Annotated in this window: 47 protein-coding genes, 1 tRNA gene and 1 pseudogene (2 of these 49 only partly in view); 14 read left to right on the forward strand and 35 right to left on the reverse strand. The window is 56.2% G+C overall.

The genetic code is table 11. The features are described from left to right. The 3 genes from BUE18_RS01555 to BUE18_RS01570 all read left to right on the forward strand — a co-directional run. Window positions 1-1,806 carry the 3' portion of a polymorphic toxin-type HINT domain-containing protein gene (locus BUE18_RS01555; protein ID WP_073472166.1) on the forward strand. The gene continues 306 nt to the left of window position 1, outside the view, so only the last 1,806 of its 2,112 coding nucleotides appear in the window; its start codon lies beyond the left edge, outside the window; its stop codon occupies window positions 1,804-1,806. 370 nt (window positions 1,807-2,176) lie between these two features. Then, window positions 2,177-3,184: a transposase gene (locus BUE18_RS01565; RefSeq protein ID WP_073472345.1), complete on the forward strand. Its 1,008-nt coding sequence runs from the start codon at window positions 2,177-2,179 to the stop codon at window positions 3,182-3,184. A gap of 92 nt (window positions 3,185-3,276) precedes the next feature. Beyond that, window positions 3,277-3,687: a hypothetical protein gene (locus BUE18_RS01570; protein WP_073472169.1), complete on the forward strand. Its 411-nt coding sequence runs from the start codon at window positions 3,277-3,279 to the stop codon at window positions 3,685-3,687. Between the two features lie 93 nt (window positions 3,688-3,780). Here the strand turns inward: BUE18_RS01570 and aroA are convergent, their stop codons facing one another. The 7 genes from aroA to BUE18_RS01605 form a co-directional block, all read right to left on the reverse strand. Beyond that, complete coding sequence (aroA, locus tag BUE18_RS01575; protein WP_073472171.1) at window positions 3,781-5,040, reverse strand: 3-phosphoshikimate 1-carboxyvinyltransferase; 1,260 nt, start codon at window positions 5,038-5,040, stop codon at window positions 3,781-3,783. Between the two features lies 1 nt (window position 5,041). Further along, complete coding sequence (locus BUE18_RS01580; protein ID WP_073472173.1) at window positions 5,042-5,866, reverse strand: shikimate dehydrogenase; 825 nt, start codon at window positions 5,864-5,866, stop codon at window positions 5,042-5,044. Continuing rightward, window positions 5,863-6,960, reverse strand: coding sequence for a prephenate dehydratase (pheA, locus tag BUE18_RS01585; RefSeq protein ID WP_073472174.1), 1,098 nt, complete (start codon window positions 6,958-6,960; stop codon window positions 5,863-5,865). The genes BUE18_RS01580 and pheA overlap by 4 nt, the downstream gene beginning before the upstream one ends. Then, on the reverse strand, window positions 6,957-7,949 hold the full coding sequence (locus BUE18_RS01590; protein WP_073472176.1) for a 3-dehydroquinate synthase II: 993 nt from the start codon (window positions 7,947-7,949) through the stop codon (window positions 6,957-6,959). The genes pheA and BUE18_RS01590 overlap by 4 nt, the downstream gene beginning before the upstream one ends. A 14-nt stretch (window positions 7,950-7,963) precedes the next feature. After that, the gene (locus BUE18_RS01595; protein WP_073472178.1) at window positions 7,964-8,758 is read right to left on the reverse strand and encodes a 2-amino-3,7-dideoxy-D-threo-hept-6-ulosonate synthase; all 795 of its coding nucleotides are present in this window, start codon (window positions 8,756-8,758) and stop codon (window positions 7,964-7,966) included. A 395-nt stretch (window positions 8,759-9,153) separates the two neighbouring features. Next, a complete protein-coding gene (locus BUE18_RS01600; RefSeq protein ID WP_073472180.1) occupies window positions 9,154-10,008 on the reverse strand; it encodes a damage-control phosphatase ARMT1 family protein in 855 nt (284 codons plus the stop codon). A 32-nt stretch (window positions 10,009-10,040) separates the two neighbouring features. Next, on the reverse strand, window positions 10,041-11,531 hold the full coding sequence (locus tag BUE18_RS01605; RefSeq protein ID WP_073472182.1) for a sigma-54-dependent transcriptional regulator: 1,491 nt from the start codon (window positions 11,529-11,531) through the stop codon (window positions 10,041-10,043). Window positions 11,532-11,783: 252 nt separating this feature from the next. On the opposite strand from BUE18_RS01605, the gene BUE18_RS01610 reads away from it, so the two are divergent. The 7 genes and pseudogenes from BUE18_RS01610 to BUE18_RS28730 all read left to right on the forward strand — a co-directional run. Next, window positions 11,784-12,722 (forward strand): ACP S-malonyltransferase, encoded by a 939-nt coding sequence (locus BUE18_RS01610; RefSeq protein WP_073472183.1) that lies wholly within the window; start codon window positions 11,784-11,786, stop codon window positions 12,720-12,722. Window positions 12,723-12,725: 3 nt separating this feature from the next. Next, complete coding sequence (locus tag BUE18_RS01615) at window positions 12,726-13,661, forward strand: SDR family oxidoreductase (RefSeq protein ID WP_073472185.1); 936 nt, start codon at window positions 12,726-12,728, stop codon at window positions 13,659-13,661. A gap of 1 nt (window position 13,662) precedes the next feature. Then, window positions 13,663-14,679, forward strand: coding sequence for a 3-oxoacyl-ACP synthase III family protein (locus BUE18_RS01620; protein ID WP_073472187.1), 1,017 nt, complete (start codon window positions 13,663-13,665; stop codon window positions 14,677-14,679). Beyond that, window positions 14,669-15,142 carry a 3-hydroxyacyl-ACP dehydratase FabZ family protein gene (locus BUE18_RS01625; protein WP_073472189.1) on the forward strand — a complete coding sequence of 158 codons (474 nt, stop codon included), beginning with the start codon at window positions 14,669-14,671 and terminating at the stop codon, window positions 15,140-15,142. Before BUE18_RS01620 ends, BUE18_RS01625 begins: the two co-directional genes overlap by 11 nt. Then, a complete protein-coding gene (locus BUE18_RS01630) occupies window positions 15,135-16,412 on the forward strand; it encodes a beta-ketoacyl-[acyl-carrier-protein] synthase family protein (RefSeq protein WP_073472191.1) in 1,278 nt (425 codons plus the stop codon). Before BUE18_RS01625 ends, BUE18_RS01630 begins: the two co-directional genes overlap by 8 nt. A gap of 16 nt (window positions 16,413-16,428) precedes the next feature. Next, complete coding sequence (locus BUE18_RS01635) at window positions 16,429-16,695, forward strand: acyl carrier protein (RefSeq protein WP_073472193.1); 267 nt, start codon at window positions 16,429-16,431, stop codon at window positions 16,693-16,695. Between the two features lie 60 nt (window positions 16,696-16,755). Continuing rightward, window positions 16,756-16,995, forward strand: a pseudogene (locus BUE18_RS28730) (4'-phosphopantetheinyl transferase superfamily protein); the annotation flags it as partial. A 1,260-nt stretch (window positions 16,996-18,255) separates the two neighbouring features. Here BUE18_RS28730 and BUE18_RS28400 read toward each other — a convergent pair. The 3 genes from BUE18_RS28400 to BUE18_RS01650 all read right to left on the reverse strand — a co-directional run bounded on the left by BUE18_RS28400 (window position 18,256) and on the right by BUE18_RS01650 (window position 22,561). After that, window positions 18,256-18,543, reverse strand: a complete 288-nt coding sequence (locus BUE18_RS28400) for a hypothetical protein (protein WP_244549258.1) — start codon at window positions 18,541-18,543, stop codon at window positions 18,256-18,258. A 216-nt stretch (window positions 18,544-18,759) separates the two neighbouring features. After that, window positions 18,760-22,068, reverse strand: coding sequence for a response regulator (locus BUE18_RS01645; RefSeq protein ID WP_073472197.1), 3,309 nt, complete (start codon window positions 22,066-22,068; stop codon window positions 18,760-18,762). A gap of 118 nt (window positions 22,069-22,186) precedes the next feature. Beyond that, complete coding sequence (locus tag BUE18_RS01650) at window positions 22,187-22,561, reverse strand: PilZ domain-containing protein (RefSeq protein ID WP_073472199.1); 375 nt, start codon at window positions 22,559-22,561, stop codon at window positions 22,187-22,189. 221 nt (window positions 22,562-22,782) lie between these two features. Between BUE18_RS01650 and BUE18_RS01655 the strand changes: the two genes are divergently transcribed. From BUE18_RS01655 to BUE18_RS01665, 3 genes are all read left to right on the forward strand, one after another. Further along, entirely contained in the window at window positions 22,783-24,519 is a 1,737-nt protein-coding gene (locus tag BUE18_RS01655) for an N-acyl-D-amino-acid deacylase family protein (protein ID WP_073472201.1), read from the forward strand. A 597-nt stretch (window positions 24,520-25,116) separates the two neighbouring features. Continuing rightward, the gene (locus tag BUE18_RS01660) at window positions 25,117-26,241 is read left to right on the forward strand and encodes an epoxyqueuosine reductase (RefSeq protein ID WP_244549259.1); all 1,125 of its coding nucleotides are present in this window, start codon (window positions 25,117-25,119) and stop codon (window positions 26,239-26,241) included. 131 nt (window positions 26,242-26,372) lie between these two features. Continuing rightward, window positions 26,373-28,910, forward strand: coding sequence for a glycoside hydrolase domain-containing protein (locus BUE18_RS01665; RefSeq protein ID WP_170868231.1), 2,538 nt, complete (start codon window positions 26,373-26,375; stop codon window positions 28,908-28,910). Window positions 28,911-29,491: 581 nt separating this feature from the next. On the opposite strand, the gene BUE18_RS01670 is transcribed toward BUE18_RS01665, so the two are convergent. From BUE18_RS01670 to proV, 25 genes are all read right to left on the reverse strand, one after another. Further along, window positions 29,492-30,193 carry an EI24 domain-containing protein gene (locus BUE18_RS01670; protein WP_073472206.1) on the reverse strand — a complete coding sequence of 234 codons (702 nt, stop codon included), beginning with the start codon at window positions 30,191-30,193 and terminating at the stop codon, window positions 29,492-29,494. A 360-nt stretch (window positions 30,194-30,553) separates the two neighbouring features. Beyond that, entirely contained in the window at window positions 30,554-32,137 is a 1,584-nt protein-coding gene (locus BUE18_RS01675) for an acyl-CoA carboxylase subunit beta (RefSeq protein WP_211482773.1), read from the reverse strand. Window positions 32,138-32,167: 30 nt separating this feature from the next. Continuing rightward, the gene (locus BUE18_RS01680) at window positions 32,168-32,953 is read right to left on the reverse strand and encodes an enoyl-CoA hydratase/isomerase family protein (protein WP_083610695.1); all 786 of its coding nucleotides are present in this window, start codon (window positions 32,951-32,953) and stop codon (window positions 32,168-32,170) included. Between the two features lie 30 nt (window positions 32,954-32,983). Then, window positions 32,984-33,937, reverse strand: coding sequence for an NAD(P)H-dependent flavin oxidoreductase (locus tag BUE18_RS01685; RefSeq protein WP_073472212.1), 954 nt, complete (start codon window positions 33,935-33,937; stop codon window positions 32,984-32,986). Further along, complete coding sequence (locus BUE18_RS01690; RefSeq protein WP_073472214.1) at window positions 33,915-35,489, reverse strand: class I adenylate-forming enzyme family protein; 1,575 nt, start codon at window positions 35,487-35,489, stop codon at window positions 33,915-33,917. The genes BUE18_RS01685 and BUE18_RS01690 overlap by 23 nt, the downstream gene beginning before the upstream one ends. 170 nt (window positions 35,490-35,659) lie before the next feature. Further along, the gene (locus BUE18_RS01695) at window positions 35,660-36,457 is read right to left on the reverse strand and encodes an enoyl-CoA hydratase/isomerase family protein (RefSeq protein WP_073472216.1); all 798 of its coding nucleotides are present in this window, start codon (window positions 36,455-36,457) and stop codon (window positions 35,660-35,662) included. Between the two features lie 81 nt (window positions 36,458-36,538). Beyond that, window positions 36,539-36,949: a pyridoxamine 5'-phosphate oxidase family protein gene (locus tag BUE18_RS01700; RefSeq protein ID WP_073472217.1), complete on the reverse strand. Its 411-nt coding sequence runs from the start codon at window positions 36,947-36,949 to the stop codon at window positions 36,539-36,541. Window positions 36,950-36,975: 26 nt separating this feature from the next. Beyond that, the gene (locus tag BUE18_RS01705; protein ID WP_244549260.1) at window positions 36,976-38,700 is read right to left on the reverse strand and encodes a vWA domain-containing protein; all 1,725 of its coding nucleotides are present in this window, start codon (window positions 38,698-38,700) and stop codon (window positions 36,976-36,978) included. Continuing rightward, on the reverse strand, window positions 38,675-39,523 hold the full coding sequence (locus BUE18_RS01710) for an AAA family ATPase (RefSeq protein ID WP_073472220.1): 849 nt from the start codon (window positions 39,521-39,523) through the stop codon (window positions 38,675-38,677). Before BUE18_RS01710 ends, BUE18_RS01705 begins: the two co-directional genes overlap by 26 nt. Before the next feature lie 235 nt (window positions 39,524-39,758). Beyond that, on the reverse strand, window positions 39,759-40,097 hold the full coding sequence (locus BUE18_RS01715; RefSeq protein ID WP_073472223.1) for a hypothetical protein: 339 nt from the start codon (window positions 40,095-40,097) through the stop codon (window positions 39,759-39,761). Between the two features lie 120 nt (window positions 40,098-40,217). After that, on the reverse strand, window positions 40,218-40,439 hold the full coding sequence (locus BUE18_RS01720; protein WP_012610863.1) for a hypothetical protein: 222 nt from the start codon (window positions 40,437-40,439) through the stop codon (window positions 40,218-40,220). A gap of 75 nt (window positions 40,440-40,514) precedes the next feature. Continuing rightward, window positions 40,515-43,013: a pyruvate formate lyase family protein gene (locus tag BUE18_RS01725; RefSeq protein WP_073472347.1), complete on the reverse strand. Its 2,499-nt coding sequence runs from the start codon at window positions 43,011-43,013 to the stop codon at window positions 40,515-40,517. Window positions 43,014-43,127: 114 nt separating this feature from the next. Beyond that, a complete protein-coding gene (locus BUE18_RS01730) occupies window positions 43,128-43,292 on the reverse strand; it encodes a benzylsuccinate synthase gamma subunit family protein (RefSeq protein WP_012610861.1) in 165 nt (54 codons plus the stop codon). A gap of 60 nt (window positions 43,293-43,352) precedes the next feature. Next, a complete protein-coding gene (locus BUE18_RS01735; RefSeq protein ID WP_073472224.1) occupies window positions 43,353-43,721 on the reverse strand; it encodes a hypothetical protein in 369 nt (122 codons plus the stop codon). A 64-nt stretch (window positions 43,722-43,785) separates the two neighbouring features. Further along, window positions 43,786-44,748 carry a glycyl-radical enzyme activating protein gene (locus BUE18_RS01740; RefSeq protein ID WP_073472226.1) on the reverse strand — a complete coding sequence of 321 codons (963 nt, stop codon included), beginning with the start codon at window positions 44,746-44,748 and terminating at the stop codon, window positions 43,786-43,788. Between the two features lie 50 nt (window positions 44,749-44,798). Further along, window positions 44,799-46,133 (reverse strand): MmgE/PrpD family protein, encoded by a 1,335-nt coding sequence (locus tag BUE18_RS01745; protein ID WP_073472228.1) that lies wholly within the window; start codon window positions 46,131-46,133, stop codon window positions 44,799-44,801. After that, window positions 46,130-47,098: a methylmalonyl Co-A mutase-associated GTPase MeaB gene (meaB, locus tag BUE18_RS01750; RefSeq protein ID WP_170868232.1), complete on the reverse strand. Its 969-nt coding sequence runs from the start codon at window positions 47,096-47,098 to the stop codon at window positions 46,130-46,132. The genes BUE18_RS01745 and meaB overlap by 4 nt, the downstream gene beginning before the upstream one ends. A gap of 57 nt (window positions 47,099-47,155) precedes the next feature. Next, complete coding sequence (locus BUE18_RS01755; protein ID WP_073472231.1) at window positions 47,156-48,931, reverse strand: methylmalonyl-CoA mutase family protein; 1,776 nt, start codon at window positions 48,929-48,931, stop codon at window positions 47,156-47,158. A gap of 87 nt (window positions 48,932-49,018) precedes the next feature. Beyond that, window positions 49,019-49,417, reverse strand: a complete 399-nt coding sequence (locus BUE18_RS01760) for a cobalamin B12-binding domain-containing protein (protein ID WP_073472233.1) — start codon at window positions 49,415-49,417, stop codon at window positions 49,019-49,021. Window positions 49,418-49,694: 277 nt separating this feature from the next. Continuing rightward, the gene (locus BUE18_RS01765) at window positions 49,695-51,554 is read right to left on the reverse strand and encodes a sigma-54-dependent Fis family transcriptional regulator (protein WP_073472235.1); all 1,860 of its coding nucleotides are present in this window, start codon (window positions 51,552-51,554) and stop codon (window positions 49,695-49,697) included. A 343-nt stretch (window positions 51,555-51,897) separates the two neighbouring features. Next, window positions 51,898-51,989, reverse strand: a tRNA-Ser gene (locus tag BUE18_RS01770). 345 nt (window positions 51,990-52,334) lie between these two features. Beyond that, window positions 52,335-52,859, reverse strand: a complete 525-nt coding sequence (locus BUE18_RS01775) for a MarR family winged helix-turn-helix transcriptional regulator (RefSeq protein WP_073472237.1) — start codon at window positions 52,857-52,859, stop codon at window positions 52,335-52,337. Between the two features lie 183 nt (window positions 52,860-53,042). Further along, window positions 53,043-54,083: a glycine betaine/L-proline ABC transporter substrate-binding protein ProX gene (proX, locus tag BUE18_RS01780; RefSeq protein ID WP_073472238.1), complete on the reverse strand. Its 1,041-nt coding sequence runs from the start codon at window positions 54,081-54,083 to the stop codon at window positions 53,043-53,045. Between the two features lie 43 nt (window positions 54,084-54,126). Next, window positions 54,127-54,960 carry an ABC transporter permease gene (locus BUE18_RS01785; protein ID WP_073472240.1) on the reverse strand — a complete coding sequence of 278 codons (834 nt, stop codon included), beginning with the start codon at window positions 54,958-54,960 and terminating at the stop codon, window positions 54,127-54,129. Between the two features lie 48 nt (window positions 54,961-55,008). Continuing rightward, the gene (proV, locus tag BUE18_RS01790; RefSeq protein WP_073472349.1) at window positions 55,009-56,220 is read right to left on the reverse strand and encodes a glycine betaine/L-proline ABC transporter ATP-binding protein ProV; all 1,212 of its coding nucleotides are present in this window, start codon (window positions 56,218-56,220) and stop codon (window positions 55,009-55,011) included. A gap of 647 nt (window positions 56,221-56,867) precedes the next feature. Here proV and BUE18_RS01800 point away from each other — a divergent pair. Beyond that, window positions 56,868-57,671, forward strand: partial view of a choice-of-anchor I family protein gene (locus BUE18_RS01800; RefSeq protein ID WP_073472243.1) — the beginning only. It continues 2,967 nt past the right edge of the window; 804 of the gene's 3,771 nt are visible here — the first part of the coding sequence; its start codon is at window positions 56,868-56,870; the stop codon falls past the right edge of the window.

Raw genomic sequence — 57,671 nt, forward strand, 5'->3', positions numbered from 1 at the left:
GCAATCAAGGAAATCGCAGGCGGCGACATTACCTATTACGTATCCGGAGGGTATGAGGTCACCAACGGCGTCCCGGTAAAATATATTTCCGGCGGCGGGCTAAGCATCGCCAAAATCGAAAATGGGGTAACTACCTATCAGCACTCGGATCACCTGGGAAGCTCCACCGTCGTCACCAATGAATCCGGCCAGGAAATCGAGAAATCCGACTATCGGCCTTTTGGGGAAGAACGGAACCATTGGGGCGTCACCAATGACAAGCACCGCTATACCGGCCAGGAGAAAGACTTTTCCACGGGCCTGTATAACTATAACGCCAGGCTGTACGATCCCATTTTAGGAAGGTTTACTTCCGCGGATATATTCGTTCCCGACCCATTGGACCCTCAAAGCTATAACCGGTTCGCGTATTGCCGGAACAACCCTTTATCCTATACCGACCCAAGCGGCCATTTTGTTGTGGAAATGATTGTCGGCGCCGTTATAGGCGCCTTGATTGGCGGCGCGACGGAGGCAATACTTGGAGGGGACATCCTCCAGGGCATGGCGACCGGCGCCATATCGGGGGCCATATTCTTCGGGGTCGGACAGCTGGGCCTAACCGGAATTGAGCAGATAACGGCCCACGCCTTGGGAGGGGCGCTATCCGGGGGGATAAGCAGCGCCATATCAGGCGGGGATATCGGCCTGGGCATGCTGACCGGCGCCATTGCCGCCGGGGTGGGGCAGTATGCAGGGAGCTCCGGACTTATCCACGATGACTTCTGCAGCCAGCTAATCGGAAGAAGCGTTGTCGGCGCCGTGACCGGCGGTGTTGCGTCCACCATTTGCGGCCAGGATTTCTTTGACGGCTTTATGCAGGGCGCCAAAACCGCGGCCATTGGTTTTTTATGCAATCATATGTTGCACGAAGCAGGCAGGTTTGTCGGCGCCTCGCAGGGTGAAGCAGCTACTCAATGGTATGCTGAAAAATATAATGAAACCGGCAATCCGATATACCTTGTCGGGGGAACCGTAGCAGCCCTCTGGACTCCGGAAACCTATGCAGACACCGCCATGACTTTGTTTGGAGGCAAGGCGATAGGCTGGGCCGGGAAGGTTTTGGGCAGGTGGCGTAACGCAGGGCAAGCGGCCAAGATGGCCAAAGGAACCATTCCCGGCTGTTTTGTTAAAGGCGTACCTGTTGAAACAGCAGTCGGCTTGGTCGCTATTGAAAACATTCAGGTAGGCGATTTTGTGCTTGCACGGGATGAAGTAACCGGGGAGTTTGCTTATAAGGAGGTTCTGGCGACCTTCATCAGAGGGAAGCAACCGGTTATTGACTTGAAATTCGAAGATGAGCAGGGACGGGAAGAGATCATCACCGCCACGGTGGAACATCCCTTTTGGGTGAAAGGACAGAGATGGGTAGGGGCCTCAGACCTTGTTCCAGAGGATCAAATCTTTACTTCCCAAAACCAATGGCTTACACTGATATCAGCTACCCTAACGCCTGAACTGGAAACGGTCTATAACTTTGAAGTGGATCAAACCCACAATTACTTTGTGGGCCAGTCCGGCGCCTGGGTGCATAATAACTGTGGTAATGGAAAAAAGATAACCCATAAAATTATTAAAAGGGCTTCCAAGGGGGCTGATGGTGGTGAATCGGTGCATATAATTGAACAGGCAGGGGGAGAAACTATCTCAGTTACCCATCGCGTAACAAAGGCTGGACAAGTTGTTCATCAGCATCAAACTCATATTGGGAAATACGGAAGCTCAAGGGTTTTTCCTGAGTCATGGATAACCAATAAGACAATGTGAGGTCGACAATGAGTGGTGGTTATTTTGAATATGTCAATGAGGCACTAAGATTGACCAAGGCGATACTATCAGATTATTCTATGAGCTGGTCTGAACTTTTACTTGATGTTCAGATTAATTTTCGTGATCCTGAAATTCAGATATATTTCTTCAAGGAGAGTTCTATTGAGGATGTGATAGAATTCGATATTGGGTCATGTGAAAATCCTGATCGGTCATTGCAGGAAATTTCGACATATTTAAGAGAGACCATTTCAGATGTCATTTTTCGTCTTTCGAAGACCACATAGTATTTTTGTAGTTTTTGGGGACGTCCCTTAATAAGTTAGTAACTTGACAACCAAAGCATAGTGAGGTAGGGTTGGGCATCATGCCTCGCAAATCCCGAATAGACGCTCCCGGCTTGTTGCATCATGTCATGATCCGGGGTATTGAGCGTAAGCCCATTTTCTTGGACGACCAGGATCGGAACGCCCTTGTGGATCGTCTTGCATTGGTTTTGCCTGAAACCCAGACCGCCTGCTACGCCTGGGTTTTCATGGATAATCACGCCCATTTTCTGTTCCGCAGCCCGCCTGCCGGAATCTCTCATGTCATGCGGCGCCTCATGACGGGGTACGCCGGATATTTCAACCGCAGGCATTTTCGTCACGGCCCCCTGTTTCAAAATCGTTTCAAGTCCGTGCTCTGCCAGGAAAACGCCTATTTCAAGGAGTTGGTGCGGTATATCCATCTTAATCCCTTGCGAGCCGGGGCGGTTGATGATTTAAAAAGCCTCGCCGCCCTTCCGTATTGCGGGCATGGCGGGCTTTTGGGGAAAAATCTTCGCCCCTGGCATGATGCGGATTTCGTCCTGTCCGGGTTTGGCGACTCTGTGCGAGCTTCCCGCAAGCGCTACATTGATTTCATGAAAGCCGGGCTGAACATGGGCAGACGGGACGACCTGACCGGCGGAGGACTTGTACGGAGCCTGGGAGGTTGGGAGGCGGTTAGAGCGGCGTTTCCCTCCAAGGAATCCCGCCAGAAAAGCGATCAGCGGATTTTGGGGGATGGGGATTTTGTGCAGTCGATCCTGAACCAGGCCAAGGAAAACCTTTCCGGCAAATACCTTTTGGCTGCCAAAGGCATCGACAAGAAAACCGCGTTGGAAAAGGCCTCGGCCCTTTTTGGCGTCGCGCCGGAGTGGGTTCTCGCCAAATCGCGGCAGCGGCCCCTGGCTGACGCCCGAAGTCTTTATTGCTATTGGGCGGCGAAAAAGTTGGGGGTGTCCCAGGCAGAACTTGCCTGTGAGCTGAGTATGACCAGTGGAGGGGTAACCCATGCCGTGAATCGCGGCCGGAGAATAGCCATGGAAAACAAGTATATATTGGATGGTTAAATCTCTGGCAAATATTCTCCAAACTCTAAGTTAGTACTTTATTAAGGGACGTCCCCAAGAATCCGGAAGAGATAAAAAGTAAAAGGGCGGTATTGATAGATATTGGTGAGTCGATAATAAATGAGCCGCTTGTTCGCCAAATCAACGAGGATGAGTCTTGGCCAAAAAACATCTACGAGTATTTAAAAGAGATGCAGCCTGATCGTAGCGATAGATATGAGATTTACTTCGAATTAATGCGAAAAAATATTGTTGATAACAATCTATTTAGCTCCTTTAAAGGTATTATGGAGCAATTTGGCTGTCGAATAACTTTACAAGAGTATTTTATCGATGGGCTTTTTTTAAGTGAAAGTCAAAATATATCCAAGCAATATTTAATAATAAAGGGAGTTTTTACGAAAGAAGAAGCAAAGAAAGATTTCTATCCGGCGTTTAAAAGCGGCATATCCTTTGATCTACACTGCGCTGACGACTCCCAAGAATCGACGATCCAGGAATAGGGGCCCTTCAGGCCGCGCCGTCGTCTCGTGGGAATGCATACGGGACTTGCAAACTTTCTCAAACGTCAAACGTAGATTTGACCCCATTTGCTTTTAATACAATTTTTCCCATTCCTCCCAAAAATTGGGAAAGGATTTATCCACGCAGGACGGATTGTTGATGACTACCCCCGGGGTTAAAAGCCCGGCCACGGCAAAGCTCATGGCAATGCGGTGATCGTCGTAGGTGTCGATGACCGCGCCTTCTGGCTTGCCGCCCATGATGGTCATGCTGTCGTCCGTGCACGAGGCCTGGACGCCCATTTTTTTAAGCTCCGTGACGACGGCGGTAATCCTATCGCTTTCCTTGGCTTTTAAATGCCCCACGTTTTCGATGCGGGTTTCCCCCTTGGCGAATGCCGCCACAACGGCCAGGGTAGGGGCCACGTCCGGCATATTGCCCATGTCCACGGTGATTCCCTTGAGGTCGCGGCCGGCGACTGCCAGGCCTTCCTGGGTTTCGTCCAGGCGGCATCCCATGGATTTCAGGATGTAGGCGAACCGGCTGTCCCCCTGACACGAGGCGGAATGGGTTCCGGCCACTCTGATCGTGGCGCCGGTAATGGCCGCCGCTCCCCAGAAATAGCTGGCGCCCGAGGCGTCGGCCTCCACCATGTATTCCCCCGCCTGATATTGGGATTGGCCGGGCACGGAAAACCAGGTGTGGCCGTCCCGTTTAATTTCCACGCCCATGGCTTTCATGACCGATACGGTCATGTCAATATAGGGTTTGGAAACCGGACCTTCCGTGACCGCGATTTCCATGCCGTCCTGGGTGTAAGGCGCAATAAGCAGCAGGGCTGAGAGATATTGGCTGGACACGCCGCAATTGATGGAAACCTTTCCCCCCTTGACGGCTGTGCCCTGGATTTTGATGGGAGGGCAGCCGTTCGTGGTCTCCACCGGAACGCCAAGCTGCTCCAGGGCCTGGGCCAGGTCCAGGATGGGCCGCTGCTGCATGCGTTCCGTCCCTGTCAGGGTGTAAGTTCCCACGCCCATGGCCGCCACGGCGCACATGAGGCGCAGGGTGGTGCCGGAATTGCCAAGATGGATGGGGTCTTCATACCTGCCCAGGCTGCCGCCGAGACCGTTCACCCAAAATCCGCCCCCCTCGTTCCGTACGCTGACGCCCATTTTGTTCAGGGCGTTCATGGTCAGGAGGGTGTCTTCGCTTACCAGGCCGTTTTTCACCTGGGAAAGGCCGTCCGCAAGGGCCGCGCATATCAGCATGCGATGGGTGTAGCTTTTGGACCCCGGAACCGTGACTGTCAAGTCGGTCTTGCCCATGGGCCGGATTGTGATTTGAGACTCCATATTACCTCTGGCCTAAGATTGTTTCCACGGTTTCCCGCATTTGGGCGACGGGCGCTTCCTTGCCGGTCCACCATTCAAATTGCGAGGCCCCCTGATACACGAACATGGCGATTCCGTCCACTATTGTGCATCCGGCGCTCCTTGCGTCGGACAAAAAACGGGTCAGCAAAGGCCGGTACACAATGTCCATGGCTAGCATGTCTTTGTTAAAAAAGGATGCGGGCGCCGGACTGTCTTGCACATTGGGGACCATGCCCACCGAAGTGGCGTTGACCGCAATGCGGCAATTCAGGTTGCCCAAATCCTCCATGGGCCGGAAATCAACGCCCAATTCTTCAGCCAGCCTGGCGCCTTTTTCCATGGTGCGATTGACGATGGTCACCCTGGCGCCTTCCTGCTTCAAGCCGTAGATGACGGCGCGCGCCGCGCCCCCTGCGCCGATGACCACCACGTCCTTGTCCTTAACCGGCGTTTTTTCCTGGATGGCCTTGACCGCGCCCAGGCAGTCGGAGTTTTTTCCGATCAACCGGCCCTGGTCATTGATGATGGTGTTGACCGCGCCCATGGCCCGGGCCGTTTCGTCCACCTCGTCCAGATGCTCCATGACCGAAATCTTATGGGGGATGGTCACGCTGGCGCCGCCCATGTCTAGTGCGCGGATAGCCTGGACCGCCCCCTGGACGTCCTTGACGCGAAAAGCCATGTACGCCGCATTTTCGCCGATGTGCGCAAAGGCCCGGTTATGCATGGCCGGGCTGAGGCTGTGGGCCACGGGATCGCCGAACACGGCGTACAACCGGGTCAGGGAATTGACTTCCACGGTCATGGCCTGTCCCCCACCGGGTACGATCCCAGCCATTTTACGAAGGAGCACAGGGTGCGCATTTTATCCACCACTTTTTTGACAGGCTCATCCTTCATGTGCCCTTCCAGGTCAACGAAAAAGAGGTAGTGCCAGCTTGCGCTCTTGGACGGCCGCGACTCCAGCTTGACCATGTTCAGCCCTTCTTCCGAAATGGGCTGCAACACGCTGTGCAAAGCGCCCGGAATGTGAGGTATGGCGAAGAGCAGGGAGGTTTTATCCCGCCCCGTGGGCTGGACCTTGTCCCGGCCGATGACCAGAAATCGGGTGATGTTGGTCGTGGAGTCCTGGATGTTATCCGCCAGGGTGTTCAACTCGTAAGTGATGGCCGCCTCCGAGCTGGCAATGGCCGCGCCGCCCGGGGTGTTGACCGCCATGCGCGCCGCCTCGGACGTGCTGGAGCATTGGTTCTGCAAAATGCCTGGCAGGTTTTTGCCCAGCCACTTGCGGCATTGGGCGATGGCCTGGGGATGGGAAAACACCACCATAATCTGGTCCAGGGAGTCCTCCGCGGACAGCAGGTCGTGCCGGATGGGCAGGTAGATTTCGCCGCAAATCCTGACGTCGCTTTCCTGGAACAGGTCCAGGGTCAGGTTCACGGCGCCTTCCATGGAGTTTTCCACCGGGACCACGCCAAAAGGCCTCCGCCTTTTATCCACCTCCTCGAACACGTCCGAGATGGTTGCCAGGGGCGTAAAATTGGTGGAGCGGCCGAAATGCTTCATGGCCGCCATGTGGGTGAAGGTCGCCTTGGGGCCCAGGTAGCCCACTTCCAGGGGCTGCTGGATCCTGCGGGACGCGGCGATGATTTCCGTATACAAAAGCAGCAGGGTTTCGTCAGGCATGGGGCCTTCGTTCAACTCCTGCAGCTTGTTCAGCACCGCCCGTTCCCGGGAGAAGTCCACCACCGGCAGGCCCTTGCCCTGCTTGATTGCGCCGATTTTCCGGGCGATGTCCAGGCGTTCGTTGACCAGGGCCAGGATCTTTTGATCCGTTTCGTTGATAGCCTGCCTTAAGGGTTCCAATTCGGGGAGGCCGTTTTTGTTGGATGGTTTCATTTTTCCGTTATGGTCTCCTTGATTTTATGGCCGAAGTGACGCCCGCCTTCTTCCAGGCTGGCCAGCACTTTATCGCCGGGCTTGAGAGCCACCACGGAAAGGGGCTTGCCGTCGGTCGCCACAAGGCGGATGGTTTCGGCGTTTTGGCAAATGGTGGTTATCTTTTTATCGCCTGCCTTGGCGGTAATCAACAGCAAAGGCCGTTTTTCGATTTTCAGCCTGCCCACAACGCCGATGGAGCACTTGCCCTTGTAATCCGTAATAAGCACTTCATCCCCTGCGCTGAGCTCGGAAAGATACCGGGTTTTGTTGCCCGGAACCTTGGTGTAGGCATGAACCGCCCCTGCGTTCACTCTGAAAGGACGAGCCGCCACATAGGGATTCTCAATGCTTTCGGAGTGAATCAGAAACATGGCCGCCGAGGAATTGCCCACCAGCATGCCTTCTCCGGGCTTCATGTCCGTGCAGGTGTCCACGCACACCCGGTCGCCCATGCCCACGGCCTTGACTTCCGTAATCTCCACCGGAACCACCGGGGCGCTTATCCCTTCGCCTTTTAAAAAGGCCAGAGTGCGTTTAAGCTCGGCCGGGTCCGGCGTGTCGATCAGCACGCCCCAGACCCCGTGCTCCAGAATGCCGGCGGCGGTTTTGGCTTCGTCCAGGCTCTTGGCCGGGTGCACCACCCTGGCGCCTTTGGCGATGAGGTTTTCCAGGGGGATGATGCTCCAGTCCGGCGTATCCACAATGACCGGCCCCATGGCCTGAGCCTGGATAATCTGGTCTTCGTCGTCCATGCCGGTAATGGTGATGGTGCTCAGGTCCTTGCCGGGAATCAAATCCCCGTCCGGGGCGATGGTGGTTATCCGGCCCAGTTCCTTGACTTTTTCAGCGTATCCCTCGGGAACCATAAGCGCGTCCGCGCCGCCCTCCAGGGCGGTGGTGACAAGGTCTTTGTTCCAGGGATCCACTTTTACCCAAATGGTTTTCATGAGACGCCTTTCGCTTAGAGGAGTTCCAGGGCTTGTTCAACGGATGCATCATCATGCACAATGGATGAAATGGCGCGAACGATTTTTACCGGAGCGGCGTGCTGGAACACGTTCCGGCCGATGGAAACGCCTGCGCCGCCGGCTTCCACGGAGCCCTTGACCATTTCCAGGATGTCGCGGTCCGAATCCATTTTGGCTCCGCCTGCAATGACGACCGGGATGGCGCAGCCGGAAGTGACTTCGTGGAAGGAATCAGGCGTCCCGGTGTATGGCACCTTGACGATGTCGGCGCCCATTTCATGGCCCAGGCGGGCGGCGTGCTTGACGTATTTAACGTCGTATTCATCCACGATTTTCTCGCCGCGAGGGTAGATCATGGCAAGCAGAGGCATGCCCCATGTGCGCGCCTGGTAGCTGATTTCGCCGAAATCCCTAAGCATGTCCTTTTCCAGGCCGTCGCCCAGATTCACATGGATGGACACGGCGTCCGCGCCCAGTTTGATGGCTTCTTCCATGGTGCAGATAAGGGTTTTTGCGTTGGGGAAAGGGGAAAGGGAGGTGGATGCCGAAAGGTGGATGATCAGCCCGATGTCAGGTCCGTCGCCCCGGTGGCCTTCCATAACAAGCCCTTTGTGGACCACCACCGCGTTTGCGCCGCCCGCGGCCACGGAATTAATGGCGGTTTTCATGTCCTGCAGCCCGTCAATGGGGCCGACCGAAATGCCGTGATCCATGGGAACCAACACGGTGCGGCGGGTTTTTCGGTTGAGAATGCGTTCCATCCTGATTTGTTTTCCAACGAAGGTCATTTTTCCTGCTCCTTTGATTTTGGTTGCCTTCCCCGGAAAAAGGGAAGGGCCGTGAAGCCTTTTTTCGCTCCACAGCCCTTTCCGAAAACCAAAAAAGCCGTGGAGACTTTTCGGTCCGCCACGGCTTTGTTGTGTTTGATGGGTTTCAGCTCACCCTCGCGCACCTCCGGGCAGACCGGTGCTAAAAAAATAATAAAAATAAAAATAGCACTTGTTAAAAAGTCTGCCGAAATTGGTAATCACGTAAATGGGCTCCGTTAGCTGAAAATTAACCTCAAGTTGGCTCTGTGATACGGGATGCCGATAGAGTGTGTCAAGGGATTTTTTTCCTGTAATGAATTTTTAACAACTTTTTTCATGAAAAACATCCGCGAAACAGCGCCTTTCGCCTTCATTTACAAGGCTGTGCTTTGCCTCAGGATAATTCCGCCCATGGGCGCGCCCATGTCGCGCTCAATGACCGGGCACTTGATTTGGAGCAGGCAGAACACCTTGGGACCGGCGTTGTTCAGGGTCTCGTAATTGCCCTGGCCTTTGGCGATGATCACCGGCGCTTTGTTATAGGCCTCCACGAATTCCGGCTTGCACAGGGACAGGATGGTGCCCGGGGCGTCCGCGCCGTTGTCAAGGAGGGTTGTTGCGGCCTTGTCCAGGCCGGCGGCGATTGCGTCCTCCATAATGGCGTCGTTGAGGATGGGCCTGCCCCTGACCGCATAGACCACGGGCTTGTCCAGGGTTTCGATGAGCACCCGGTCGAACACGGTTTCTCCCGCGTTATCCCCCAAATACAAAATATGATCCGCCATTTCCATCTCCCGGCGCAAAATCGCTTCGTCGTCCACGGCGTAATCCTGGGCCAATACCCGGTCCACCGTATGCCACAGGTCCTCGTGCTCGTCGGACACGCCCAGGTCGATGATGTTACCCGCAATGGCGAGGCGCAGGGCCGTCCCCAAAGGATCGGCGCTGGCCGCGACCATGGCCTTCAGGTCGTCATACAACTCCATGGCCGCCCGGGTGCAGCGGGCTTTGGCTTCCTTGTACGGGTCCGGGTTGTTGCTGTATGCGCGGATAATGCCGTGAACGGCCTTGGCCACGTGAGGCGGCGTGGTTTCCGGGCTTAGGTTTTGCAACAGTTCCAGAACCTTGACCATGATTTTATGCTGAACCGGATCGTCGCAACCCGCGTGACGGGCTGCGTTGATGGTCTGGCGGACGAAACATGCGTAGCAATCCAGGTAAAACTTCACTTTATACTCCCATGAACATTTAAGCTAAGAAATTATTCCTCATCCTGCTGGTCCCACTCGCTGATGTACTTGGTCACCGTGCGGCGGTCCAGGCTGATCCTCCGGGCCACCTCCTCAAAGGTTCCGTGGCGCGCGTGCAACAGCTTGCAATATCCGGCCATGAGCATCTGGGCGGGCATGTCTCCTGTTTCCAGGGCCGCGGCCAGTTTGGACTGGAGATCTGTGGGCGCGTATTTTTTGTCTCCGCCGTAATCCTTTTTCAAAAGCACCCGGCGCACGCATTGCTCCAACTCACGGACGTTGCCGTACCAGGGGTATTCCGGCCCCAGGTTTTTTTCGATGACCTTTTTCACCATGTTTACAAGCTCCGGCGAGGGCTTACCCACGGTTTTGCTCACAATGTGGGACAGGAGATCGTCCAGCTCCAGGGGATCCTCCTGGATGCGCCGGCGCAAAGGCGGCACGGTGATAACGTCCGAACACAGGCGATAAAAGAAGTCGTCCCGAAACTTGCCGCTGGAACGCAGCTCGTTCAGCTTTTGATTGGTGGCGCCAATGACCCTGCCGTGAAAGGGCGCCTTGATGTGGCTGCCCACGGGATGGAAAAAGCGCTCCTGCAAGACTTGCAGCAGCTTGATCTGCACGGGCTGGCTGATTTCGCCGATTTCGTCCAGCAAAATGGACCCGTGCGGGCTGCAGTTTTCCAACACGCCGATATGATTTTCCACCGCGCCGGTGAATGATCCTTTTTTATGGCCGAAAAGCTCCGACTCTATCAAATTTTCAGGATATTGGGACAAGTTGATGGACTTGAAGTTGCTGGTGAAGCTCTCGGTGAACACCCGCCGCTTCATATTAAAGGGAATGTGCCCGGAGCGGCCGATGGCGGCTGCCACGGTTCCCTTGCCCGTGCCGGTCTCTCCTAAAAGCAGGGTGGAAAAATCCTCCATCCTCCCCCGAAGATATTCGTCATACAAGCTCAGGTTATGGGTGAATATATTGTTCCATAAATCAAACCGCAGCTTTTTCATAATCTGACTGCGGCCAATCAGGCTTTGATTGATGAAGTAAAACGCCCGCCGCAATTGATAGCCCATCTCGATGGCGTGCTTGATCTCAGAAGGATTGAACCCCCTGGACTGAAGCACGGCGATGGCCTCTCCGGCGAAGTTCAATTTAAGAATTTTGTCATCCGCCTTTATTTGGGCGCGGATGTGATCGTCGAATTTTTTGCGGAACCGGTAGAAGAAGTCGAAAAGGAACACGTCTTCCAGCAACTTCTTATCTTCGCCGGAATAAGCATTCAGGTCGTCTCTTCCCGAATCTCCCAAAGCCAGCAACTGATCTTCCAGCACACGCAGGGTTTTGTCTATCTGGTGGCTTCCATTGGAATCGCCCTCCCCGGAGGCTATTTGCAAGTCGAGGCTAAGCCTCTGTTCTCCAAAGGGATTGGCAATCGCCGCCTTTTGCACCAGGGTGAAAAATTCCCGTTCCTGGGAGGTCAGGCTTTTTTCTTGGGGCATGGAAAATCCTCTAAAACGCCAGGGGCGATGCAACCGGGTTTCAAGGTTAGGGAGCGCATACACTCCGTGTACATGGCCTGTGCACAACATGCGTATCACAAAGCATAGCCACAGGGCGACGTGAAAAGCAAAATATTTTTATGTTCAGTTAAATTAGGCGGTTAACGAAAAATTTCGATTCCGGCACGCATCTTGTTTAATAACAGACACAAAGCCGGGAACAGGAATGCCCGGAATTATGAAGGAGGAAACATGAAAACGCAGACAACAGCCATTGTTTTTCCGGGGCAGGGCTCCCAAAGGCCGGGCATGGGCAAAGATTTCTTTGACCAATGCCGGGAAAGCGCCCGGGTTTATGAGGAAGCCTCGGACGCTCTTGGCTGGAGCACGGCGGACATGTGCTTTGGAGAAGACGACAGGCTTAACCTGACCGAGTTCGCCCAACCCTGCATTGTGACTACGGAAATCGCCATGCTTCGGGCCTTGGAAGAGGAGTTCGGCTTGACCGCCCAATTTTGGGGCGGGCACAGCCTGGGCGAATACACCGCCCTGACCGCGGCCGGGGTATTGCCCTTGGCCTCCGCGGTTAAAATCGTGCAAGCCAGGGGAAGGCTCATGCAGGAAGCCTGCCCTGTGGGTATGGGCGCCATGGCCGCCGTAATCGGAAAAGGACTGGACGTTCAACTTCTCTCCGAAACCCTCAACGGCCTGCCCGTGGATCTGGCCAACATCAATTCGCCGGATCAGGTGGTTATCAGCGGCCGGGCCGACTCCATGGAACAGGCCCGGCAGGACATCGAGGCTGCCTTTAACGGCGCCGCCCCCCGGTTCGTTCCTTTAAACGTAAGCGCACCCTTCCATAGCCGCTTTATGAAAAGCATCGAACAATCTTTCAGGCAGGTCCTGGAGCAGGAAGCGGGCGATTTCAAGCCGGAAGGCGCCGCCGGCGCGGCCTGCAACTATACGGGTGTGTTTCATACCCCGAAGGGCTCGGCCATTATTGACGCCCTGGTGAGCCAGTTGAGCAATCCGGTCCGGTGGACGGACAACATGGACCTTTTGGCCCAGGCTGCGGACGAGATCGTGGAGCTTGGCCCCAATCGGCCGCTGCGGGCATTTTTCAAGGCCATGGGCGCCGCCTGTCAATCCATTACCGGCATGACCGCCGCGAAGAAAGTTTTTGGAGGATAATTCATGAAATTCGACTCAGGATATTGGGCGATCATAATCGGCGCGTCCAGCGGGTTTGGCCTGGCCGCGGCAAAAAAGCTGGCAGGCCACGGCATGAACCTGTGCCTGGTGCATCGGGACCGGCGGGGCGCCATGAAGAACATCCAGCCTTCCTTTGACGAAATCGCCGCAATCGGCGTGCAAATGCTGACCTTCAACCTGGACGCCTTGTCCCCCGAAGGCCGCGCCAAGGCTTTGGATGAGCTGGCGGAGAACCTGGGCGAGTCCGGCTCCGTGCGTCTGCTCATGCATTCCCTGGCCTTTGGCAACCTCAAGCTCCTGGCGCCTTACCAAGCATCCGGAGAGCCCGCCAGGGCACGGGCGAAGATGGCCGATTTGCTGGGCGTCATGCCCCAGGCCGTGGACGAAGCTGCGGCCGGCCTGTTCGCTCAAGGGTGTCCCCCCATGCATGCCCTGGCGGACGAGGCCGAATTCAACAACCGGTTTTTGCTGGAGGAGGATGATTTTTCCCGCACCATCCACGCCATGGGAACCAGCCTGGTGGAATGGGTGCAGGACGTTTTCAACCGGAAGATGTTCGCTTCTGACGCCCGGGTGCTGAGCCTGACTTCCGAAGGCAACGCCGTGGCGTGGCGGGGATACGCTGCGGTTTCCGCGGCCAAGGCCGCCCTGGAATCCGTGTCCCGGGCCATTGCCGTGGAGTTCGCCCCTTACGGAATCCGTTGCAACGTGGTCCAACCGGGGGTGACAGACACCCCGGCTTTCCGGGCCATACCGGGGAATCCGCAAATCGAGGCCAAGGCCTTGTTGCGCAACCCCATGGGGCGCCTGACCACTCCCCAGGACGTGGCTAATCTGATTTTTCTGCTGTGCCTGGACGAGGCGGGGTGGATCAACGGCAGCCTCATTCCCGTGGACGGCGGAGAAAGGATTGCCTGATATGCTTTTTATTCACGGCATGGGCCATTATCATCCCGAAAACGTGATCACCAACCGGTTTTTAAGCAGCCTGGATATCGGCAGCAACGAAAAGTGGATCATGGAGCGGGTGGGCATTGAGGAACGGCGCACGAGCCTGGATCTGGACTACATCCGCCTCACCCTGAACCGGGACGTCAGGGCCGCCGCCGAAGCAAGCATCTGCACCCGCGCATGGTGCGGCGCCCAGGCCGCCCGCATGGCCCTGGAAAGGGCCGGCCTGAAGCCGGAAGACGTGGGCATGGTGATTTCCGGGTCTTCCAGCCCGTATATCGTGTGCCCGGCGGAGGCATGCTCCGTAGCTGCGGAGTTGGGCGTGGAAGCGCCTTGCTTTGACGTCAATTCCGCGTGCAGCACGTTCATCGTTCAATTATGCAACCTGGCCGCCATGCGCAGGGATAGCCTGCCCCGGTTCGTCCTGGTGATCAACCTGGAGCACGTAACCCATTCCGTGGATTATTCGGACCGCAACTCCGCCCCCTTGTTCGGAGACGGCGCCGCGGCCGCCGTGATTTCCCTGGAGGAATCGGCCCCTGTGGAGTTTTTCGGCGCCGGGTTTTTCTCCATACCCGCCTCCTGGGACAAAGCCGTCATCCCCCAGGGCAAGCACTTCTATCAGGAAGGCCGGGCTGTTCAGGGCTACGCCATCCGCAAGACCACGGATTGCCTGCGTTATTTGCAGGAGCAATACGGGGCCGAAGCTCCGGTCTTTCGGTTCATAGGCCACCAGGCCAATTACATGATGCTTGCTCACGTATGTCAACGCTGTGGAATCAATGATCAAGACCACTGGCACAGCGTGCGGGAGTTCGGAAACGTCGGATGCAGCGGCGCGCCTTCCGTGTTGAGCATGAACTGGGACAAGCTCGAGCCCGGAGACCACACGGCCATGGTCGTGGTGGGCGGAGGCCTGACCTACGGCCGGGCCATGCTGCGGATGAACGGCTTGGAGGAACAAGGAGAATATTATGCAGCCTGATAAAGAGTTGAAAGAGCAAATACTGGAACTGATCCCCCAACAGGCGCCCTTCCGGTTTGTGGACGAAATCCTGGAAGTGGACGGGGACCGGATTGTGGGAACCTACCGATTCAAGGAAGACGAGTTCTTCTATCCCGGCCATTTTCCCGGCGTCCCCATCACCCCCGGGGTGATTCTGATCGAAACCATGGCCCAGACCGGCGCCGTGGGCCACGGCATCTATCTCATGATGCAAAAAGGCATGTCCCTGGACGAGATAAAAAGCCAGGCGACCGTTTTCTCCCTGGCCGATCAGGTGGAGTTTTTCACCATGGTTCCTCCGGGAGCCCGGGTGATCGTCACGGGCGAAAAAATGTTCTACCGCCGGGGCGCCCTGCGGTCCAGCGTGACCATGGCTTCAGAGGACGGAAAGCCCATTTGCCGGGGAATCCTTACGGGAACGGGAGTGCGTTTAAATGGATAGTCGCGGAGTCGTCATAACGGGCCTGGGCGTTGTCAGCCCTATCGGAAACGATGTCGCGGAGTTTATGGAATCCCTGAAAAGCGGCAAGCCCGGCGTCCGGTATATTCCGGAACTGGAGGAGTTGAAATTTTCCTGCTGCATTGCAGGGGTTCCCCAGGATTTTGCACAGATCAGGGAAAAATATTTTACGGACCGGGAGGCCTCCGTCATGACCGAGGCCACGGCCTACGCCGCCGTCGCCGCCCTGGAAGCGTGGAAGGACGCAGGCCTGGAAATTCCCAATGAAGACAGCCCCGTGGATTGGGACACCGGCGCCATCATCGGCACCGGCATAGGAGACATGGAAACCATCGCCCAGCGGATCGTGCCCATGGTCAACGATAAAAAAGTTCGCCGCATGGGCAGCCGGATCGTGGAGCAGGTCATGAACTCCGGGGCCAGCGCCAAGGTGTCGGGTCTTTTGGGCCTGGGCGCCCAGGCCACGGCCAATTCCTCGGCGTGCAGCACCGGAACCGAAGCCGTGGCCGAGGCGGTCTGGAAAATCCGGGCCGGACTCGCCAAACGCATGGTCGTGGGCGGAACCGAAGGACCTTCCCCTTATACCTGGAGCGGGTTTGACGCCATGAAGGTGCTGCCCAGGAAGTTCAACGACCGTCCCGAGACTGCGTCCCGCCCCATGAGCGCTACGGCCGCCGGGTTTGTGCCCGGCGCTGGCGCGGGAATTCTCATTTTGGAAGACGAACAGACCGCCTTGGCGCGCGGCGCCCGGATTTACGCCAAAGTGGCGGGCGTTCACGTGAACTGCGGCGGTCAAAGAAACGGCGGCTCCATGACCGCCCCCAACAATCAAGGTGTGCGTCGATGCATTCACGGGGCTTTGCAGGACGCAGGCGTACAGGCAAAGGATGTCGATTCCATATCCGGGCATTTGACCGCCACCTTTGCAGACCCCATCGAAGTGCAAAATTGGGCGAAAGCCCTGGGAGTCGCACCGGGCGACTTTCCCTTAATCAACTCCGTCAAGTCCATGACCGGGCATTGCCTGGGCGCGGCGGGCGCCGTGGAATCCATTGCGGCGGCCCTGGAGTTGCACCACGGGTTTTTGCACCCCTCCATCAATTGCGAGGACATCCACCCGGAAATAGCCCCATTTGAGGAAAAGGTCGTTAGAAAATACACGGACTATCCCGAACTGCAATGCCTGGCGAAAGCCAGCTTCGGATTCGGGGATGTGAACAGTTGTCTAGTGTTCACAAAATGGAATGCCTAAGAAAAGGAGATACCACATGGAACTGCAACAAGTATTTGATAAAATGGTCGAAATTCTCAAACCTTTCGTGAAGGATCCGGCCGCCCTGGCGAACGCCGACAAAGACACCCATCTGATCGACGACCTCAAGGTCAATTCCGCCCGCATGGTGGACATCATCATCGAGTCCGAGGACGCCTTTGAGGTGGAAATCGACGACGACGAAGCAGACTCCATCGAAACCATCGGCGACGCCGTCCGCGTCATCATGGGCAAGATGGATCCCATAGCCAACCCCAGCTAAAAGGCGAAACGGGAAGAACGGCCCCCTCCCTCGCCGTTCTTCTCGTTCAGGCTTGCCGTTATGGGTATAGGCAACGACATAGTGGACCTCCTGGCGCCAGAGGCCGGGAGCAAACATCTGGATCAGCGATACGCGGGCCGGGCTTTTACTTCCAGGGAATTGGACGCGATACAAAATTCCCCCAAGCCCGGCCCTTTGTTTTGGGCTATCTGGGCGTGCAAGGAGGCTGCGTACAAGGCGCTCAGCCAGGATTGTCCCGGGATAAGCTCCTGGCCGAAAAAATATGATGTGGAGTTGCAGACGGAAGGGAATAAGGGGGAGGGAAGGGTGAAAACGCCTAAAGGCGAGGTTTTCGTCCGGGTGGATTTTTTTGAGGAATTCGTTCACGCCGTCGCCGCGACGAACCGGAACGATTTGGATGTTGTGATTTTTAGCGTTGCGGAGAGCATGCCGGGTGACGGCAAGTTTTGTATGCATTCCCACGCAAAGCATGGGAACGAGCAGGATGGGGCTGCCGGAGTTTTCAGGAAGCGCCATGGGAGTGATGGCAGGTGTAGGGGCAGGGTTTCCCTGCCCATTAGTGACGTAGGTTGTATAGAGCCTGCGAAACCCAACAAACAACTTCCGTCGGGTTTGAAGTCCATCAGCGTTCTCGCCCAAGAGCAGCGCAAGGCCGGATTAGGTAACCCGGCCTGCGACCTTCCCAATGGAAGCGTAGGTTGGGTAGAGCTCCGCGAAACCCAACAAGCCGATTTGGATAATCCGCCCGACATGCATGAACCTCCGCAGGAGAGGCTTAGGGGCAGGGTTTCCCTGCCCAATGGGCGTTTCTTGGCGCCTGATGAAGATCATATCCATGTCGGCGCCCATACCCCCTCTCCCTTGACGGGGGAGGGTAGGGGTGGGGGTGACGATAAAATCAACCCTTGCCTTAACGAATCGCCTATGACCCCGTCATCCTCGCGCACGCGGGGACCCAGCGTCCTTCCCTCATTCCCATGCTGTGCGTGGGAATGCATACTTATGGAACCAGAAGACCGATTGTCCGTAGTTGGTTTAGAGCCTGCGAAACCCGACAAACAACTATTGTCGGGTTTGAAGTCCATTGGCGCCTTCGTCCATGAAAAGCGTAACGCCGGACTTCTTAACCCGACCTACAATCGTTCCAGGGAGGACGTAGGTTGGGTAGAGCCCCGCGAAACCCAACAAGCCGATTTGGATAATCCGCCCGACATGCATGAACCTCCGCAGGAGAGGCTTAGGGGCAGGGTTTCCCTGCCCAATGGGCGTTTCTTGGCGCCTGATGAAGATCATATCCATGTCGGCGCCCATACCCCCTCCCCCTTGACGGGGGAGGGCTGGGGTGGGGGTGGCGATGAAATCAACCCTTGCCTTAACGAATCGCCTATGACCCCGTCATCCTCGCGCACGCGGGGACCCAGCGTCCTTTTCGCTTCGGGGCAGGGGCGCTCATTCAACGAATGCGATCCCCCCCATCCTGTCCTTCCCCCGCCAGGGGGGAAGGGACGAAGGCCCGTCGGCTTTGGCTCCAACATGTTGTTAAGGCGCGAACTTGCTCCTGCCTCCTATGATGACGCCGCAGCCGAAAATTTCGAGGCCGAAGTAACCCCGGTCCAAGAAGGCAAGTTCCGTATGCATTCCCACGCAAAGCATGGGAACGAGAATGCCGCAACCGAAAGTTCTGAGGAGGAAGGATGCGCCGCACAAGACGGCAAGTCTTGTATGCATTCCCACGCAAAGCATGGGAACGAGAACCCAGGCGGCCTTTTTGACCCTGGCGGCTGCGAAACCCCCTCCGCCTTGGTCAGGCGGCTGGCCCTGCAGCACCTCTCTTGCTTTTATGGTTTGGATGATTCCGCTTTGCGGATTGTCCGGAAAAAGCGGGGCGGAAAATTAGGCCCCCCTTTGGTGCAATGCGGCGACGCCGACCTGCCCGTATCCCTCAGCCTCAGTCATGACGGGCCTTATCTGGCCTGGGCGTTTCTTATTAATTCGGATCAACGGCTTTGCGATACCGCACAGCCGGATTAAAAGGCCGGTCATTCACCCCAAATGCCCGTTGATGAATTCCTTGATGCGCTGGGTTTCGGCTTCCAGGGTCGCCAGGATGTCGGCGGCGTCGGCGAGTTCGTCATTCTTCCCCATGGTTTCCAATTGGAAGGCCAGGTCGGAAGCTATGTCAGCGCAGATGTATTTCAAGGTTCCTTTGTATTTATGGGCCGCAGCGTGCAAGGCTTCGGCGTCCTGGGATTTTAGGCTGGCGGCTATATTGCCGACCGAGACGTCCACGTCATTCATAAAGGTTTTCAGGCAGTCGTCCAGGAGCTCCTGATCCCCTCCCATGATTTCCAAAGCGGCCTCCATGCTTAAGGGCGGCGCTGTTTCTTCTTCAGGCTGGACGAACGGGGCTTGCTCCTCCTGAGCGCCGGCTGCCTGCTGCGCCGGAGGCCCTTCCATTTTTTCGGCGGCGTCTTTTTGCGCCTCCGCCTGAGCTGTTTGCGCGGGTTCGCTGTCTTTTTTGCTTGTCATCACATTTTGGATGACTTTGGTCAGGGCGTCTCTTTGCAGGGGCTTTGTCAGATAATCGTCCATTCCGGCTTCGATGAATTTTTCCCGGTCTCCGGTCATGGCGTGGGCGGTCAGGGCGACAATGGGGGTTCTTTTCACCTTGTGAAGGGCTTCAAATTGCCTGATTTTCCGGGTGGCTTCCAGGCCGTCCATGATGGGCATCTGGCCGTCCATGAGAATCAGGTCGTATTTCTCCCCCTTGACGATGGCGTCCAGGGCTTCCTTGCCGTTATTGGCCACAACCACGCTATGCCCCATTTTCATAAGATTGGTTGAGGCGACCTTTTGGTTGATGTCGTTGTCGTCAGCCAAAAGAATATGGATTTTTCGGGTTTCTTCGGACGTGTAACGCGTGACGATGCTTCTGGGGCCAGCCGTCTCTTCGCCGGAGCAGGCGCCCATGGCGCAGGTCAGGGCTTCATACAATTGGGCCTGCTTGATGGGTTTGGTCAGGTAAGCGTGAAATCCTATTTCTTCCATGGCCTGGGCGTCGCCCCGCATTCCCATGGAGGTGAGCATGAACAGGATGATGTTCTTGAATCGAGGGTCTTTTAATATGCGGCTCCCCAATGCGGCTCCGTCCATGCCCGGCATCTGCATGTCCAGTATGGCCAATTCAAAGGGGTCGTTTTCTGCATAGGCTTTGTCAAGCCATGCCAGGGCTTGCTCTCCGCCGGGGGCTTCTTCCGGGCGGCTTTTCCATGTCCGGAGCATTTCTCGCAGGATGATCCGGTTGGTTTCCACATCGTCCACCACCAAAACCCGCTTGCCCTGAATATCTTCCACAAACAGCTCCTCGTTTGGGGCCTTCTTGGATTTTGGCAGAACAGCGGTGAACCAGAACGTGGACCCTTTGCCTTCCTCGCTTATCAGTCCGATTTCTCCGCCCATCAATTCGGACAGCTTTTTTGATATGGCCAGGCCAAGACCCGTTCCACCGTGCTTGCGGGTTGTGGAAGAGTCCGCCTGGGTGAAGGGGGTGAACAGTATTTTTTGGACGTCCGGCGGAATGCCTATCCCCGAGTCCCGGACTTCAAAACGGATGACGGCGGTTTCTTCATCCTCGGAATCCAAAGAAACCCGGATGACCACCTCTCCCTTTTCCGTGAATTTGACCGCGTTGCCGGAGAGGTTCATCAAGATTTGGCGAAGCCTGCCCGGGTCTCCCTTAAGCCACAGGGGGACGTCGTGGTGAATCAGACAAGCGGCTTCCACGCCCTTTTCCTCCGCGGGCACGGAAATGACGTCCGCAACCCCTTCCACCGTGTTGCGGAGATTGAACTCGATGACTTCCAAATCCAGCTTGTCGGCGTCGATCTTTGAGTAGTCCAGGATGTCGTTGATCACCCGGAGCAGGGCCTGGGCGCTGGAATTGATCCTTTGGACGTATTCCGTTTGTTCGGAATTCAACCGGGTTTCCATGAGCAATTCGCCCATGCCGATAACTCCGTTCATGGGCGTGCGGATTTCGTGGCTCATATTGGCCAAAAACTGCCCCTTGGCCATATTGGCCAATTCCGCTTCCACAGCCAGTTGGTTGGCGCCTTCCACCAGTCTTTCCAATTGCTGGTTGGAGAACTCCAACTCCTGCTTGGCGTCCAGTATTTCCTGGATAGCCTGGTCCCGTTCCTCAATCATGCGGTAAAAGCTGGACGTCAGTTCCGCAATTTCATCGGCGCCCTTTATGGCGGGTTGGAGTTCCAGTTTACCCTTGCCTGCTTCCTTGACCACCTCGGTCAACGTGATGATCGGCTTGGTTATTTTTGAGGCCGCATAATACACAAACAGGATGGTTAAAAAAGCCAGGCCGGCGCCTATGGCAAGCAAAATGCCCATGTCTTGGTTGGGCTTTTTCAGGATTTCGTTTTTGGGAACCTGACATAAGAGAAACCACTCGTCTAAATCGTCTGAAAACTGGATTGGAATGACGGCGTTGAGCTTATTGCCGTCAAAGGAGAGAAAGCTATGATCCATGGAGCTTTTTGCTTTGGAAAGAAAACTTGTGCTGCTTGATCCCAGGACGTTTTTTTCCGGGCCGTCGGCTTTTGCGCTTCCCGCCAGGACTTCTCCGGTTCGGTCAACCACAAAGAAACGGGCCTTGGGGTTGCCTTTATGTGCATCCGAAAGCACTTCTGCAAGCGTCCCGGCGTCCAAGACCACTCCGACCACACCCCGAAAATATCCATCGAAAATAATAGGCGTGGCTACGGAAAAATGGCTGCTCTTCAAACTGCTCAACGGTTGGGAGTGCGGTTTTGTTAATATGCTTGTTCTGGCGGCCTTTATTCGTTCGTAAGGACAGAATGGATCGCTTTTATCAACAGGCGCCTTTTCCAGGTGAAATCTCCCTGGCCCGTCACGATACCAGAAGGGAATGAACCTTCCTTTTTCATTGTGGCCCTCCCGGTCTTTATGCATTTTATCCATGCCGTCAAAACCATTAGGCTCCCAGACGGTTCGCAAACCCAGGAACTGCGGGTTTTCTTTAAGTATTTTTAAAATGACTTCGTTGGCGGCGTCACGGCCGATAGACGCCGAATTCTTGGACATGTTAAAGCAGGATAAGGTGTTGGCCAACGCCCGGCTCACGCCCAGCGCCACATTGATCTGTGTTTTTATCCGGGATGCGTATTGCCGTGATGTTTCGATATACTGATTCTGGGCGGAATCAATCGCCGCCTGTCTGAGGGAAACGGCGGCAAAGGTCCAAACCGCGGCCAGCATGATTCCCACACTCAAGCCCACAACTAAAATAATTCGAGTTCTTATGGAATTCAGGATCATGCAGCAGCCTTCGGAAGAGACGCATTCTTTGCGTATACAATTTCACGCAGGAAAACGCCTGTTCTTGTTTATGCGTCACAAACTTGACGAACTGCAGCCTTTCGCCGGTTGCATTCGGTTAGGATGCGGCGTCGGGGGTGTTATGCCTGACAATATTGAAAAGGTTGATGGAACTGTCCCCGTCAATATCAAACAGACTCAACCCCATGGTGTTAAACCCCCCGGTTTTGTCCGGCTGGCTTCTTATGACCTTAAAATTCGCCAGCACCAGCAGGGACTCCCGGCCCATAACATGAAGAATGCGGACTCTGCCCGAAGCTCCCAAGGGCAAGGATTTGGGGCTGGAAACCAGCATTCCGTTCATGGAAAGATTGCGGCACCCCACCTCAATGCTTTCCCCGTCCACATCCATGGTTGCGTGCACGGAAAAACTCACGCGCGGCCACTTTCTTTGATCATCCCTGCTTTGAGCCTCTTGTCCCATGGTTTCCATACTGACGACTCCTTTTTTGCATCCGGTTTTTCAAGCCTGCAACAAACACCTTTTATGAAGCAATAAGCATACCAAAACCGGCCTTTTTCAAGGTCTCGGCGTGAAGGGGCTTGACGGACTTAAGGAAAAGGGGTATCTTTTACCAAGCGTTCAAAAAATCGGGGCCTTCCCCCAAATGCCCCCCTCTTTATTGCATCCTGTTTGTGTGAAAGGGTTTAGCCATGCATTTTGATCTTGTTATCGAACAGCCTTCCGTCTTTGACGGCTCGGGAACCAGGGCCGTCATTCAGGATGTGGGGGTGAAGGACGGAAAAATTCAGGCCTTGGGAAACCTGGCGGAGGCCGAGGCTGCAGAGCGGATTTACGCCCGGGACATGGGGCTGTGCCCGGGTTTTATCGACGTGCACACTCATGCGGATATGGCCCTGCACCGGCCGGAGCAGGTGGAGGTGCTGGCGCCCCTGGTGCGGCAGGGAATCACCACCATCGTAGGGGGGAATTGCGGGGCCGGCATGGGGCCCATCTCGGACCGCAATGCGGATTTTCAGTACAAGTTCTATGAAATTTTTCTGGGCAAGGATCAGCAGCCGTATATCACCTGGCAAGGTTTCGGCGAGATGCTGGAGTCTCTGGAGGCGGGCGGCCTGTTGGTTAATACGGCCATGCTGGCGCCCCATGGCATTCTTCGCATGCACGCCATGGGGGACAGCGTGGAAACCGCGGGGCCGGACGACCTGGCCGTCATGATACAAAGCCTCCGGGAGTGTATGGAGGCGGGCGCCGTGGGCATGAGCACGGGGCTTCAGTATTTTCCGGGGCTGTGCTCCGACTCCCGCGAGCTTTTGGAGCTGGCCAAGGTGCTGGCCGAATACGACGGGGTGTTCACCTCCCACCTGCGCAGCTATAATTCCAACGGCCTTCAAAACGCCATGGACGAAATTATGGACATAGGCCGGGAGGCGGAGATTCCCGTTCAACTGAGCCACCTGTTCTGGGTGCCTTATATGTTCGAGCCCCTGAACACCATCATGAAGGCCTTTGTCAAGGCGGCCAGCCGGCTGTATAAAATTCACCCCTTTCCCATTCCCCTGGACTCGTCCACCAAGTCCCACATGGCCAAGTTGGCGAGACTGGTTGACAAAGGACAGCCCATCGGCGTGGACGCCATGCCCACCAGCGCCGGCTTCACCCATCTTTTCGCCTTTTTTCCGCCCTGGAGCCTGGAGGGGGGCATGCACGGCGTGCTGAAACGGATCGCCGATCCCAAAGACCGCCTGCGCATCAGAAAAAGCATAGAAAAAGGCAAGCCGGTCTGGCCTCATCGCGGCCCGGATTCCTGGTCCATGAACCTGTTCAAAATCATGGGGTGGGATTGCGCGTCGGTCATGAGCGTCACAAGTGAAAAAAATCAAAAATACATCGGGATGAACTTCGGCGAAATCGGAAAGGCCCAGGGCAAACACCCCTTTGATGCGGCCTGCGACCTGGCCCTGGAGGAAAACGGAAGGGTGTTGATTTTCGAAACCCCTACCTATCCCGGCGACCCCATGGTGGAACTGTCCCTCCAGGGAACCCTCATGGACCCCAACGTGAGCATCGGCACCGATTACATCCCCCTGGGCTTTGGCAAGCCCTCCCATCTGACCTACGACTGCTTTCCAAAATTTCTGGGCCAATACGCCCGGGACTGGAAGCTCCTGGCCCTGCCCGAGGCCATCCGGAAATGCACCGAACTGCCGGCCTCTCAAATCAATCTCCCCAACCGGGGGAATATCGCCGAGGGCTATTATGCGGACATGGTTTTGTTCGATCCGGAAACCATCGGCTCCAACTCAACGGCCCAGGATCCCGCGCATTCCCCCAAAGGAATCCATATGGTGTTCATTAACGGCCGCAAGGTGGTGGACGGAGACGACTTCTCGCCCGATCCTTTGCCGGGTATGATGATTCGAAGATAGAAGGGAAAGGGCGCTATTTTTTTGTAATAAAAAAAAGGAGACCCTCAAAACGGATTTTTTACCCGCCCTGGACGAGCCTTCCGCATTGCCGCATGGCAAAGCCAAAGATGGAATCAGCCCGGCAAAGCGGGAAAGCCCCTGAGTATTTTCAGCGGCCCTGCCGTGGTGTTGTTTGCATCTGAACACAGATAAAAATTATATAATAGTTAATGATAGTGTGATTTAGTGTTAGTTTTTAGTTATTTTCGTCTGTCTCTTGACTATCTGTTTTGCATCTGTCAAACTTAGTTCCGATTGGAACTCGGCCTGTGACTGTCTATTTAGGTGAGCCAGTATTTTGAATTGGGGGAACCGATGGGAAATGATTTAGGGGCGTTGTTCTTCCGCTTCATATCAGCGTTTGTTTGACGGATTGTTCCTTCCTTGGCCGGGTATTTCACTTCTTTGTAATTTCGGCTTTTCCACCAGACCAAGCACGTCTTTCTTGATTGAACGGCCGGCGCTCCGCCGCGTTTGCGCAACCAACGTCGAAGACATGCTTCCATCCACGGCTGGATTGCAGGACCGGTAACACGATGAATGGAAAGGGGATATCCCATGGCAAGACGTAAGATGAAAGACCATTACCGGAAACTTTCCTTCATCACGGACCTGGGGGGCATACAAAACGCCCTGGGCGAGATGCGCGGGTTCGGCTTTCCCAAGCAGCCGCCGTTAAATTGCGGGTGCCAATGTCAGCCGGGAGACCCTTTGTTGGACGAGAATTGGTTTTGCAGCACCATCAAAGCCAAGATCGCAGGACACCCTGAAAACGGAATGGAATATCCTTTTTACGGGGAGCGCATTTTTGAGGAGGCTCTGGTGGGCTTTGTCCGGGGCGATGATCCCATTTTCGAAGATTTCAAGGAAATCATCGGCCCTCATCATTTTACGCCATGGGAGATCATGGCGTGGCAGGCGGAAAACAACGGCGTGGAGCCGCCTTCCCCGGAGGACGTCTCTGTGGTGAGCTTTGTCATGCCCATCACCAAAGCCACCCGGGACGACAACAGGAAGGCCGGCCAGTGGCCGGCCGAGCGCTGGGCTCAGACCCGCCTTCACGGAGAGCTTTTCAGCCAGCTTTTCGTCCGGGAGATTGTCACCTATCTCATGAGCCGGGGAATCCTTGCTGTGGCGCCGGACGTCACTCCCAATTTCAACAAAAAGAGATACCCGAAAGTCGGATGGGCGTCTCCCTGGTCCCATCGCCATGTAGCCTACGCCGCCGGATTGGGAACCTTTGGCATGCACGACTTCTTAATTACGGAAAAAGGCTGTGCACACCGTCTGGGCAGCTTTGTGGTCAACCTGCGCCTGCAGCCCAACCGGGAGCGGCCTGAGGACATCCATGCCAATTGCCTGCATTATCAGGGCAAAAAATGCCTGAAATGCATGGAAAGGTGCCCGGTGGACGCCATTTCGGAAGACGGCGCCCATGACAAGGAAAAATGTTATAAAAGGGTCAAGGATTCTTTAAGATACTGCAACAAAAATTACCATATTTTCATTTACGGCTGCGGCCTTTGCGCCACGGGCGTTCCGTGCGAAAACCAAATTCCCAGGCCTTTGCAAAAAAAAAAGCATAATTCCGCCTCTCAGGAAAAAACAGCCGATGTGTGTTCCGTTTCATTTTCCTCCCAATCCGCGTCCGATATAATCAAATCCGCAAAAGCCCAGGATTGAGGCGTCCGCCGCTTTCCGGGCGGTATAACCCATGATTCAATACTAAATAACCCGCATAGCAGCGTTTGCTTTAGGGATTCATGATCCCTCTGGCTGCGCAGCGTCCTTGTGGACGGTCAGGTGTGTGCAGAATGAGGAATCACATCCATTTTCTCCCCGTTTGTATTCGTGCGTTCAGCTTTGTTATTCCTATATTGCTATTATTGCTTTGGTCTCCGTCCATAACGGCCGCGGCGGATGATGAACTGGAAAATTACACCTTTACTCTGACCCAATCCACCGGGAGCCATACCTTTTGGACCACGCCGCCTTCGGAAAGGGTGTTCAAGGACGGCGCTCCGCCCGAGGAGACCGGCTCGCAGATCCTCGTCTATGCGGCAAAGAACGAATTCGAGCCTTTTCAGATTGTGGTCAATCCGGCATCCTCGGGAGCCGTTCAGGTGACGATCGGCGATTTCGGGACGGGCGTGACAGCGGAGTTGTATCAAGTCAAATACGTCAATATTGAAACCGTGTCGGACAATTTGGGCCGCACGGGCGATTACCCGGATCCGCTCTGGCCTCTGGAAAACGGCGCCAATGTAAACCTGACCGCAGGCGAAAACACGGCATTTTGGATCAGCCTGAACCTAAGCGGCGCTGCCGCCGCCGGGGATCATTTGGGCAGCGTGACCATAGGCGGGACGTCCATCCCCGTCAATCTGCACGTCTTTAATTTTTCCGTGCCCGAGGAGCTGCACGTGAAGTCCCAGATGAATTTCAGCCATAACGCCGTGCTGCAAAAATACAGCGTTTCCGGGACCGGCGACAACTACTGGATGTACGTGGACATGATGAAGCAGTTTTTCATCGACCATCGCCTGACTTCCAAGTCGCCCCTTTGGTCGGGCGGGCTCACCTCCTCAGGAGGCGCGTCTTACATTAACTATAATTGCGACACGCAGGCGTTGAGCGACCCATGGGATATTTGGGGCTTTGAAAAGCCCGCCAAAAAATACCTGGACGGCATTGGTTTTGAAGAGGGAGAGCTGTTCAACGGCGGCGTGGGCTTCCCGTCCTTTATGGCCATTACCTTTCAAAATAACGACTCCTCCCAGGATCAGCGCCCCAGCACGTTTTGCGGATCTTCCCGCAGTGTAAACGACTGGTATACGGCGAACAATCCGGACTCGGTCTATAATACCAAGTGGAAGGATTACATGTACGCCACCCAGGAGTATTTGAGAGGCCTGGGCTACCTGGACAGGGCCTATTACTACATGGCCAATGAGCCCCAGGATGACGAGGATTACAAAGCCGTGGCCTGGTACGCCAACCTCTTAAAAAGCGCGGCGTCCGATCTCAAGCTCATGGTTTCCGAGGAGCCTAAAGAGGAAATCTACAATAATGAAGCCTTTCCGGGCGCCAAGATCGACATCTGGCTGCCTGTCCTGAACAATTACGACCCGGACGTCTCCCACGACAGGGAGAAGAATCACCAGGAGGAAACCTGGGTCTATTTCCTCCACGGAACCCGGCCTCCCTATTACAACCCCATCACCCTGGACCACCCGGGCATTGAAAGCAAGTTCACGGGCTGGCTGTTATGGAAATACCGCATCCGGGGCATCGCCTATTATTCATTGAACAATTGGAGCCAAAACCCCTGGACCAGCCCCATGACCGACGGCCATAACGGCGATACATTCATGTTTTACCCGCCGTCCGAGGACAATTCGGCCATCGATTACGGCGCAAACAACCATCGCCTGGTTCCGTCCATCCGCCTGGAGCTTATGCGGGACAGCCTGGAGGATTACGAGTACCTGTATCTGCTGAACGGCGGCGCCAATCCCGTGGTGGACGTTGTCAACGATTCGGACGCCCAGGCGGATAAAATCATATCCAGCCTGACCTCCTACACCCGGGACAGCCAATTCATGTACAATCTGCGTAAGTACATCGGCCAATATCTTGGGAATGAAATCGCTGAAATCCCGGATCTTTCGCCGCCGATGCTCCATGACCGCTCCCAGGGCGAGCCGGACAATTACTACATCAACTTTCAAAATCCGGCGGGCGAGCCTGCGGCCGATCCCTTGAAAGTGGATGACAAAACCTATATGAAAATCGGCTGGAGCGAATACGACCAAGTCTTGGGCTACGGCTGGTACGGCGACATGGCCCATGTAAAATATCAATACTTGTCCAGCGCCCCCAACGTGCTCCAGGGCAGCATCCTGTACGACGACTGGGGGCGGGAGAAAACCTTTGAATTCGACCTGCCCAACGGGCTGTATCAGGTTACGGTCTCCGTGGGATGGCAGGGCAGGACCTATTCCCATAACCAGATTGTGGTGGAGGGGGTGGATTTCGTGGTGGACGAAGCGACCAGCCCGTATCTGGTCCGCACCAGGATGGTGGAAGTCCAAGATTACAAGCTCACCATGGAAATGGGAATCTTCGACAAGTACACCATGCTCAATTACATGGAGATCAAGGGCAAGTCCGACGTCCTTGGAGACCTGAACGGCGATTTTTCCGCAGACCTGACCGATGCGGTGTTGGTCCTGAAAATCCTGGCCGGCCGGGAAACCGGCGCCCTGAACTCCAACGCCGACGCAAACGCAGACAGCGCCTTAGGCCTGGAAGAAGCCATTTACATCCTGCAAAAACACGCCGGATTATAGAGCGCCTCTTTTGATCTGGGCGGCCCATGCAAAGCATTTATAGGGAATCCAAGGTGTTATGTTGCTGAAAATCGTGGGTTGGGTAGAGCCCCGCGAAACCCATTATCAGTGCGGCTGGCCGCACCTATCCAAAAAACCGCGAAGCGGCATCCGAAATATGTCCATCATTCCCGAATGTAGTTGTCGGGAATCCAGGGGCCGTCTATCGCTCTCCGGAAATCTTCGGAACGCATGGTAGTGGCAGGCCCCGGCGCCTGTCCGTTTTTGTCTTGTCATTCCTTAACGCCCATCATTGAAAACGGGTTCCGCTTGTTTTACGATTGCTTGAAATAGTTATGATTTCAGATGCTTCCGTATGCATTCCCACGCAAAGCATGGGAACGAGTCTTAACAGCCGCCGCGCCGCCAAGCCTTTTTTGGGCGTTCCGGGCATTCAAGGCCTGGGGCCGAAAGGCCAAAAGGCGCGGCCTGGGAGAAAATGAAAACAGGGGGCGGTCGGCGGGCGTACGGAGGCGGTCGAGATCTTGATTTACTTCCGTGTTTTCCGTGGTTTAAAAAACGTTTTCCCGGAAATCCGGAACTTAATCTGCTTGTGGCGGCTGACCCGCCGGCGGGGTTTGCCCGGCGCCGTTTTGGGGCAGGCTGTGAAAGACGTGGGTCATCCACACCACGGCGATGATGGGGATGAACAAGTTCACCAAAGGGACCAGAGCGATCAATGTGATGATAAAGCCTCCCCCGTACACGGCCGCCTTGTTGGTGGACTCCATGCGCAAGGCCTGGGGCTTGCCGATGTGGTATCCGGCGGCGCTTTCGAAAAACTCCCGGCCCAGGAGATAGGTGTTCAGGGCAATGGATACGAACAGCCCGATTCCTCCCAGCAGGTAAAAGGGCAAAACCAGCATGTTCAGGAATACGGCCCATGCCGTGAATTTGATGTCGTGAAAAAGGTCCGGCCACAAACGGGGGCCTTCCTGGCGCACTTTTTCGGGGTAATAAATGCGCTCCACCTTGTCGATGGCGGTTTCCTGGAACACCCCGCCGATAAGCACGGTCAGGGCCGGAAGCATAAACCAGCCGCCCACGCCCGCGGCGATTCCCACGGTTCCCTGGATCAGCCAGTTGAGCCAGGCGGCGTCAAAGTTCACCAGCCAGGCGGTAAAAGCGTTGATTCCCATAAAAGCCGCGATCACAATAATCAGGGCCAGCCCGGCGCAAGCCAGCATAAGCGTAACAAGCCCCGCCTTGCCAATGGAAGCGATTGTTTTGGCGAATGGAAACATGATAGATCCTGTTTGATGAATAGCGGTTGCACCGCGTCATTGTGCCGGCGGCCGGCGCGGCCGCCCCCCCCCAAGGCTTTGTCTCGCCCGATCATCATCGTTCGGGCGATCTGATTTCCATATTAGCACAGATCCGCTGGTAATTGCTATCACTAGCAGCAAATAAAACTTCCAATAGCTTAATTGACTGCCTTAAGGCATTTTAGTTGAATATATTTATTGCGGGGATTATTGGAAAAAAACGGGAGGGCGTCCATTTGGTCAAAGCAATAAAGATCCATAATTGAGAGGGCCCGCATCCTATCCTTGGCGCCTGGCGGAAAGGGGGCGAGGCGCCCCCATTTCCCGCACTTCGAATCCTTACAACGGAATGTTCCCGTGCCGCTTGGCGGGATGGTTGACTGTTTTGGTTCGCAGCATTTTCAAGGCTTTGACCAAAAAACGCCTTGTTTCGGCCGGCGCCACAACTTCCTCCACATTGGTGTTGGAGGAGACGTCGTAAATGGGGTTGGCGTAGGTTTCGCGGTACTCCTTCAACTTGTTTTGGAGAAAATCGGGGTCGGTCATGGCGTCGGGATGCCTGCCGTACAAGAGCATGACGGATTGATCCGCCCCCAGAATGCCCGTCTCCATGATGGGCCAGTATACCACAAGGTCCGTGCCCAGTCCCGGAAGCACCCCCATGCCAAGGTTCCCCCCTCCGTAGGCCTTGCGGGTGACCACGGAAATCCTGGGCACGGCGGCCTCGCACAAGGCGTACAGAACCTTGGCGCCATGCCGGATAATGCCTGCGTGCTCCTGAGCGGACCCAGGCAGATAGGCCGGGGTGTCCACCAACAGGACCAGGGGAATATTGAATGAGTCGCAGAACCGGATGAACCGGGCCTGTTTGTCGCTGCTGTTCACCGTCATGGACCCGGCCATGACCTTGGGTTGATTGGCTATGATCCCCACGGACCGGCCGTCCAGCCGGGCAAAACCCACCACGACTTCTTTGGCGAACTCCTTTTTAACTTCAAAAAAATCTCCATTGTCCACAATGACCTTGACGGCCTCCCGGACGTCATAGGGCTTGTTGGGAGCGGTGGGCACGATGTCGGCGAGCTCGTGGCACATGCGGTCCGGGGCGTCCCCTGTTTCCACGATGGGAGGCTGTTCATCGCAATTCAGGGGGAGAAAACTCAACAGAGTGCGTATGTCGGTCAGAAGCGTTTTTTCGTCCGGGCTCCGGAAATCGCAGTTTCCCGACACCTGGGCGTGAACCCGGGCGCCGCCAAGGTCCTCCATGCTGATTTCCTCCCCGGTGACCATTTGCACCACCATGGGGCCGGTAATGAACATGTGGCTGGTTTTATCCACCATAAAGACAAAATCATTCAAGGCCGGAGAATAGACGGAAATCCCGCCGCAGGCGCCCATGATGGCCGAAATCTGGGGAATAATCCCGGAAGCCAGGGTGTTGGGATAAAACACCGAGCCCCCGTGCTTTTGGGAAATGCTGCCGAAAATAGACCGCTTGCCGGCGGACAAAAACTCCAGCTCGTCCTGGTTGGGCAGCCGCGCTCCCGGGGAGTCGTGCAGCCCGATCAGGGGCGCCCGCATTTCCAGGGCCCGCTCTATGGTGCGGTACATCTTGTACCCGTGCTCTATGCCCACGGACCCGCCCCGCACCGTACGGTCCTGGGAGTAGACAAAGACCTGGCGGCCGTTTATGGTTCCGCTTCCGCACACCAAGCCGTCCGCCGGGGCGTCGGCCTTGTGGCCCGCCAGCATGTTGAGCTCCAAAAAGCTGTCAGGGTCCAGCAAAAAATCCAGCCTTTCCCTGGCGGTCATTTTGCCTTCGCTATGATGTTTTGCAATGCGATCCTCTCCGCCGCCCAGGCGGACTTTCGCACGGGCTTCCTCCAATTGGGCAATTCTTTTGGAATACAATTCGTCCATCATGATCTCCCTTTATGAAATCCCGCAGGGGACTTATTTGCCTTTGAACACAGGCTCCCGTTTTTCCAGAAAGGCTCCGAAGCCCTCGATCATATCCTCCGTCTGCATGCATACGGAGAGCACATAGGATTCATAGTCCAGCGCCTGGGGCAGGTCCCATTTTCCGAAATTTTGCAGGCCGCGCTTGGCAAAGGCTATGGGAATGGGGGCGTTATGGGCGAAACGATAGGCCATGTCCCAGGCAGCCTGGGCCAGTTTCTCCTGGGGAACCAGCTTGTTCAAGAGGCCTATGCGCAAGGCTTCCTCCGCTTCCACCACTTCGCCGCCGAAAATAAGCTCGCAGGCTTTGGAATAGCCCACCAGGCGGGGCAGAAAATAAACGCCTCCCCAATCCGGGTGCACGCCGCGCCGGACGAACACCTGGCCGAATTTGGCCTTGTCGCTCCCGATCCGAATGTCGCAGGCCAGGGCCAGGTTGCATCCTCCCCCGGCGGCCGGGCCGTTGACGGAGGCGATGACCGGCTTTTCCATGCGGTTGATCAACAGCACCGCCTGGTTCATGGCATGGCGCTCCGCCGTAACGGTTGGGGCCAGGGCCTTGGTGGTTCCCGAGGCGAATTCGCCCACGTCCCCGCCTGTACAGAAGTATTTTCCGGCGCCCGTGACGACCACGCACCGGACGTCTTTGTCGGCCGCTGCATCCTCCAGGGCCTGGACGATTTCCTGACGCATGAGCCCGCCAAAGGAGTTATACCTATCAGGCCGGTTAAGAGTTATCAGGGCCACGTGCTCTTTTTTTTCCAACAGGACATGTTCCATAATCCCCCCATAGATGACGACGCAAAAAACTCAGCTAAAAAAAGACTTTTCCATTTGCCAGCCAATCCGCCTGAGGCCTTCCGTGATTTCGCGGATGATTTCCTCCACGCTTTGCTCCCCGGCGACAAGCCCTGCCGTCTGGCCGCACGGCATAACCGCGGTTTGCCGGTCCCCTCCGCTCATGACGTAAGTGGCGTCTCCGGACTTGATCATGGCCTTGTCCGCTTCGCCGGCGTCCATGCCCGCAACCATCTTTGTGACCGCGTTTTTCAAGACCCGGATGGGCATGGCTTCCTTCCCCAGGATCAGGGTTGCCTCGCAGTCCGCGTTTATAAGGCAGTCCTTGAAAAAGGCCGGAGCGCCGCTTTCCGTGCTGAGGACAAAGCGCGTCCCCATCTCCACCCCTTGGGCGCCCAGGGCGAAAGCCGCGGCCGCGCCCCGGGAGTCGGCTATGCCTCCGGCTGCGATGACCGGGATGTCCAGGTTGTCCACAAGCTGGGGGATGAGGCAAAAGCTTGTCACATGCTCCCTCCCCACATGTCCTCCCGCTTCAAAGCCCATGGCCGTGACCGCGTCCACGCCGGCGTCCTGGGCTTTCAGGGCCATGGCCAGGGAGGAAACCTTGTGCACGACCTTGAGCCCGCCCTCCCGGGCCAGACCCATAATCTTGGCCGGACTCCCGGCGGAGGTGCTGATGGTCTTCACGCCCATTTCAATGGCGACCTCAATGAGTTCCTGCGCATTGGGCCGATACACCGGAATATTCACGCCCACCGGCTTGTCCGTCAGGGCTTTAACCTCTTCCAATTGCCTGCGCAGGGTTTCGGGCGCCATGCCCGAGGCGGCGATGAGGCCGAATCCCCCGGCATTGGAGACCGCTGCGGCCAGCCTGGCGTGCGTGATCAGCCGCATGGCGCCCAGAACAATGGGGTATTGGGTTCCCAGGATTTCCGAAACCGGGTTATTCTTGCTGCAACTTGGCATACTCCTCCTTCAATTCCATTTTCTTGACTTTCATGGTGGCGGTGAGCGGCAATTCCTCCACAAAGAAAATTTTGGAAGGATGCTTGAACCGGGCCGCTTTTCCCTGGAGGTATTCCAAAACCTCTTCCTCGGTCAGCTCCTGGCCCATGGCGGGCACGATAAAGGCGGCGCCCGTCTCCCCCCATTTTTCGTCGGGCACTCCGATGATGGAAACATTCAACACCTTGGGATGGCCCGCCAGGATCTTTTCCACCTCCGCGGGATACACGTTTTCGCCGCCGCTGCGGTACATGTCCTTGGCCCGGTCCACAATGTACAAGTAGCCTTCCTCATCCATATACCCCAGGTCGCCGGTGTTCAGAATGCCGTTGACAATGGCTTTTTCCGTCATGTCAGGCAGGTTCCAATAGCGGCTCATGACCGTAGGGCCCTTAGCGAGAATATGGCCGATTTCCCCCGGGGGAAGCTCCTTGCCGTTGTTGTCCCCAATCCACACATGGGCGAAAAAGCCGGGCTTGCCGATGGAACCCATTTTTCGCTGGATGTCTTCCTTGGGAACAAGGGTCATGGCGCTGCATTCGGTCTGGCCGAAGCCCTGCTGCATGTAGAGCCCCCGTTTGGCCAGTTCCTCAAACAGGCTGGGGGGCGTTCTTTCCCCGCCTCCCATGACGCTGCGTACGCTGGAAGCGTCAATCTGATCCAGCTTGCCTGTGTCCAGGATAAACCGCCACATGGTGGTGAGCGCGAAAACCGCCGTGGCTTTATAACGCTCTATGTCCCGGGCGAACTCATCCGGGTTGAATCCCCGCCGCATGACCAGGGTGATGCCCGAAAAAATCACGGGGGTGGCCACAATGAACAGGCCTCCCGAATGGAACAAGGGCATTTGGGCCACCATGACTTCGTTGGCGCAGATGTCCTGATTGTCCTGCACATAGAGAGAGGTTTGAAAGCACTTGAAATAGGTCTGCCCGTGGGAAAGGACCGCGCCTTTGGGATTGCCGGTTACGCCGCTGGTGTAAACGATGGCCAAATCGTCGTCCATGGCGATGGGGCTGTCCGGGACGGGCTCGGTAACGGGCTTGTCGTCCGCGCCTTCATGAAAATCAACGGCCCATTCAGGCCGGGCCGGGGCGTCGGGGTTTCCGCTTTGGCAATAGACGAACTTGTCGTTTTCCACCTTCAGGTTGGAACGAACAGGATCGATGGAGTAAAAAAAGCAGTCGTGAAAAAGCAGCAGGCGGCATTGGGAGTCGTTGATTTGGTATTCCAGCTCCGGGCCTGTCAGCCGCCAGTTCAAGGGAACGAATATGACCCCCAGCTTGGCCGCCGCAAAGTAGCATTCCAAAAACTCCATGCAATTGAGCATGAGCACGCCGATCCTGTCGCCCTTTTTGATCCCCAACTCCTGCAGATAATGGGCGCACCGGTTGGCGCCCTGGTTAAGCTGTTTGTACGAAAAAGGTTTGTCTTCAAAAATAACGGCAGTCTTGTCAGGCGTGTTTTGCTCTCTTTTTTTGATAATATATCCCACATCCCAATGCGTTGACATAACAAAATTCTCCTTTCTTTTCAGGGCGTTTTACGTGCAAGTCAAGCTCCGGCGAAGGGCCTCGGGTTTTGAACGCAAAACGCCTGTCCGGGCCAAGCCGCCCGAAAATTCCGAAGCGCGCCCCCATGGGGACGGCCTTCTATTTGGTAATTATGATTTTACAAAACCCCTTATATTCCCTGGAACACGGGGCTCCTCTTTTCAATAAAGGCCAGTTGGCCTTCTTTAAGATCCTCGCTGGCAAAGCTCTCCGCCTGAAGCTGTTCCGCCAAAGCCTTCTGCTCGGCGGTCAATCCGGTTTGGCGGGCCAGCATATTTAGTATGGTTTTGGCGCCTTTGAGGGAAAGAGGCGCATTGCCGGCGATGGAGGCGGCGAAACGCTCGACCTCTTCCTGAAACGTCTCCCTGGGATACAAATGGCTGACCACTCCCATTTCCCTGGCCTGACGCGCGGTGTACGTCCCCGCGGTCATAAACAGCTCCCGGGTTACGCTCATTCCAACGGCGTCCACAAATTGCCGGAAGCCTTCCGCGTGGTAGACCAACCCCAATTTGGCCGGAGGCATTCCGAATTTGGCGTCGTCCGCCGAGACCCTGATATCGCAGCATACCGAAAGGTTCAGGGCCGCGCCGAAGCAGAACCCGTTCCACGCGGCCAGGGTGGGATAGGGGAAGTTTTCCAGGGAGTGCAGCGCCAGTTCAATAGGATTGGCGCTTTTTAAAAGCTCTTCCATTTCCGGGGCGATGTCCGTAGGTATCGCCGTAATATCATACCCGGAAGAAAAGGCCCGGCCCCGGCCTCCCGTTACGACCACGCACCGGACTTCCGAGCCTTTGGACCATTCCTCCAAAGCCAGGTGCATCCGGATGAGCATGTCCGGCGTGAGGGAATTCCTTTTTTCCGGACGGTTGAAGGTCAGGGTTCCCACATGGTTTTTTACTTCCACGAGCAGGTTGTCCCGGGTCATAAGCAGCTTCCTTTCCCTGTACGCCCCCTTGCCTGTGCAGAGGGCCGGCCTTGCTTGGGCGATTCCGGCCACAGGCCCGGATCAAACCCCCTGCCCGAAATCCAGGATTGGCCGGGTTTCCACCACTTCCAGCTTGACAAGGTGCTTGAGCATGGAGGCGGCGTCGCCAATACGTTTTTTGATTTCCGCATGAACCGCCTCGAACTCCGGCCCTGCGTCGGCCGTGTCCAGCATTTTCAAATAAAGGCGGCATCCTTCCATGGCCATGCCGGCCTTGCCGTGGATGCTCACAAAAAGGGCGGCGAAGGGATTTTGATTGAGATTGTCGTAGGTCCTGTTATCGCCCAGCATCAGGCGGATTTTGTCGCCGTCCACCAGCATGGGGGAGCCGAAAACCGCCGCATTAACCCTTCCTTCGGCGTTGGCGGTGGCAAGCACATTGGTTCTGTCGGGCGACTCCAGGAATTCGGCGACGGTTTCACTTACCTGCATAACGTTTCTCCTTTGCGTCTTGAGCTTCAATCAGTGGAAAAGATCCTGTTCAGCCTGTTTTCAGCGGCCAGGTTTTTTGCGTCTCCATACAGAAAAGACCATTTTAAAAGTTTTTCCATGGCGGACGGAAGCTGTCCGAAGCGGCTTACGAACTGAATGGTCCTCCCATACTGCTCCTGCATTCGGCTCCGGTCCTTTACGCCGCATCCAATGGTGACCAGATTGATGTTTTGCTGACGGCAGTAGTTTATCCCGCACGACGCATCCACCCCGAAATTGGACTCCCCGTCCGTGACGTGGATCAGCAGCTTGCGCCGCTTGTCTTTCGGCATAAAATAAGCCGCCGCGATGATGGCCTGCCCCGAGGCGGTCTGGCCGCTGGGCGGGACGGATAAAAGGTTTCGGCCGGAAATCAGCCGGGACATCATGCAAATGCCGTCCATTTCAAAATAGGCCCAGGCGCCCAGGCGGTTTTGCGAGCCGGAAAGGGCCTTGTGCATGTTGCCCACGGTGTTTTCCACCATGCGCCATTTACCGCCCCGCATGCTGCCCGTGGCGTCCAAAAGCAGGGTGACGTTCCAGTCCTCGGAAGGCATGGAATCCACCTGACGAAAGCAGCGGCCGTTGATGGGGGCCCGGTAAAGCCTCCGCCGGTCTATGCGTCCGCTGGCAAGGCCCCGGCTTACGATTTTTTGCCGCTCTGCGTAATTGGCGAATACAGCCCTCAGCCGGCCCACGGTTTTCCGGTCTATGACCGGGTGGGCGGCGATGTTGAAATCCCATCTGGATATGGGCGCCACGTCCGGGTTATCCGGCCCGACTATGGACCGGATAATGGGCGTAATATCCGCGGAGCCTTGCGCAAGGCTGACTTCGACATCCCGTCTCAGCTCGGCGTCCAGGCTTCCTTTTTTCGTTTCGGCGGGCAGGGGGGCGTCCTGCGCATTGACGCTGGAGACAGCCGCCGGCGCCCACAAAAGGCGTTTATCCTGAATAGACAGGCCTCTCAGGGCCCCTTCGAGCGCAGCCCAGGCGTTTTTGTAGAGGGCCGCCCGCTCCTGGCAGCGCTGGAGTACGCCTGCGCGCCGATCCGGAAGACTCTTCAGGTTTCCGGTCAGATTTTGAAGGATCTCCAGGCCCTTTTCATAGGCCGGGTTCATGGCGTCCACATCCTGTACAGTCCATACGGACGCCCACCAAAGATGAATGAGAGCCTCCAGGGTGGGCTTTTCTCTGTTTAAGCGGGATTCGGCCTCCTCCAAAACCCTGTTTCGGACGCCGGACGTGTAGCGGCCCAGGACCGAGCGGTCCGCCAGGAGGTCCACGTAGATATCCTCGCCGGTGTGGACAATTTTTTGAAAGGCGACCCTGGACATTCCGGGCAATGCGGCAAAATCCGGGGAGAGCAGTTTCCAGACTTTTTCCGACCATTCCGTTTTATGGAAGGCCTCATGGACCGTCAGCCCCACGGCCGCATCCACGGTCTTGGGAGGCACGGGGTATTCGCCCATCACCAGGGCCGGATCAATGACAATGGAAGCCGCTTCACCGTGGGACATGCCCGAATATTCGATCACGCCCACATTAGGCCCGATGTGGCCGGCCGCCTTGCGGAGCGCCCGAAGCAGGTTGGCAAGCTCCTCGGCTTCGATGCAGGAGGTGTTTTTCCGCCAGAAGCCTGACAGGGACGGAGGCGCCGCGTCCCCATGATGATCGGCTCGCGGATTAGTATGCATTGTATCTGCTTCCATTGGATTTTTCCGTTGCTCCGGTCTGCAGGTGCAGGGAGAGCAGCACCGATTCCAGAATATCGCGGCTCACCTGAAGGCTTTCGGCGAAAGCCTCCTTCACCGTAGCTCCTACGGCGACCATTTCGGCGATCATGAGGGTGTGACGGGTGGACACGGTAACGGGCTCCTGGGCGTTTTTTCTAAGCTGGCCCGCCACATTCACGATGGTTTGGGCGTCCGCCGGGCTGATTCCGGTTTTCAGGTGCAAAACATTGGTTTCCACTTGGGGCGTCAGATAGTCCATGAGGGTCACGTAAAACCGGTCCCTCAAGGCGGCGTCCAGCATTTCGGTTCCCACAAACTCCTCGCCCTCATTAAGGGTTGCGAAAAAAACCACCCCCGGCGCCACCTTGATAAGCCCCAATTCGTCGGTCCAGACCTGCCGGTCCTGGGAGAGAACCGAAAACAGCATGTTCAAAGCCTTGGGATGTTCCGGCCTGTTGATTTCCTCCAGGTGAATCACGCATCCGGGAGTTTGGATGGCCTGGGGGAAAAGGAACTGCTGATAATAGGTCTCGCCGTCCTTGAGCCTGTGCTCTCCAAAAAGCTGTCCGGGTTCGGATAAAACGCCGATTTGAAAGGCGGCCAGGGGGCGATGGTTCCTGGCGGCGAACTGACGCACCATGGTGGATTTTCCGCAGCCCTGCCTGCCGGCCGCCAGTACATTGACGGGGTGGCGTTGCGACAAGGCTTCGATCCTTCCCAGGTTGTCAATGATGTCTTGGGGCAGGAAAAAATGCTCCTCCCGCTGGGGGATTTCCAATCCGTGTTCCGTTTCCGCCATTGTTTCTCCCTTTATTGTTCTTGTCCCCGTGCTTTGCGTGGGGACGCATACGGATGCAACTAAAAGCCATTGGGATTTAAGTTCCAATGTTGGGTTCAAAGCCCAACAACGCCATCGGTCAGGAATGACGACTAGCCGGACTTCTTAAACCAACCTGCGGCTTGTCTACTGCGATGTAGGTTGGGTAGAGCTTGCGAAACCCAACAAAATCAGTCGACTGGATCTCAATAACGCCTTAAAAAAACAACTCCCGGGACCGCTGTTTGATAAAATCCCCCAACTGGGGAATATTCCAGCGTTCGTTCATACGCCGCAGCCCGCCTATCAATTCCATGGCCCTTTTCTGCACCTCCGGCTCGTCAGAACGTTCTATCCCGGCCAGTTCCCGGCACAGATCGCGCATTTGCACTTCTTCCTTTTCCAGAGCCGCGGCCCGGGAGAACATGACATGAGCCCCGCACCGGGGGCATTGGCGCATATCGGACTCCCCGCAGGCGGGGCAGCCGTTTTTGCATAGAAAGGCAAAGTCATGGACTTCGCCCTTAAAACCGCATTCATGACAAGCAAGCTCCACGCTTACCTCCTTGGCTCCGCCTTATCCGGGCGTTTGCATTGATTAAGCCCTGCCTGATGCCTAAAAGCCGGGCCGGGAGCATCTTATGCCGAAAGAAATCCCGGCCCGGCGGCGAAACAATTACCTGGCGTCTTCGGCCAAGCCTTCAATGCCCGCGGATTTGCCCCAGGGGGCCTCGCCCGCGTCCACCCTCTGGCGGGCTTCCCCGGCCATTTCGTCTACGGCGAGCCATGCCTGGCATTGGGGGCACTGACGCAGGGTTATGGGAGCGTCAATGCGTGCGTTGTAGAGATACCGGAAAGAGGAAACTCCGGCTTCGTGACTGCATTCCGTGCATTTCATGTGTTTTCCTCCCAAAATCCGGGGGTCTCAGCCCCCGGATTTTTTCTTTCTTGCGGAATGATGCATTTCCTCCGGTTAGATGCCCTGGACGGTCCTTTGAATGATGTTGTCCTGGGTTTTGCGGGAAATATCCACAAAATGGGCGCTGTATCCGGCCACCCGGACGATGACCTCGGAGTATTTCTCCGGATCCTTTTGAGCGGCCCGCAGGGTTTCGTCCGAAACCATATTGAACTGGACGTGGTCCAGCCCCAGGTCGGCCCAGGTGCGGATATAGGCTTTCCAAAGCTGATAGCCTTTTTCCCCGGCCAATTGGGTGGGGGAAAGCCGCTGGTTCAACAGGAACGCCCGGCCGTCGGAAACGTGGTCGATTTTGCCGCAGGATTTCAAAACGGCCGAGGGGCCTTTTTTGTCCAGGCCGGGGCCGGGGGAAATGCCGCCGTCGTACAGGGCGTCCCCGCACCGGCGCCCGTTGGGCAGCGCGCCCACGATGGAGGCGTAATGAATATTGCCGGAGACGTTTTCTGGCAGGATGGGCCAGCTGTTGCCCGAGGGACATTTCATGACGCGGCTGTGCCTGGCGGTTTCCCGGAGGCAGCGAAGCATGATGTCGTCCACGTAATCGTCGTCATTGCCCCATTTGGGAGCGTTGTTGACGAAGTCCAGGCGCATTTCCTCGTAACCGTCCCAATTGGCTTTAAGAGCGGAGAGCAACTGCTCCATGGTGTATTTTTTATCGTCAAAAACCAGCTTTTTGACCGCGGCCAGGGAGTCGATGTTTTCCACCCAGGTGAATGCCGTGACCCAGCAGTTGCCGCGGTCCCCGACCGGGCTCACCACGTCCAGGCCTGATTCCACACTGCGTTCGCTCATGCCGGAGAGAAAAGGCCTGCCGAAAAACTCGGGGTCCTTGTATCTGCCCAGGTTGACGGTGCGGACCAGGAGGCTGGTGAGCCATTCCATCTGTTTGACCCAGGCCTGGAAAAGCTCCTCAAAATCATGGAACTTGGCGGCGTCCCCGGTTTCCGGCCCCATTTGCATGCCCACCACGTGGTCATAGCCGTTGTGCAGGGCGTATTCCACCATCTTGGCGCAGTTGGCGGTGGCTGAAGCCATGCGCATGGGCTGCACCCCGTGCTTGGTGGTGGGGCAGGGGCTCATGCAGGCCTGATGCACCCAGGTGCGCGCCTCTTCCAGAGGATGGCCGTGCCAGTGCATGGCGTTCTGGATCAGCAAGGGATCGTTGCGCATGGACGGATACCCCAGGCCGTGGCGGATGCACTCAAAGCATTCGCGCAGGACTTCGTCCTTGACCTTGGGATGCCACCGGAACCCAAAGGTGGGATTGGACACCCTGACCAGGCGGGCCGCCTGGAGAAAGGCGACGGTCAGATCGTTGCACGCATCCGAGCCGTCCTTGTTCACGCCCCCCAGGGTCCAGACCCAGGTGCCGGTAATGCCCTGAAGGCCTTCCCGCGCCCACCGGGGGGCGAAGCCGCCCACCTCGTAAGCCCGGATCATGAACTCGCCCACCAGATCCAATGCTTCTTCCTTGGTGAGGGTTTTGTCGACGTTCACGTCCTTGTCGTAATAGGGCCCGTGGTAATAGTCGGGCCTTGCCGGCCAGGCCCCTTCGTGGGCTTCCGTTCTGGCGAATATCTGGATGAAGTGGTCGTACTGCAGGGATTCCTGGAGATTCCTGGGCGCCCTGGCGGGAACTCTCTCGCAGGTTTCGGCGATTTTAAGCAGTTCTTCCCGCCGTTTTTCATCCGTCTCCATGTTTTCGGCCATGGTTCTCGCCAGCCTTGCATACCGCCTGGCGTGACGGATGCCCGCCTCCAGGACCAGGATCATGGCGTCCCAGTTCTGAAGCCTGTCGTAGATATCCAGGATTTCAGGGCCGGGGACGCCCACGGTTTTATCCTCGGCGTTTTCAACGGCTGCGTTGATTTCCTCGATAATGTCTTCAAATCCCCGCCTTCCCGCAAACAGGTACTCATAATCCTTGCCGGAGTAGCCGTAGGCGGAGGAAGGCGCTCCCCATCCAATGGCGCCGGATAGGAATTTCACCGCGTCTTCGGGGTCCAGGATGCGGGCCACTTTGTCCACGGCTGTCTGGCCCGCCCAATAGTCATTGAGCTCCGCCACTTTTTGCAGGGATTCGTTTTCGGGCTCAGGCATGATGCCCGGCTCGTTGTAAGCTTCCTCATTGACCATGGAAGCGCCGTCCACACGCCACATGATGGTGTTGGGCAGGCTGCCGAAGTAGCCCACCAGTTGGGAGTGGTCGGTGATGAAGATCGTTTTGTTGTCCAGGACATGGGCGATGGCCTTGGCTCTGCGCATCATGATCGGGTCGTATTTCCAGAATTTCCACATGTCCGTAAAAAGGGTCGCGCATTCCAAATCCAGCTTAATTCCCGGGGCGTAATTGCCCCCCAAAGCGCCTTTTTTCCATACAGATTTTCTTAAGTAATCCAGACGCTTGGAACGCTTTTTTTCGGCGACCCACCACCATTCCTGTTTGTCTTCCAGTTCTTGGACAGACTGGTCCTGTGCTGGTTCTGCTACCATTTCCATTCCTCCGCATTGTGGGACAATCTCCCCCCGGACCTGTCCCGTTTTGAATTATGGGTATGGTAAAAACCCAACTGATACGGTTTTTATGACTCTGCTTTTTTTCAGATTCTACTTCTTTTGAAAGGATTCACATCCGGAAGCGTCGTTATCCTCCCTGACCGGCTTGCTTTGGTAGAAAGCCTGCCTGGGATCCACCACCCTGCGGACGCAGTCCCCCTGGCCGGGTTCATCTTCCCTGAGGAAAAAACTTCTGCATTCGGCGCATGTCGACATAAGAACCATCACCTCCTTTCAATTCGGTTTGACCTGAGAATTCGATTGGCAGCGCAGCGTTTATTTAATGGCTTTTTCCATCTGACGCTGCACTCTCCTGTATGAAGGATCATTGACTTCGTTGCCGTCGGTATCAATTAAATCCTGGCGGTTGAAATACTCGCACCCGGCTCCGTCGCTGTTGAACAGAACGGTCAGGCTGGCCTGGCCTTCCATGACATAGACAGGCGGAGTCACCTTGATGTCGGACCCCACCTTGAGCTTTCTGCAATAGCCGCGGCCGTCCGAGGCGTAGGCGTTTTCGGAAAAGTTTTTGCAAAACCCGCATGCCTTCTCGGGGACGTTTTCCCTTTCCTCGACGGAACGGGCCTTGCTAACGTCTCCCAGCATTCCATTAGCCACTTGTTTCCACTGACTCCTCCGGGACATTGATGCCTCCTTGTCATGACGATGAGGGTTTTCAGGTTATACCGGGCGGATCAACCGCCGATGGTTAGTTTGCTTCTTCAAAGCCGGAGCCGCCGATGGTGGTTTTCAGGCCGCTCATTTCGTAAAACTCCTTGGGAATTTCCAGCAGGGAGGGCTCCATGGCCTCCACCCGCCCCAAGGGCCAATCCAGCCCCAGCCACCCGTATTTGTCCTGGCACCAGTTGTGGTAGGGCAGCAAATCCACCCGGCGGATTTTCCCGGGAAGGCCGTTCAAAAACTCCACGGCCGCCTTGTGATCCTCTATGGAATCATTGAAGCCGGGAACCACCGGGATTCGCACCCAGATTTCCACCCCGGTTTGAGTCAGGCGGGCGAGGTTTTTCATAATCAAGGCGTTATCCACGCCCGTCCATTGTTTGTGCTTCTCCGGGTCCGTGTGCTTGAGGTCGAACAACACGATGTCTGTGTAGGCGAGAAGTTTTTCCAAAACCTCCCAGGAGCAGTACCCGTTGGTGTCCAGGCAGGTGTGAAGCCCCCGAGCCTTGGCGCCCGCCAGAAGTTTTTCAGCGAAGTCCGGATGCGCCGTGGGTTCTCCGCCGGAAAGAGTCATGCCCCCTCCGGAGTTTTTGTAAAAGGGCAGGTCCGATTCCACTTCGTCCAAAATTTCCTTTACGGTCAGGAGCTTGCCCGTTATTTCCAGGGCGCCGTAAGGGCAAACCGCCGCGCATTGCATGGAATGGTTGCAGCGGGCAAGGTCGATTTTGTAATAATCCACGCCTTCCGACTGGGCCAGAACCGGGTCGATGGGAGGCTGGATCGCCTCCGTGGGGCAGGCTTCCATGCAGGCGCCGCATTGCACGCAGAGCCTTTTTTTCCAGTAAATCTGGGCTTTTGCGTCAATAGTTTCGGGATTATGGCACCAGGCGCACTTGAGGGGGCAGCCCTTTAAAAAGACGTTGGTGCGGAATCCCGGACCGTCGTTTATGGCAAAACGTTGAATTTCCGTAATCAAGCAGGCATTGCCCATTGATCCCTCCCGCTTCGTTTCCTTGTGACATGAAAATTTTTCGCCATAATTTAAAGAATCGCCGCAAAGTCCGCCATGTCCGCCGATTCCAAATGATCGATCCTTCCGGCAAGATCCTCCGCCTTTTCCAGGCCGATCACAGCGCCCGCCAGGTCCAGAAACTTGGCTCTGACGCGCTCCTGCTTGGCGTCCAGGGGCGGAATTTGCTGGAGAATGTCGGAAAAGCCTTCGTAGTCCCGGCCATTGGCCCTGATTACAACCCGGGATTCCAGGGCGGTCATGGACTCATCCTTGAGCAATTCAATTTTTTGCATCAGGCTTCTTACCTGGGAATCGTTCACCATGTCGTCGGTAAAGGCGGCCATGCCCGTGACTTCGCGGGTGAGGGCGTTGGCCACGCAATAGACTACGGAGAACTTGGCTTCGGTTCCGGTTTTGGGATTGGCGTTGGCCGCCGCCTGCATGGTGACCTCGGAGGAGTACACCCTAATGCTTTCAAGATCGTCCAGGCTCAGGCTGTTTTCCTGCATCACCTGCCTGGCGGCCTCCAAAGGCGAGTGGGTGGCGTGGCATGAGGCGTGGTACTTCTGGCTGAGGTTGACCACGTCCCACCCCAGGCCCAGCATGGACAGGATTTCGTCGTTCACCTTGCCGCGAAGCGCTTCAAAAAAACCCTGGGGCCCCTCCAGCACGTCATCAGCGCCGGTGAAGCCATCCCTTGCCAGCATGGCCGCCATCAGCCCGGACTGGCTTGCCCGGCCTGCATGAAAGGGCTTGCACATGGTGCCGAAACTGCGTTTAAGCCCCGAGGACTGGGTGGCCCCAATGCCCAAAGCCCAGGCGGTCTGCTGCGGATCCAGGCCCAGCAGCCGGGCGCATCCCGCGGCCGAGGCCATGTGACCCAAGGTGGATGTGCCGTGCCAGCCCGCCAGGTAATGATCCAGGCCGGCGCAGGCGCCGATGGTTCCTCCCACCTGGATTCCCATGATGTAGGCGTCCAGCAGATCCCTGCCGCTTTTGTTTTCCTTTTCCGCCAGAGCCAAGAGGGCGGGAAAAAGGGTGACCGAGGGATGCCCGAGAAAGGAAACCAAAGTATCGTCATAGTCCAATGCGTGGGACGCCGCGCCATTGATGAGGGCGGCCTGGCCCAGGGATTTTTTCTCTCCAAACCCGATGATCGTCGCCTGGGGGCTTCCGCCTTCCCGGCCGGCCCAGCGCATGAGTTTTTCCACCAGGGGCTCGTCCTTGCCGCCGTAGGTTACGGCCAGCCAGTCCATAAAAGCGGTCTTGGCGTGATCGTGCATTTCCTCCGGGATGGAGGAGGCGGGGGTGTTGGAGCAGAATCCCGCCAGTTTTTTGGTCATTCCCATTGTTTCGCCGGTCATGTGGTCTCCTTGATTCCAAACGCCTCCCGCATCAGGGGCAGCAGGGAGTCGGCCGCGGAATACGGATCGGTTTGCTGTTTCAAAATTTGATGGATTGCCTTGTCCAGGTCTCCGGTGCGGTCCCATTTGTCTTGCAGATAATGCAGGATTTCGCTTTCCATGAGTGAGAGGATTTCCTCTTTGATCCGCAGAGCCCGCCAGTCCGCCCGATTTTTACCCGCATCAAAGCCATGGACCAGGACGTCCACAAGCTCCCTGACGCCCTGATAATTGATGGCCGAGGTTTTCAGGATCGGCGGCCTGGGGCCGGAGCCTTCGGAAGCAATGTCCAGCATGCCGCCGATATCCGCCGCCACTTCATGCGCGCCTTCCCTGTCGGCCTTGTTAACCACGTACAGGTCGGCGATTTCCATGATTCCGGCTTTCAGGGCCTGAATGCCGTCTCCCTGCCCCGGAACGCAGACCACCATGACCAGGTCGGCGGTCTTGACGACTTCCACCTCGTCCTGGCCGACTCCCACGGTTTCAATGAGGATCACGTCCTTGCCGAAGGCGTCCAGAATTCTGCTGACGTCGCGGGCGCCCTGGCACAGACCGCCCAAAGCGCCTCTGGTGGCCATGGATCGGATGAAGATTTCCGGCAAGTTGACGGCATCCCGCATGCGCAGCCTGTCCCCCAGGAGGGCGCCTCCGGAAAAGGGAGAGGAGGGGTCCACCGCGATAATGCCCACGGTTCGGCCCCGGGAAACCAGTTCCCTGGCGATGGAGTTGGTCAGGGTGCTCTTGCCCGCGCCCGGGCTGCCGGTGACGCCGATGATTTTCGCCTTTCCCCCCAGGGGGTAAAGACGCTTCATGGCGTCCTTCCAGCCGTTTTCCCGATTCTCCACCAGGGTGATGATACGGGCCAGGGAGCGTTCGTTTCCCTTTTTCACCCCATCCAACAATGTTTCCCAAGATGCCTGCACCAGAGATTTCGTCCTTATGGGCTTGTGCGCCGAATGCTGAAAAGAGGCGCGGGATTATTACAATTTGACCGGCTGGGCCTCTCCAAAAACCTCGCGCAACGCGTCGCAGATTTCCTGCAGCGTACAGTCGTTTTTCACGCAGTCGCAGATGTCGGGCATCAGATTCCGGTTTTCGTCCTTGGCATGGGTCCTGAGCGAGGACAAAAGGCTTGCGGCCGTCCTGCCGTCGCGCGTTCTTTTCAATTCCCGTAGAGATGCCTTTTGCCGCTCTTCACAGGTGGCCATGAGGGCCGGGTCGTAGGTGGCTTCCACCTCCCGGTTTATGGTGACTTCGAGCTCCAGGTCGCTGGTGTAGCAATTAACGCCCACCACCAGATCCTCCTGGCTTTCAATGCGTTTTTGCTTTTCGTAGGCGCTTTTAGCCACGGCCTTGGGCATGTATCCGCTTTCAATGGCCGCCACCGCGCCGCCCATGCCCCTGATTTTATCCATTTCCGCCAGGGCTTCGGCTTCCAGTTCGTCCGTAAGGGACTCCATGAAATAGGACCCCGCCCAGGGATCGCACACGTCGGTCAGGCCGGTTTCATGCATGAGAATCCGCGTGGCGTCCAACTGCATCTGCACCGCCTCCTGGCTGTGGCCCAGCCCAAGGGGCTCGTCCCACGGGGGAAAAACCCCCGGCAGGCTGCCGGTCATGCCAGCCGCAACCCCTCCCACCACGGCCCTTGGCCAGTTGTTTAGGGTTCTTTGCAGCGTGGTGGAAGAACATCCGATATGGGCGGTGATCGGCTGGCGGATGGTCATGGCCTTGGGGTTTGTCACTCCAAAGTCTTCTTTCAGCATGCGGGCGTACATCCGGCGGGAAGCCCTGTGAAAAGCGATTTCCTTGTAGATTTCCATGGACCCGCCAAAGGCGTTGAACGTGAATTTGGTCAGAAAATCGTTGGGATCCAGGCCCGCTTTGATTCCTTCCTGGATGTAGGCGGCCGCGTTGGCCAGGGAAAAGGCCAGGTCCTGGGTGCGGGTGGCCCCGGCTTCCCGGATGTGGTAGCCGCCGATGCTGTTGACGTTCAGCAAGGGCATATGCTTGCGCATGAACTGCAGGGTGTCGCGAAAAAGGCGCAACGAAGGTCCGGCCGGATAGATATAGGTCCCCCGGGCGATGAACTCCTTTAAGATGTCGTTTTGGGGGGTTCCCCTAAGTGCGGCGGGGTCGACGCCCCTGGACCGTGCAAGCTCTGCGTACATGGCGATGATGATTGCGCAGGGAGCGTTTATGGTGAAGTTGGAGGGAACCTTGTCGATCTCAAGGTCTCCGGTGTAGGGCTCGTAGATGACGCAAAAATCGCGAAAACTGTCCACGGCCACCCCCACCCGCCCCACTTCGCCTTCCGCCATGGGAGAGTCCGAGTCGTAACCGCACTGGGTTACCAGATCAAAGGCCATGTTGGGGCCGCCGAAACGCCCCATGGAATGCATGCGTTTCAGATAATCGCGGTAGTCGGCGGCGGCGCCGAATCCGCCGTACTTGCCCACGCCCCTGGAGCCGCCCCAGTCCGGCCTGTAATTGGCCTGGGCCGCCAGTTTTTCATTGGCTTTGGCGAAATCAAAAGGAGCGTTTCCCGCGGTAAAGGGATATTGGCCGGGAAAACCGACCTTCTCGAGAAAATCAAAATCCTTTATAGCATTGGGCGTGTAAAAGCAGGTGGGAGACTTTTCCAGATTATAGCGGCTGACGCGCTTGTTCACTAAATTTTCCCGCCAGGATTTTTCCTCCCTGGCTATCTGCTCCCTTTTCTCCCGGCAGTCGCATTTGTTTTGATCGTCCTTCATGAACCCCCTCTTTGCAGCGTACGGCCGAACATATTTAGGCCATGTTTGATGCCGTGAATCCGGCTGGGATGGTGTAACAGTCAAAAATCAGCAGGCGACAGACTCCGATATGAATCCGGCCACCTGAGAGACGGCGGACCCTGCGGTAAACACGCCCGCCACGCCCATTTCCTTGAGCGAGGCCACATCCTGCTCGGGAATCACGCCGCCCACAATCAGCAGGATGTCCTCGGCCTTTTTGCTTTTCAACTGATCCACGACCTTTTGAGTCAGGCTCAAATGGGCGCCGGATAAAATGGACAGGCCGATCACGTCCACGTCCTCCTGCAGGGCTGCGCTCACGATTTGCTCCGGGCTCTGGCGCAAACCCGTGTAAATGACCTCAAAGCCTGCGTCCCGCAGGCCGTAGGCGATAATTCTCGCGCCTCGTTCGTGGCCGTCCAAACCTGGTTTGGCTATGAGTACGCGAATCTTTTTGTTGTTCATGAATTCCCTCCAAGTAGATAGTGGCAGGCTGGTGTGCAGTGTAATGGCAAGAAGGGCGCCAGAACGCGGAATTTTAATTTAACTATTTGAAATGATGTTATATTTTATTAAATACGGTCTTCGGGGGAGGCGCCCCAAGCGCGCCCAGTGGGACACAGCCGCCCAAAATCAAGGGCAGATACGCGGCTTTTGGAGAGGCGGCTTAGGTGTAACATTCTGAAATAATGCAGGAGTTGATTTTGGGTTCGCGGGTTGGGTCACAAGTGACCCGTCTGGGTCAGGATAGACCCAGGCGCTTCATCTTACGAAACAGGGTCTTGCGGGAAATGCCTAAAGACTCGGCGGTTCTGGACTTGTGCCCCCGGTTCTGGTCCAGGGCTTTTTTGATCAGGGCCTTTTCCACGTTTTCAGTAGCGCCTCTGAGGTCAGCCCCGTTTTCCACGGCTTCGGACAGGGGCGCCTTGGCCTGCAAGGGTTCGGGAGAGATGAAGTCCAGGCGATTTACCGTGAGATAGCGCTGAATCACGTTTTGGAGTTCCCGCACGTTGCCCGGCCAGTCATAGGCGACCAGATCGTTCAGAACCTTGCCTGGCAGGACAGCCTGGCCCTGGCCTCCGGAATAGACTTTCATGAAGTGCTCCGCCAGCAGGGGGATGTCGTCCCGGCGTTGGCGCAGGGGCGGCAAGTTGATGGGGATGATGTGAATTCTGAAGAAAAAGTCCTCGCGCATCTTGCCGGCCCGGGCTTGTTCCAGGAGGTTGCGGTTGGTGGCGGCGATAATGCGGAAGTCGGAGAATTTGACGGCATTGCCGCCTACGGGCGTGTAGCCTCCTCCTTCGATGGCCCGGAGGAGCTTGACCTGCAGCATGATGTCCAGTTCGCCCACTTCGTCCAAAAACAGGGTTCCGCCGTTGGCTTGGTCCAGGAAGCCTTCCTTGTTGGAATGGGTGCCGGTGAAGGCCCCTTTGCGGCTTCCGAAAAACTCGCTTTCCAGGAGGTTGGCCGGGATGGCCGCGCAGTTTACGGGCACGAAGGGCTGGTCAGCTCTTTTGCTCATTTTATGGATGGCTCGGGCGACCAGTTCCTTGCCGGTTCCTGATTCGCCGTAAATAATGACATTGGCGCTGCCGGCCGCCGCATTGAGGATAAGCTCGTAGACTTCCTGCATGGCCGTGCTTTTGCCGATAATATTGCCAAACCGGTAGCGGTCCCGCATGGAGGAACGAAGGTTGACGTTTTCCCGGCGCAGGTTTTCCGCTTCCTCCTGCATGGAAAGCTCCCTGAGTTTTGTTTCCGTGACGTCGCGGGCGGTGAGCAGCAGGCTGGGTTTTCCTTTCCAGGTGATAAAATTGGCCTTGCCTTCCACCCAGAGTTCATTGCCCAACTTGTGCAGGCAACGGGCCTGGAATGTGCGTTCCTCCGCAGCGCCGGACTCCAGGGCCTGGTACAATTCCAGAAAATAGGGGCGAAACGGCTCAGCCGCCATAAATTCCGGGGTTTTGGCGAGGAACTCCTCCCGGGTGTAGCCAAACATGGAAGCCGCGGCTTCGTTGGCGAACAGAAACCTGTTTTTGTGGGCAAGCACGACTCCTTCGGTAATGCGCTCTCCCAGCAGGCGATAGAGCGCTTCCGACTCCCGGAGGCTCTGTTCCGCGGCTTTTCTGGCCGAGATGTCCAGGCCCATGCCCATGAGATAGGACGCTCCATTGATCCGGGTGCTGACGCCCGTGAACATGTAGGGAATCTTTCTGCCGTCTTTGGTGACTATGGTGGATTCGGCCAAACCCTCGCCGTTCACGAATACGTCCTTGATGCTGTTTCGGATTAAATTCTTGTCTCCGCCCTTGAATAAGGTGAGCAGGCTGATGGAACCCACCTCCTCCTCGGTGTATCCGGTGACGGTCTCCACGTTCCGGTTCCAGCGAAGCACCTGGAGCTTGTCGTTAAAGCAGTAAAATATGCCCGGCAGGCCCCGAATGAGGGTTTCGAAAAATTGGTTTTCGTTGGCCAGGGCCTTCAGAGCTTCTTCCAATTCCTGAAGCTGCTCCCCCCGGGAGCTTTCGGGCGCGGCTTTTCCTTTTGCCGTATGGAGGCTGCTTTCCGGGGTCTTCGAGGACGCTTTTAGAGTATTTGGCATGGGATTTAAATCCTGATGGGGGGACGGGGCCCGGCGCAGGCCAGCGCAGAGACTCCGGTTATTGATGGCATGGTGCGTCAATAGCGAATGTATTCTTTTTACACTCTATTTCACTCCATTGTAAAGTTTTTTTTGACATTGCATGGCAGGGCGCCAAGGAAATTGTCCCAAGTCGGGCCGTTAATCCGTTCGCGGCGGGAGGGCATTTTTCGCCCGTGACACCGGAACAGGTTTTTCAACCCAGGCAAGGGAATGGCGGCTTGAATCGGGATTGCTAAATTTCAGAAAGCCAGGCGGTGAAAATAGGGGATTGTACGGCAATTAGGATTTTTGGGCAAAAAAATGGCGGAGAGGGTGGGATTCGAACCCACGGTACGGTTGTGCCGTACACACGATTTCCAGTCGTGCACCTTCGGCCAGCTCGGTCACCTCTCCGCATTGTATGCGGCGTACTTCTATGTCTTGCCTGCATGAACTTTCCCTTGCGCGAGTAAGGCGAGCCTTCACATGCGCCCCAAAGGGTGGGTGTCTTATGGCGCATTTTAATCGTTTTGGCAAGAGGTTTTTTTTCTGTTAGGTTTTTCCATGAGGAACGGCTCTGATTTTCCTGAAACCCGTGAAATCCGCCCGGGCATGCCCTGGCGCAAAGGCTCTGCGGCGCTGTCACGCCGGATAAACTTCCCCGTTTTTTGCGCGCGGCGCCATGGAAAGGTTCTTTGCAGAGCTTTCTTTCAGGAAAGCGATATGCCGAAGGCTTTTTTTCTTGCTTGTTTTAGGCTGTTACCGTTCTTCAGGAGGCCGGGCGTCCATGGACTCGTGGGACAGGGCCAAGCCGTTTTCGGGCATGAGCGGCTCGTCGATAAAATGGATGAGCTTGGACAAGCTGGAGACGATCTCCGCCACTTCCTGTTCGGGCAGGTTTTCCAGTCCTTCTATGATTTGCTTTTGGAGCGGGGGAGGGGCGTGGGAGGCCATGTCCCTGCCTTTATCCGTGAGTTCCACGGTAATCACCCTGCGATCCTTGTTGGTCCGGGAACGGATCACCAGGCCTTTATTTTCCAGGCGGTCGATGATGCCGGTGACCGTGCTGGACTTGACCATGATTTCCGCAGCAAGTCGTGACAAAGAGAGGGGGCCCTTTTCGTACAAGGCCATGAGGCATGCCAACTGAGGGCCGCTGACCAAATAGGTGCGGCTGAGCTCTTTGGTGTACATTTCCTCCGCCTGGATAAGGCGGCGGATAAGCCATACAATTTCTTTTATTTTGTTATCAAAGACAACCGGTTCGTTCAACGGTCGATTCATAATAATAACCGCCTTCAATTATTCTACTGCAAGCACGGAAATTATCACCAGGCGTTAAGAAAGGCAACTGAAATACGCACGGCTGAAAAAATAGCGGGCCGCCTGATTCAAGGGCTGAAAGGCCCCGCCGCGCCCGTTATCGGAGGCGGCGGGGCCTGGAATGATCACGTCGGCAAATAACCGCTACTTGGCGGCTTTCCGGGCTTCTTCAATCCAGCCGTTCCATTTCTCCTGGTTCTTGGCGATCCATTCGTTGGCGTGCCTGTCAATATCCTTGGCGGATTTTTCGCCTTCGTTCATCCTGGTGTTCTGCTCGTTGATGTCAATCAAGGGCAGGGTGAAAACCTCAAAAAAGCGCTTGGCCGCCGGGTTTTCCGCCAGGAATTTTTTATTGGCCACAATCTGGATGTCGCAAACCACAAATCCCAGCTTTACGGGGTCGGTAACAGCGCCTTCTACGCCAGACACGGTCATGCGGTCCACGGCGGGTTTCTGCGTTTCCATGGGGATGATTTCAGGTACGTTGATCCACATGACGTCCTTGCCGGGTTTCATCTTGAAGATGGTCCAGTTGGGGGCCCAGGTGTAAAAGAAAACGGGCTTGCCGGATTTATAGGCCGCCAGGGCGGAAGCGATGCCGGCTTCATAAGAGGCCTTGACCGGGTTGATGTAGTCTTTCAGGCCGTATGTTTCCATATGAAAGGCGATGGCTTTTTCGCAGCCCCAGCCGGGAGGACAGGCGGTGAGGTCGGCTTTGCCGTCTTTGTTGGTGTCAAAAGCCTTGATCACTTCCGGGCGTTTGAAATCGTCCAGGCTTTTGATGTTGAATTTTTCCACGTCTCTTTTGGAAACCAGGTATCCCTGGAGCCCGCCGGCTTTGGCCACGTAACCGATGGTCTGGGCTTTTTCATCAAAGTCCTTGGGGACCTGGCTGTTGTGCATGGGGAACCAGCCGTTGCACCAGTAGTCCAGGTCGCCCAGGGTTACGGATTTATAGAAAATGGGGTTGGCCAGGTCTTTAGGCTTCTTGGCTTTGTAGCCAAGCTCTTCCAGGCCCTTGCGGACCAGGACTTCCTGGAAAAAGCCCGTGTTCCAGGTGGCGCGGGCGGGTTTGACGGTGACGCCCTTGCCGGGCTTCTCCTGGTAGGCCATGCCCGGCGCCGGAGCGATGAAGCAGGCCGCTACAGCGGCGATAACCAATGCTTTGACTAAACGTAAATTCATAATTCCTCCTCTGCAAAATAAAGTTGTTGGTTTTGCCTGTTTATCAGTCTTTTTTCTGAGCCATGGATTGGGTGATGCGGTCCAGAATAATAGCCATGAGAACAATGCCCAGGCCGCCGATCACAGCCTGTCCGATATCCAGCGTATTCAGGCCCAGGATGACGGGGGAGCCCAGGCCGCCCGCGCCGATGAGCGCTGCAATGACGACCATGGAAAGAGCCATCATGATGGTTTGGTTGAGCCCGGCCAGGATGGTGGGCATGGCAAGGGGAATCTGTACGCGTACAAGCACCTGCCAGTTGGTGGCGCCAAAGGCCTGGGCCGCTTCCACCAGTTCGGGGTGCACTCCCCTAATGCCCAGGCTGGTCAGGCGGATGATGGGGGGCATGGCGAACACGATGGTTGACAAAACGCCCGCCACGTTGCCCACGGAAAAGAGCATGACAATGGGCACCAGGTACACAAAAGCCGGAGTGGTCTGCATGGCGTCCAAAAAGGGCCGCATCCAGGATTCGAATTTATCCGATCGTCCCGCAAGGATGCCCAGGGGCGCCCCCACAAGAGTGCAGAAAATAACGGCTGAAAGCACCATGGCCAGGGTGGTCATGGCGTCCGTCCAGAGGCCCAGCATGCCCACAAAGGCCATGGTGACCACCGAGAATATGGACAACTTGATTCCGGAAAATTTCCAGGCCGCCAAACCAATGGCGATAATGACGATAATCGGATGGATCGCGTTCAGGCCATTGTCAAATCCCGACAAGGTGGTTTCCACGGGCCACTTGATGGCCTGGAAAAAGGGCCGGTAATTGTCCACCAGCCATTCCACTGCTTGGGAAACCCAGGTGTCCAGGGGTATTATTTTGTCTTCAAACATTGCTTCTCTCCAATACGTCTATCAGGGGCGCAGCACGCCCCGGAAGGTTTATTCCGCCTCGATAGCGTTCTCGGCCCTATGCAGGGCGCCCAGGAACCGGTTTTTGGAAACCACGCCCTTATACCTATTGCCCTCATCCACTACGGGTACGGGCCAGGTGTGGCTGGCCACCAGAGGCAGGATGTCCTGCATGGAATCGTCCATTTTCACCGGCTCAGCATCTTGGATGAATGCCTGATTCAGAGGGGAGTCTCCGGTTCTCTTTTCCATGGCCTCTTTGATGGAGTCCGTGGAAACCAGCCCCAAAAACTGCTTTTTCGGCCCCAGGACGTACAAAAAATCCCGCTCGCTGCCGCTCAATAACTCATGGGCCGCCCGCAGGCTGCCGGCCTTGCTTATGATCAGCGTGGGCTGGGTGTCGCGGACAATATCGCCGGCGCTGATGACGTTTGTGGGATCCACGCCGCGGAAGAACGCACGGACGTAATCGTCCGCCGGATTCTGGAGAATCTCTTCGGGCGAGCCCACCTGGACTACCCGGCCCCCTTCCATGATGGCGATGCGGTCCCCGATGCGCAGGGCCTCGTCCAGGTCGTGGGAAATGAACACAATGGTGCGCTGGGCGTCTTCCTGCAGTTTAAGCAATTCATCCTGCATTTCCGTACGGATCAGAGGATCCAATGCGGAAAAGGCCTCGTCCATGAGCAGAATGTCGGGATCCACGGCCAGACCGCGGGCCAGCCCCACGCGCTGCTGCATGCCGCCGGAAAGCTGTTTGGGGTAGGAATCCTCCCAGCCGGCCAGACCCACCTGAGCCAAAGCCTCGGCCGCCCGTTCCTCGCGCTTTGCCTTGTCCACTTTGGCCAATTGCAGGCCAAAAGCTGCATTTTGCAGCACGGTAAGATGAGGCATTAGGGCGAAAGACTGGAAAACCATGCTCATGTTGTGAAGCCGGAAATCCACTAATTCGTCCTGGTTCATTTTGGTCACGTTTTCGCCGTCCACCAAAACATTCCCTGCAGTGGGCTCAATCAAACGATTGAGCATACGAACCAAAGTTGACTTTCCGGACCCGGAAAGCCCCATGACCACGAAGATTTCCCCCGCGTTCACGGAGAACGAGGCGTTGTTCACGCCGACGGTCAGCCCGGTTTTCTCGAAGATGGCGTCTTTTTCCATCCCCTGCTCCAGCAGGGCCATGGCTTTTTGCGCCGGGCTGCCAAATACTTTGTACAGATTTTCAATGACGATTTTTTCCATGCCGGTTCCTTTTGCCTGTGTTGCTTTTAGATTTTCGCCGGGCATGGCCGCGCCGCGCGCAGCCAGGGCATGTTTGGGTTTGGCGATCCCGCCCGCAATGCATCCGACACTTGGCGTTCTGATTATTTCAATAATAATACTTTAAATTGAAGATTATTTCAATTCAAAATATATTTTCTAATAATATCTATTCCGTAAGTATTATTAAAATCGAAGCGGCAAAGTAAAACTTAAGACCTTATCCAAGATTAAAGAGGGCGGCCCAAGGGGTTCTTTTTGATAAAAACCCCGTTGATAAACGTTTTGTCCCTGCATGGAAAATGGAGCGGTGGGTTTTCGAGCGCCGGATAATCGGGACCTCTATTAAGTAAAACTTTAGTATAGCTGTGCTTTTTAATTCCCAGGCTGGATTGCTCCGCGCTTTCCTTGGTGTGGAGCGAGCCTTTGCGGAGCATTTGTTTCGCCTTGGCCCTCTTTGGCTGGTCGCAGCCTCCTATACAGGTTTCTCACATTCCGCCAATCAAAGACTAATCCGTGCTTAACAGTTTTATAACCCTGGGGAGCTAAGTACACCCTCATGCTTCAAGGGCATCCGCCCCTGTTAAATCAACCCAATTCCATTATTCAATCGATAGAGGAGCGTGTACATGGATAAGAGACTATTCCGGCTTCTGGCGGTTTTGTTGGCGCTGGCCCTATGTTTTTCCGTCGGGTGCAGCGACGACGATTCATTGACCCCGGAGCAGAAAGAATGGCTGTTAAAGGGAAATGCCGTGGACGGCCCCATTGAGGGCGCCAAGATAACCATCACCGATTCCAGAGGCAATGAATGGACAGCCTCCTCCCTGACGGACGCCGCAGGCGCCTACCGCATAACCCTGCCGGAGGACATCAAGGGGCCTTTGCGCATCCGCCTCTACGACGGCGGGTGCGACAATTCGACGAACCCTTGCACCCTCTTTGAGGGGGAGTATTACGCCCTGGTCAGCCAGTTCAGGGGTGAAGCCGCCTCCGGCCATCCCACGCCCCTCACCACGCTTATTTATTTTGTCGCCCTTGCAAGGGCAGGCGGCGATCCCCTGGCCGTCACAAACACCGATGTGAACGCCGCGACCAGTATTGTGGAAAGCCTGTTCGGCCTGGGCCTGGAATTTGAATCCATTGCCACGCCCCCCACGGTGCAGACAAATCAGAAGATTGATCAGGACATTCTCGATGAGATGACGGCCCATCGTACGGCTATTGACTTCCTGCTTTATGTGGTTGAAAACGCGGCCGCCGGTACGGACGCGGACATTGACGAAGTTTTGCTTACTTTCGCCCTGGATATCATGGACGGAACCGTGGACGGCGCCGCCGACGGCTTGGACCAGGACCTTCTGAGCGCCCTGAATTTCGACGATTCCTATATGGGCATGCTGAGCGAGTTCGGACAGCGCTTTGTGAGCCGC

The sequence above is a fragment of the Desulfatibacillum alkenivorans DSM 16219 genome (assembly GCF_900142135.1).
Classification (GTDB): Bacteria; Desulfobacterota; Desulfobacteria; order Desulfobacterales; family Desulfatibacillaceae; genus Desulfatibacillum; species Desulfatibacillum alkenivorans.

What these genes read in the sequence shown, in the direction of transcription:
- BUE18_RS01565 (WP_073472345.1), top strand. Translation starts at nt 2,177, where the DNA reads ATGCCTCGCAAATCCCGAATAGACGCTCCCGGCTTGTTGCATCATGTC.
- aroA (WP_073472171.1), bottom strand. Translation starts at nt 5,040, where the DNA reads ATGGAGTCTCAAATCACAATCCGGCCCATGGGCAAGACCGACTTGACA.
- BUE18_RS01580 (WP_073472173.1), bottom strand. Translation starts at nt 5,866, where the DNA reads ATGACCGTGGAAGTCAATTCCCTGACCCGGTTGTACGCCGTGTTCGGC.
- pheA (WP_073472174.1), bottom strand. Translation starts at nt 6,960, where the DNA reads ATGAAACCATCCAACAAAAACGGCCTCCCCGAATTGGAACCCTTAAGG.
- BUE18_RS01590 (WP_073472176.1), bottom strand. Translation starts at nt 7,949, where the DNA reads ATGAAAACCATTTGGGTAAAAGTGGATCCCTGGAACAAAGACCTTGTC.
- BUE18_RS01595 (WP_073472178.1), bottom strand. Translation starts at nt 8,758, where the DNA reads ATGACCTTCGTTGGAAAACAAATCAGGATGGAACGCATTCTCAACCGA.
- BUE18_RS01605 (WP_073472182.1), bottom strand. Translation starts at nt 11,531, where the DNA reads ATGCCCCAAGAAAAAAGCCTGACCTCCCAGGAACGGGAATTTTTCACC.
- BUE18_RS01610 (WP_073472183.1), top strand. Translation starts at nt 11,784, where the DNA reads ATGAAAACGCAGACAACAGCCATTGTTTTTCCGGGGCAGGGCTCCCAA.
- BUE18_RS01615 (WP_073472185.1), top strand. Translation starts at nt 12,726, where the DNA reads ATGAAATTCGACTCAGGATATTGGGCGATCATAATCGGCGCGTCCAGC.
- BUE18_RS01620 (WP_073472187.1), top strand. Translation starts at nt 13,663, where the DNA reads ATGCTTTTTATTCACGGCATGGGCCATTATCATCCCGAAAACGTGATC.
- BUE18_RS01625 (WP_073472189.1), top strand. Translation starts at nt 14,669, where the DNA reads ATGCAGCCTGATAAAGAGTTGAAAGAGCAAATACTGGAACTGATCCCC.
- BUE18_RS01630 (WP_073472191.1), top strand. Translation starts at nt 15,135, where the DNA reads ATGGATAGTCGCGGAGTCGTCATAACGGGCCTGGGCGTTGTCAGCCCT.
- BUE18_RS01635 (WP_073472193.1), top strand. Translation starts at nt 16,429, where the DNA reads ATGGAACTGCAACAAGTATTTGATAAAATGGTCGAAATTCTCAAACCT.
- BUE18_RS01645 (WP_073472197.1), bottom strand. Translation starts at nt 22,068, where the DNA reads ATGATCCTGAATTCCATAAGAACTCGAATTATTTTAGTTGTGGGCTTG.
- BUE18_RS01650 (WP_073472199.1), bottom strand. Translation starts at nt 22,561, where the DNA reads ATGGAAACCATGGGACAAGAGGCTCAAAGCAGGGATGATCAAAGAAAG.
- BUE18_RS01655 (WP_073472201.1), top strand. Translation starts at nt 22,783, where the DNA reads ATGCATTTTGATCTTGTTATCGAACAGCCTTCCGTCTTTGACGGCTCG.
- BUE18_RS01660 (WP_244549259.1), top strand. Translation starts at nt 25,117, where the DNA reads ATGGCAAGACGTAAGATGAAAGACCATTACCGGAAACTTTCCTTCATC.
- BUE18_RS01665 (WP_170868231.1), top strand. Translation starts at nt 26,373, where the DNA reads ATGAGGAATCACATCCATTTTCTCCCCGTTTGTATTCGTGCGTTCAGC.
- BUE18_RS01670 (WP_073472206.1), bottom strand. Translation starts at nt 30,193, where the DNA reads ATGTTTCCATTCGCCAAAACAATCGCTTCCATTGGCAAGGCGGGGCTT.
- BUE18_RS01675 (WP_211482773.1), bottom strand. Translation starts at nt 32,137, where the DNA reads ATGATGGACGAATTGTATTCCAAAAGAATTGCCCAATTGGAGGAAGCC.
- BUE18_RS01680 (WP_083610695.1), bottom strand. Translation starts at nt 32,953, where the DNA reads ATGGAACATGTCCTGTTGGAAAAAAAAGAGCACGTGGCCCTGATAACT.
- BUE18_RS01685 (WP_073472212.1), bottom strand. Translation starts at nt 33,937, where the DNA reads ATGCCAAGTTGCAGCAAGAATAACCCGGTTTCGGAAATCCTGGGAACC.
- BUE18_RS01690 (WP_073472214.1), bottom strand. Translation starts at nt 35,489, where the DNA reads ATGTCAACGCATTGGGATGTGGGATATATTATCAAAAAAAGAGAGCAA.
- BUE18_RS01695 (WP_073472216.1), bottom strand. Translation starts at nt 36,457, where the DNA reads ATGACCCGGGACAACCTGCTCGTGGAAGTAAAAAACCATGTGGGAACC.
- BUE18_RS01700 (WP_073472217.1), bottom strand. Translation starts at nt 36,949, where the DNA reads ATGCAGGTAAGTGAAACCGTCGCCGAATTCCTGGAGTCGCCCGACAGA.
- BUE18_RS01705 (WP_244549260.1), bottom strand. Translation starts at nt 38,700, where the DNA reads ATGGAAGCAGATACAATGCATACTAATCCGCGAGCCGATCATCATGGG.
- BUE18_RS01710 (WP_073472220.1), bottom strand. Translation starts at nt 39,523, where the DNA reads ATGGCGGAAACGGAACACGGATTGGAAATCCCCCAGCGGGAGGAGCAT.
- BUE18_RS01720 (WP_012610863.1), bottom strand. Translation starts at nt 40,439, where the DNA reads ATGAAATGCACGGAATGCAGTCACGAAGCCGGAGTTTCCTCTTTCCGG.
- BUE18_RS01725 (WP_073472347.1), bottom strand. Translation starts at nt 43,013, where the DNA reads ATGGTAGCAGAACCAGCACAGGACCAGTCTGTCCAAGAACTGGAAGAC.
- BUE18_RS01730 (WP_012610861.1), bottom strand. Translation starts at nt 43,292, where the DNA reads ATGTCGACATGCGCCGAATGCAGAAGTTTTTTCCTCAGGGAAGATGAA.
- BUE18_RS01735 (WP_073472224.1), bottom strand. Translation starts at nt 43,721, where the DNA reads ATGTCCCGGAGGAGTCAGTGGAAACAAGTGGCTAATGGAATGCTGGGA.
- BUE18_RS01740 (WP_073472226.1), bottom strand. Translation starts at nt 44,748, where the DNA reads ATGGGCAATGCCTGCTTGATTACGGAAATTCAACGTTTTGCCATAAAC.
- BUE18_RS01745 (WP_073472228.1), bottom strand. Translation starts at nt 46,133, where the DNA reads ATGACCGGCGAAACAATGGGAATGACCAAAAAACTGGCGGGATTCTGC.
- BUE18_RS01755 (WP_073472231.1), bottom strand. Translation starts at nt 48,931, where the DNA reads ATGAAGGACGATCAAAACAAATGCGACTGCCGGGAGAAAAGGGAGCAG.
- BUE18_RS01760 (WP_073472233.1), bottom strand. Translation starts at nt 49,417, where the DNA reads ATGAACAACAAAAAGATTCGCGTACTCATAGCCAAACCAGGTTTGGAC.
- BUE18_RS01765 (WP_073472235.1), bottom strand. Translation starts at nt 51,554, where the DNA reads ATGCCAAATACTCTAAAAGCGTCCTCGAAGACCCCGGAAAGCAGCCTC.
- BUE18_RS01775 (WP_073472237.1), bottom strand. Translation starts at nt 52,859, where the DNA reads ATGAATCGACCGTTGAACGAACCGGTTGTCTTTGATAACAAAATAAAA.
- proX (WP_073472238.1), bottom strand. Translation starts at nt 54,083, where the DNA reads ATGAATTTACGTTTAGTCAAAGCATTGGTTATCGCCGCTGTAGCGGCC.
- BUE18_RS01785 (WP_073472240.1), bottom strand. Translation starts at nt 54,960, where the DNA reads ATGTTTGAAGACAAAATAATACCCCTGGACACCTGGGTTTCCCAAGCA.
- proV (WP_073472349.1), bottom strand. Translation starts at nt 56,220, where the DNA reads ATGGAAAAAATCGTCATTGAAAATCTGTACAAAGTATTTGGCAGCCCG.